Here is a 56,891-nt window from a genome sequence, read left to right as displayed (position 1 = left end):
GTACAACTGGGATCGCAAGAGCCAGGTGCTGGTCAAGCGGCTGTGAGCGCGCCCGCCGTGCCTGCGGACCCGATGTAGCGCTCGCGCCGCTGGGCCTTGAGCTGCTGCACGTCCACCAGCACCAGGCCATCGACGCAATGGCTGAATTCCGGGTCCACGCCGAAGTCCAGGAAGCGCACGCCGCCCGGCTCGGCCACTTCCGTGTACTGCTTGTACAGCGTGGGCACGCTGCAGCCCAGGTGCGCCAGAAGGTGCTTGAGGCGCACGAAATCCGCGCTGCTGTCGCCGCTCGCCACCGTCTCCAGATCGCTGCCCGGCACGTAGGGGCGGCGGGCCTCGGCCACGCCGGGCTCGCCATAGTGGCTGCGGTAGTGGTGCACCAGCAGATCGCGCGCCGCCTGGGGCATGTCGCGCGAGAGCGAGACCGGGCCGAACAGGTAGCGGCACTCGGGATAGCGCCGCACGTAGGCGCCGATGCCGAACCACAGGTAGTCGAGCGAGCGCCGGCCCCAGTAGCGCGGCTGCACGAAGGAGCGGCCCAGCTCCAGCCCCTGCTGCAGGTACGGCACCATGCGCGGGCCGAACTGGAACAGGCTGTGCGTGTACAGCCCCTCTACGCCCTGGTCCTGCACCACCGCGGCCGTGCGCACCATGCGGTAGGCGCCGACGATCTCCAGATCCTGGGGATCCCACAGGATGAGGTGGTCGTAGATCAGGTCGTAGCGGTCCAGGTCGCGGCGCCGGCCGCTGCCCTCGCCGACGGCCCGGAAGGCGAGCTCGCGCAGCCGCCCCACTTCGCGCAGCACGGGCGAGTCCAGCGCGCCGCGGAACAGGTGGATGCGCTTGCCGTCCGGCGTCTGCCCCAGCAGTGCGCAGGCGCCCACGGCCTGGGCCAGCGCACTGCGGTCCACCGGATGGGCGACAGCCGTCTCGGTGTGCAGCAGGCCAGGCCTGTCCTGCGCCACACGGTACAGGTGCTTGCAGAACAGCTTGGCCTTGGCCGCGTCCGGCAAGGGCATGGCGCCGTGGCTGCTGTGCGGGATGGGGTGGCCGATGCGCAGGGCTATGCTCTTGCGGTGCTGGCCGAACATCTCCTGCACCAGCAGCAGCGTGGCCAGCGGCTTGTAGCACAGGGAGGCGCCATAGAACAGGGCCGAGTTGCGGCCGTCGATGTGGATGGGCACGATGGGCGCCTGCGTCTGCGCCGCCATCCGCAGAAAGCCGCTGTGCCAGCGCCCGTCGCGCACGCCGCCCGGGCGCAGGCGCGAGACCTCGCCGGCCGGGAAGATGATGACTGCCCCCTCGCCGCGCAGGTGCTCCAGGATGGCCTTGAGCTGCCGCGCGCCGCTGTGTCCGCCCAGCACCGTGACCGGCAGCAGCAGGCGCTGGAGGGGCGCGAGCGTGGCGAGCAGGCCGTTGGCGACGATCTTCACGTCGCTGCGGATGCTGCCCACCAGGTTGAGCAGCGCCAGCCCGTCGAGCGAGCCCAGGGGGTGGTTGGCAATGATGACCACGCGCCCGCGCGCCGGAATGCGCTCGCGCTCGTTGTCGCGCACCGCGTAGCTGAAGGCGAAATGCTCCAGCACCTGCTCGACGAACGGAAAGCCCTCCAGGTGCGGGTACTGCTGGGCGAAATGGCGGAAGCTCTGCTCGTGCAGCAGGCGGCGCAGCATGCCGCGCACGCCTTTGCTCAGCCACGGATGCCGCTGCAGTTGCGGCAGGTGCAGGTCGACGATCTGGTCCACGGAGATCATGGCGCTCACTCCCAGGTGCATGCGCCGGAGGGGGTCTCCGGCACTGCAGCCATGCTGAGGCCATGCCATGACGGGCGCGCGACAGGCCCGTGACCGATACGCGACAGGCGCGCGCCGCGCCCGCAGCGCGTCAGAGCCGCACGTCGTCGATCTGCTCGGGGTCGAGGAAGCGCTCGGCGTAGCGCTGGTACACCTTGCCCTGCACGAAGACATCGAACAGATCGGGGTCGATGTGACCACCCTTCACCATCTTGCGCATCACCGCCAACGCCTGTGACAGCGTCATGGACTGCTTGTAGGGACGATCGGCAGCGGTCAGCGCCTCGAAGATGTCGGCCAGGCCCAGCATGCGCGCCTGCCACGACAGCTGCTCGCGCTGGAGCCCGCGCGGGTAGCCCTTGCCATCCATGCGCTCATGGTGGCCACCGGCGTACTCGGGCACGTTGCGCAGGTGGCTGGGCCAGGGCAGGCTCTCCAGCATCTTGATGGTGGCCACGATGTGGTGGTTGATGATGCCGCGCTCGGTGCGCGTCAGCGTGCCCGAGCGGATGCTCAGGTTCTCCACCTCGTCGTCGGACAGAAAATCCTCCACCCAGCCCTCGGCGTTGCGCCAGCGGTGCGCGCTGCCTATGGCCTGCACGCGCGCCTGGTCCTCGGGCCGCATGGCCTCGCTGCCCAGGTTGCAGCGGCGCAGGAATGCGCGTTCCTCGTCCAGCTGCTGCCGCTGGTCTTGAAACCCATCCTGCAGGCGCGCCTCGGCGGCGGCGTCCACCTGCGGGCGCAGGGCGAGCTGGCGGCGCAGCATGTCGATCTCGGCATCGCGCTTGAGTACCTCAAAGCGCGTATCGACCAGCCCGATGCGGTCGAAAATGGTCTGCAGCTTGGTCGCCTTGTCCACCACATGCACCGGCGTGGTGATCTTGCCGCAGTCGTGCAGCAGGCCGGCCATCTTCAGCTCGTAGCGGTCGCGCTCGGTCTTGGCAAAGACGGGGCCAGCGGCCCATCTGTGGTGGCATGCGCCGCCTCGGCCAGCATCATGGTCAGTGCGGGCACGCGCTCGCAGTGGCCGCCGGTGTAGGGCGACTTTTCGTCGATGGCCAGGTTGATGAGGTTCACGAAGGACTCGAACAGGCGCTCCAGCTGCGTGATCAAGAGCCGATTGCTCAGCGCGATCGCCGCCTGCGAGGCCAGCGACTCGGCCAGGCTGCGGTCTTGCTGCGAAAAAGCGCGCACGGCGCCCGTGGCCGGGTCTATGGAATTGATCAGCTGCAGCACGCCGACCAGCTCACGATCGTGGTTGCGCAGCGGCACGGTGAGAAAGGAACGCGAGCGGTAGCCCGTGCTCAGGTCAAAGGCCCGGGCGCCGGCAAAGTTGAATTCGGTACTGTCATAGGCATCGGCAATGCTCACGGTATGGTCGTGCACGGCCGCATGCACGGCCACCAGTGAATCATTCGCTCGCCCATCAGGCAGATACAGCGGCAGGTCGGGAAATTCCACCGCCTGCTCGGAGCTGCCGCCCTGGTGCAAACCAAGCGAATGCGTGCGCATCAGCGCAAAGCGCAGCGCACTGCCGTCCTCGGTGACGCGGTACAGCGTGCCGGCATCGGCATGGGTGAGCATCTGCGCCGCATCCAGGATGCGTTCCAGCAGATGGTCGATATCACGCTCGCGTGACAACGCTGCCCCAACCTCGTTGAGCTGTTGCAGGCGCTGCAGCAGTTTCTGCATTGCATTGGGCATGCAGGTTCCCCTTGGTTCACCTAAAAATAGGATGCCTGACCTCCCCGGGCTGGGGTGATCCGGGGCGGATTGTCGTATTATTTGTTTACATATGTATGCAAAAGAAACAACAACCTGCGATGTGGATCAAGCCCCTGGGCAGGACTGCATCTCCCGCGCCGCGCCGCATACTGGAGGCAACTACCTGTTTCATCCCAGCCATGACTGCCCTGCCCGTGCTGTATTCGTTTCGTCGCTGCCCCTACGCCATGCGCGCGCGCCTGGCCCTGGTATATGCCGGCCTGACCTGCGAACTGCGCGAGGTACAGCTGCGCAACAAGCCCCAGGCGCTGCTGGACGCCTCCCCGAAAGGCACGGTGCCGGTGCTGGTGTTGGCCGGCGGCCGGGTGCTGGAACAAAGCCTGGACATCATGCTGCAGGCGCTGCACTACAACGACCCCGACGGCTGGCTGGCGCCCGGCAGCGGCACGCAGGCCGACATGCTGGCGCTGATAGCGCGCAACGATGGCTTCTTCAAGCAGGCGCTCGACCGCTGCAAATACCCCGAGCGCCACGGCGCCGCAGCCGTGCACCAGGCGCGGCTTGACGCGCAGGCTTGGCTATCGCAGCTCAATCAACAGGTGATGGCCAGCGGCCATCTTTTTGGCCACAAACCCAGCCTGGCCGACATGGCGCTGCTGCCCTTTGTGCGCCAGTACGCGCGCATCGACGAGGGGCAATGGACCGCCCAGCCATGGCCGCATCTGCAGGGCTGGCTGCAACGCTGGCTGGATTCGGCCCTGTTTGCCGAGATCATGCAGCGCCACCCGGCCTGGGCGCCGGGCATGGCCTGCGTCACGCTGGCTGGGTCGCGGGATGCTCGGGCCGGCGCGCATAGCGCTGCGCCAGCACCGCGCACACCATGAGCTGCAGTTGGTGGAAGATCATCAGCGGCAGCACGATGGCGCCCACGGTGCTGGAGGCAAACAGCACCTTGGCCATGGGCACGCCGCTGATCAGGCTCTTCTTGGAGCCGCAGAACACCAGCGTGATCTCGTCTTCCTTGGCAAAGCCCAGCGCGCGCGCGCCCCAGGTGGTCAGCGTCAGCACCAGGGTCAGCAGCACCGCGCACAACACCAGCAGGCCGGCCAGCGCGGGCAGCGGCGTCTCGCGCCACAGGCCGCTGACCACGGCCGCGCTGAAGGCCGAATACACCACCAGCAGGATGGAGCCCTGATCGACCAGCTTGACGCGCTTGGCGTGGCGGTGGATGAAGCCGCCGATCAGCGGACGCAGCAAATGGCCGACGATGAAGGGCAGCAGCAGCTGCAGCGAGATCTTGGAAATCGCCCCTAGCACGCTGCCGCCCTCGGCGCTGCGGCCCAGCACCAGCCCCACCAGGATGGGCGTGACCACGATGCCCAGCAGCGTGGAGGCTGATGCGCTGCACACCGCCGCCGGCATGTTGCCGCGCGCCATGGCCGTGAAGGCAATCGCCGACTGCACCGTGGCCGGCAGGGTGCACAAAAACAGCACGCCCAGGTACATCTCGGGCGTGACCAGCGGCTCCAGCACCGGGCGCAGAGCCCAGCCCAGCAGCGGGAACAGCGCAAAGGTGGCGGCAAAGATGCTCAGGTGCAGCCGCCAATGGCCCAGGCCGCCCAGGATGGCCTGGCGCGACAGCTTGGCGCCGTGCAGAAAGAACAGCAGGCTGACCACGCCGGTGGTCGCCACCTCCAGCACCCGGGCCATGGGGCCGGATGCCGGCAGCAGGCTGGCCAGAACCACCGTGCCCACCAGGGCCAGCGTGAAATGGTCGGGGGCGAAGCGCGGCAGGGCCATGGGTCAAGCCTTTGTCAGCGCAGGCCGCCGCCGGCCGGCTGCCTGCGCAGCAGCAGCGCCAGCAGCACCAGCGCAAACAGCACGAACCACACAAACGACCAGTTGGCGATGGAGCCGCCCAGGAAGGTCCAGTCGATGGCCGTGCAGTCGCCCGAACCGCGGAAGATCATGGGGATGGCGCGGCTCAGGGGGTAGTTCTCGACCATGCCATAGAAGTCGCGCCCGCAGGTCGCCACCTCGGGCGGGTACCACTGCAGCCAGCTCTGGCGGGCGGCGGTGAAGGCGCCAAAGCCGGCCAGCAGCAGGGCCAGCAAGCTCCAGCTAATCCACCAGCCTTTTTGGACTCTAAGGCTTGCCAGTCCTGCGCAAGCAGCTACACCAATAAGAGCATAACGCTGGACGATGCACATCGGGCATGGCTCCAGGCCCTGGGCATATTGCAGGTACAGGCCAAAAGCCAGCATGGCCAGGCAGACGGCGCACATCAGCGCCAGGGTGCGGCGCGGGGCGCCGGTGATCGCGTTCAGAAACACTCTTTCTCTTTCTTGCAGGGCCGGTGTTGACCACCACCCGGCAAGGGCGGGCGATGCATCAAATGCCGGCGGCTTCGTCCAAAAACACCTTGGCGCGGCGTGGTGTCACCACCAGCGTCTCGCCCTCGCGCAGCCCCATGGTGTGGAACTGCTGCGCCGAGATATGCGCCTCGATGAGCGCCTCGGGGGCCACATTGTCGGCGGATTCGGTAGCGCTTTCGGGCAATAGTTCCAGCCGCGCGACGGGCCCAACGACGATGGAGCGCGCCAGCTGCACCACCATGCCGCGCTGGCGCCCCTCGGCGTCCTGGGCCTGGCCGGGCGAATAGCGCTCGACCTCCAGGTCGTGCGGGCGCACATAGGCAAAGGCCTGGGCGCCATCGGCATGCTGGGCGTCGGGAATGTCCAGCTGCGTGCCCCCTTCCAGGTGCACGCGGCCGTCGTTGGCGCGGCCCTTGAACAGGTTCACGTCACCCAGAAACCCATACACGAAAGGGCTGGCCGGGTTGTCCCAGACCTGCTGCGGCGTGCCCTGCTGCTCGATCCTGCCCTGGTTGATGACGACCACGCGGTCGGCCACCTCCAACGCCTCCTCCTGGTCGTGCGTGACGAAGATGCTGGTCACATGCAGCTCGTCGTGAAGGCGGCGCAGCCAGCGGCGCAGTTCCTTGCGCACCTTGGCGTCCAGCGCGCCGAAGGGCTCGTCCAGCAGCAGCACCTTGGGCTCGACGGCCAGGGCGCGCGCCAGGGCGATGCGCTGACGCTGGCCGCCCGAGAGCTGCGAGGGGAAGCGCTCGGCGATCCAGTCCAGCTGCACCAGCTTGAGCAGGTTCATCACCTTGTCCCTGATCTGCGCCTCGCTCGGCCGCTCGCCGCGCGGCTTGACGCGCAGGCCGAAGGCCACGTTCTCGAACACCGTCATGTGGCGAAACAGCGCGTAGTGCTGGAACACAAAGCCCACGCCGCGCTCGCGCACATGCACGTCGGTGGTGTCCTCGCCGCTGAAGTGGATGCTGCCGCGATCCGGCGTCTCCAGCCCGGCAATGATGCGCAAGAGCGTGGTCTTGCCGCAGCCGGAGGGGCCCAGCAGCGCGATCAGCTCGCCGGACTGGATGTCCAGGTTCACGTCGCGCAGCGCGTGGAAGTTGCCGAACTGCTTGCTGACGTTGCGTATTTCTATACTCATGATTTGATAGCTATTGGCGCTTTATACATATGCCCTGCAGGCCAATCAGGCACTTGGCCGCTCGGGCGGCAGTGCGGCGGCGGCCTTGGCCTGCTGCTCGCCCTGCCATTCGGCGATCGACTTGATGACCAGGGTCACCAGCGCCAGCAGGGCCAGTAGCGATGCGGCGGCAAAGGCCGCGACCGACTGGTACTCGTTGTAGAGAATCTCCACATGCAGCGGAATGGTGTTGGTCTGGCCGCGGATATGGCCCGAAACCACCGACACCGCGCCGAACTCGCCCATGGCGCGCGCGTTGCACAGGATCACGCCATACACCAGTCCCCATTTGATGTTGGGCAGCGTCACATGCCAGAAGGTCTGCCAGCCGCTGGCTCCCAGCACGATGGCGGCCTGCTCCTCGTCGTTGCCCTGGGCCTGCATCAGCGGGATCAGCTCGCGCGCCACGAACGGGAAGGTGACGAACACGGTGGCCAGCACGATGCCCGGCACGGCAAAGATGATCTTGATGTCATGCTCCGCCAGCCAGCTGCCGAACCAGCCATTGGCGCCGAACACCAGCACATACATCAGGCCGGCGACCACCGGCGAGATGGAGAACGGCAGGTCGATCAGCGTGGTCAGAAAGGCCTTGCCCTTGAACTCGTACTTGGCAATGCACCAGGCCGCCGCCACGCCGAACACCAGGTTCAGCGGCACGGCGATCACGGCCGTCAGCAGCGTGAGCCGGATGGCCGACCAGGCATCGGGCTCGGCCAGGCCGGCCAGGTAGGCATCCCAGCCCTTGCGCAGCGCCTCGGTGAAGACGGCGGCCAGCGGCAGCAGCAAAAACAGCGCCAGAAAAGCCAGGGCCAGGCCGATCAGCGTGAAGCGCACCCAGGGCGCCTCGGTGGTGCCGGCCTGGGCGCGGCGTGTGGATGGGTTGGCAACGGCGCTCATGCCGGCATCCCCGCGTGGCGTCGCTGCCAGGCCTGTAGCGCATTGATGACCAGCAGCATGATGAAGGAGAAGAACAGCATCACAACGGCCACGGCGGTGGCACCAGCGGTGTCGTATTGCTCGAGCTTGCCGATGATGATCAGCGGCGTGATCTCGGACACCATGGGCATGTTGCCGGCGATGAAGATCACCGAACCGTATTCGCCGATGGCACGCGCAAAGGCCATGGCAAAGCCGGTCAGCAGCGCGGGCGTGATGCTGGGCAGGATCACCTTGGTGAACACCTGCCAGCGCGTGGCGCCGAGGCTGGTGGCCGCCTCTTCCAGTTCCTTCTCGCTGTCTTCGAGCACCGGCTGCACCGTGCGCACCACGAAGGGCAGGCCGATGAAGATCAGCGCGATCACCACGCCGTTGGGGTTGAAGGCCAGTTGTATGCCAAAGGGCTCGAAGTACTGCCCCACCCAGCCGTTGCCCGCCAGCAGCGCGGTCAGCGAGATGCCGGCCACGGCGGTGGGCAGGGCGAACGGCAGATCCACAAAGGCATCGACGATCTTCTTGCCCGGGAACTGGTAGCGCACCAGCACCCAGGCAATCAGCAGGCCAAACACCAGATTCACGCAGGCGGCGATGAAGGACGCGCCGAACGTCAGCTTGTAAGAGGCCAGCACGCGCGGCGCGCTGACGGCCTCCCAGAACTGCGGCCAGCTCAGCGAAAAGCTCTTGGCCAGCAGCGCCAGCAGCGGGATGAGCACGATGATGCTCAGGTAGAACAGCGTGTAGCCCAGCGTCAGGCCAAAACCGGGCAGCACGCGCTTAGGACGGCGCCGGGGTGCGGCCGCACCGGTCAGGTCACTGGCCGCGCCCATGGCGACACCGGGCAAGGCAATGGAGGAATTCACCGCGGCACCACCCTTATTTGCCGGGTTGGTACAGCTTGTCGAACTGGCCGCCGTCGTTGAAGTGCACCTTCTGCGCCTCGACCAGCGAGCCGAAGTACTTGGCCACGGCAAACTGCGGGATAGGCTTGAACAGGTCGGCATGTTTTTTGAGCACGGCCTCGGAGCGCGGGCGAATCGCGTGGCGGGCGGCAATCTCCTGCGCCTCGTCGGAGTACAGGTAGTCCAGGTAGGCCTTGGCCAGTTCGCCCGTGCCCTTCTTGGCGACGGTGCGCTCCACGATCGCCACCGGGTTCTTGGCGGTGATGCTCACCGAGGGGTAGACGGCATCGACCTTGCCCTTGCCGAACTCGCGCTCCACCGACACCACTTCGGACTCGAAGGTGATCAGCACGTCGCCAATGTTGCGCTGCAAGAAGGTGGCCGTGGCGTCGCGCCCGCCCTTGGCCAGCACCGGCACGTTCTTGTACATCTGGGTAATGAACTCTGCCGCCTGGGCATCGCTGCCACCCTTCTCGCGCACGCTGCCCCAGGCCGCCAGGTAGGCGTAGCGGCCATTGCCGCCGGTCTTGGGGTTGACGACGATGACCTTCACGTCGGGGCGGGTCAGGTCGGCCCAGTCCTTGATGTTCTTGGGGTTGCCGTGGCGCACCAGGAACAGCATGGTCGAGGTGGTGGGCGATGCCTCATGCGGGAATTTTTGTGCCCAGTCCTTCGCCACCACGCCGTTGTCAGCCAGGAACTGCACGTCGGTCGTGGTGTTGAAGGTCACCACGTCGGCGGCCAGGCCGTCGTTGACGGCACGCGCCTGGGCACTGGAGCCCGCGTGCGCCTGATCCACCTTGATATCGACGCCCTTGGTCTTCTTGTAATGGGCGATGAAGGCCTGGTTGTAGTCCTTGTAGAACTCGCGCGCCACGTCGTAAGAGACGTTGAGCAGCGACTGCGCCTGTGCCGATGCGAGCCCGCTGGCGGCCAGAGCCAGGGTGGCGAAAACGGTCTTGAACTTGATTCGGGTTGTCATGGGTGCCTCTCCGGATTGCAGGAATGGGAGGCATTGTGGGGAGAGGCTCTTAAAACTCAAAAGAATATATGGTTGTGAATTTATAGAAAATTCATCTATTGAGGCGCGTCACCCTTGGCCCCCCTTGCCGTTTCACCCAGAAAGTCCAGAAAGCCGCGCACTGCGGGTGACAGCCCCCGGCGCGAGGCGAACACCGCATGCACGATGCCGGGGGGCTGCGACCATTCGGGCAGCAGCTGGACCAGCCGGCCCTGCTGCAGCTCATGCTGGCACATGTAGTCGGGCAGCCAGCACAGGCCGGTGCCGGCCAGGGCGGCGTATTTCAGCGTCAGCAGGTCGTCGGCCACATAGCGCGGCGCAAGCTGCACCGTCTCCTCGCGGCCACCTGGGCCGGTAAGGCGCAGGCTGGTACGCCCGTCGGTAGCCGACATGGCCAGCGTGTCCATGCCGACCAGATCCTGCAGCGTCGCCGGCATGCCCTGGCGCGCCAGTTGCGCGGGGCTGGCCACCAGCAGCTGCCGCCCCTCGTCCAGGCGCTTGACGATCATGCTGCCGCTGTTGTCCAGCGTGGCGCGCACGCGCAGGGCGACGTCCACCCCCTCCTCCACCACGTTGACCACGCGGTTGGTGACCTGCATCTCCAGCCGCACCTGCGGGTGGCGTTCCAGAAACACGGGCATCAACCGTGCCAGTACCGTCTGCGCCAGCGTCACCGGGCAGGTCACGCGCACCGTACCGCGCGGCTCGGACTGCACCTGGGCCACGGCGTCCGCCGCGGCCTGGGCCGATTCGCGCATCGCCTGGCAGTGACGCAGGTAGGCCTCGCCCACCTCGGTCAGCGACAGGGTGCGCGTGGTGCGCTGCAGCAGGCGCACGCCCAGGGCGGCCTCCAGCTCGGCCACGCGGCGCGACAGGCGCGACTTGGGGATGCCCAGGGCCCGGCCCGCAGCGGCAAAGCCGCCGCGCTCGGCCACCTCGGCGAAATACAGCATGTCGTTCAGGTCTTGCATCGTGGTGTTTGTTATCAAATTCAGGACAATCTATCGCAATACACAGAACTTATCAAGTATTCAGGACGAACTACAATTCAACCAACGCCCAAACCAAGGGTTAACCCAGACACAGGAGATTCCATGCAACTGCTGCACATCGATTCGGCCATCACCGGCCACCAGTCCGTTTCGCGCCAGCTCACGGCCCAGATCGTCGAGGCCTGGCAGGCCAGCCACCCCGCCACCCAGGTGCAATACCTGGATCTGGTGGCCGAGGCCCCGGCCCACTTCACCATGGACGCCATGGCCCCCCGCACCGGCCAGACCGAGGGGCTGAGCGAGGCGCAGCAGCGCGAGAACGCCGTATCCGAGCGCCTGGTGCGCCAGTTCCTGGCGGCCGATGTGGTGGTGATCGGCGCGCCGTTCTACAACTTCAGCATTCCCACGCAGCTCAAGGCCTGGATCGATCGCCTGGCCCAGCCTGGCCGCACCTTCCGCTACACCGCCAATGGTCCCGAGGGCCTGGCCAAGGGCAAGACGGTGATCATCGCGTCCAGTCGCGGCGGCGTGTACTCCACCAGCGATACCGGCCAGGCCATGGAGCACCAGGAGAGCTACCTGCAGACCGTGCTCGGCTTCTTTGGCGTGACAGATGTACGCTTCGTGCGCGCCGAGGGCGTGGCCATGGGTGCCGATGCCAAGGCCCAGGCGCTCGCGGCCGCCGCGCAGGCCATTGCCGCGCATGTCCAGCACCCCGAAGCCGCCAACCGCGAGCGCCTGGCCGAAGTCGCCTGAGGCGCCACTCTGAATAAGCCCCCTGCCCTGCTGGTTGCCGCCTGCGCGTAGCATGGCTGGATGACCGGCGCAACACCTGACACCCCGGCCGCGTCAGCCGAGCTGACGCCGGCACGGCGCGTGCTGGTGTTCTGCATCGTCTCGCTGGCGTTGCTGATGATGTCGGTGGACTCAACCATCGTCGCCACCGCCCTGCATGCACTGCAGCAGGATCTGCACACCAGCGAGAACTGGGCCGGCTGGAGCATTACCACCTACGCCTTCGGCTTCGTGCTCATGCTGCCCATCAGCGGCCGGCTCAGCGACCGCTACGGGCGCCGGCGCGTGTTCCTGGGCTCGGTGATCACCTTCACGGCCGCGTCGCTGGCCTGTGGCCTGGCCCACGACATCGTCACCCTGGTGCTGCTGCGCGCGCTGCAGGCCGCCGGCGGGGCCGGCTTCACGCCCTCGGCCACGGGCATCGTGGTCGATCATTTCGGCCAGGCGCGCGACCGCGCCGTGGGCCTGTTTGGCACCATCTTTCCCATAGGGGCCATGATCGGCCCCATTTTTGGCGGCCTGTTCGTCACCTACGCCGGCTGGCGCGACGTGTTCTTCGTGAACGTGCCCATAGGCCTGGTCGTTGCCGTGCTGGCACTGCGCTACATACCGCGCGACCCGCCCCAAGGGCAGCACCAGCGGCTGCGCATGGATGGCGCGGGCATGGCCCTGTTGGCCGTGACGCTGTTTGCCTGCATGCTGGTGGCCAGCTACCTGGGTGAGGCGCATGCGCCGGTCGGGCCGGCCCTGCTCGCCCTGCTGGCCGGTGTGGCCGGCGTCAGCGGCTGGCTGTTCCTGCGCCATGTGGCGCGCGCCGAGCCGCCCTTCATCAGCCCGCGGCTGATCCATGGGCCCGGCTTTGGCGTGGTGAACCTGGTGAACATGGTCTATGGCGGCATCAGCATAGGCGCCGTGGCATTGATCCCGCTGTACGCAAGCAACCGCTACGGCATGAATGCGCTGTATGCCGGCACGCTGCTCGTGGCCCAGGGCTGCGCTTCCATCGTGCTGTCGGTGCTGGCCACCATGGCGCTGCGGCGCACCGGCTATCGGCTGCCGCTGTACGTGGGCGGCGCCATCAGCGCCGTGGGCATGCTGCTGGTGGCACTGGCGCCACCGGCGGGCATGGCGCCGCATGCCTGGCTGACCGGTGCAGCCCTGGTGCTGGGCCTGGGCACGGGCGCGGTGAATCCGGCCAGCCGCAATGCCGGGCTGCAGCTGGCACCCCAGGAGTCGTCATCCATTGCCGGGCTGCGTTCGCTGTGCTTTCAGCTGGGCACCATCGCCGTGGTGTCGCTGGCCACGGCGGCCCTGGCGGGCGCCGCGGATGCGGGCATGCGCCAGGCCTGGGTGTATGCGGCCGTGGCCGCTCTGTTGTTGCTGGCGCTGCCCCTGGTTGCCCGCGTGCCGGAGCACCACGGCGCCTGGTAACCCCGGGTTCAGGCGTTGTGGCGCTTGACCCAGGCGACGTAGCTATCCATCCAAGCCTGCAAGAACGCCCTGCTGACCTCGCCAATGCTGCCGTCGGCATTGAACAAGGCGTCGCTGTTCTGGATGAAGGCCTCGGGCTGGGCCATGGTGGGCATGTTCAGGAACACCAGCACATTGCGCAAATGCTGCTGCGCCATGGCCGTGCCAATGGTGCCTATGGACACACCTATCACCCCGGCGGGCTTGTTGGCCCAGGCGCTGTGGCCGTAGGGGCGCGAGGCGTTGTCTATGGCGTTCTTGAGCACACCGGGGATGGAGCGGTTGTATTCGGCCGTGACGAACAACACCCCCTGGGACTCTGCCACCTCCTGCTTCAGGCGCAGTACCGGGGCTGGCTGGTGGCCGTCGTCGTCCTGGTTGTACAGCGGCAGGTCGTCGATGCGCGGGTAGTGGAACTCGAACTCGGGCGCGCCCAGGCGCGTGAGGGCGTGGGCCAGGCGGCGGTTGTGCGAATCCTTGCGCAGGCTGCCGACAATGACGGCAATGCGATATTTGCTCATAAGAAATCTCCAGTCAGGGGGGTTATGACTGTGGGCAGCTTATGAGCCCGCCGCGTATTGCGCTGTCGGACAACAGGCCATCAACCAGCCATTACCAGCCAGCCAGCACCGAACCCTTGAACTGGGTGTCGATGAACTGGCGTATCTCCGGGCTGTGATAGGCCTTGACCAGCTGCGCCACCCAGGGCTTGTCCTTGTCGGCGGCGCGCACCACCAGCAGGTTCACATAGGGGCCGTCCGGGTTCTCCTGGGCGATGGCGTCGGTCTTGGGGTTCAGGCCGGCCGAGATCGCAAAGTTGGTGTTGATGGCCGAGGCGTCCAGGTCGTCGAGCGAGCGCGGCAGCTGGGCGGCGTCAAGCTCGATGAACTTGAGCTTCTTGGGGTCGCCCACCACGTCCAGCGGCGTGGCCTTCAGGCCCGCGCCGTCCTTGAGCTTGATCAGGCCCTGGGCCTGGAGCAGCAGCAGTACGCGGCCACCATTGGTAGGGTCGTTGGGAATGCCGAAGCGCGCGCCCTCCTTCAGATCGGCCAGTTTCTTGATCTTTTTGGAGTAAATGCCGATCGGGAAGTTGACCGTGTTCGCCGCCACGGCGAACGGATAGCCGCGATCCTTGATCTGCGCATCCAGATAGGGCTTGTGTTGGTAGCTGTTGGCGTCCAGGTCGCCCGCGGCCAGGGCGGCGTTGGGCTGCACATAGTCGCTGAACTCCACCACCTGGATCTTCAGGCCCTGTTTGTCCGCCACCTTCTTCACCTGCTCGAAGATCTGCGCATGCGGGCCCGCCGTCACGCCAATCTTCAGCGGCTTGTCCTGTGCCATGGCGGCGCCGCCAAGGCCGGTGGCCAGCGCCAGGGCCAGGGTGGATTGAAGCAGGGAGCGTTTGGAAATCACGATGAAACCTTTCTTGTGCAATCGGCCGCCTATCGTAGACCTGTCGCAATACCGGCGAGGCCAGTAAGTTCCACAATCACGGCATGCATGCCGCCACCCGCCCGATTGTCTTTCGCGACCGCCTGGACGCCGCCCGGCGCCTGGCCGAGCGGCTACAGGCCTATGCCGGCCAGAACCCCTTGGTGCTGGCCATTCCGCGCGGCGCCGTGCCCATGGCGCAATGCATCGCCCAGGCGCTGCGGGGCGAGCTGGACCTGGTGCTGGTGCGCAAGCTGGGCGCGCCCTACCAGCCCGAATACGCCATCGGCTCGGTCGATGAGAGCGGCTGGACCTACCTGTCGCCGCACGCCGCGGCGACGGGCGCCGATGCGCATTACATCGCCACCGAAAAGCGCCGGCAGCTGCGGCTGATCCACCAGCGGCGCGCGCAGTACACGCCGATACGCCCACCGCTGGAGGTGGCCGGGCGCATCGTCATCGTGGTGGACGACGGCCTGGCCACCGGGGCCACCATGGCCGCTGCGCTGCACAGCCTGCGCCAGCGCAAGCCTGCCCGGCTGATCTGCGCCGTGCCCGTGGCCTCGCACGAGGCGCTGGCCCTGGTGCGCCCGCTGGCCGACGAGGTGGCATGCCTGCAGGCGCCGCAAGACTTCGAGGCCGTGGGCCAGTACTACGAGGATTTCACCCAGGTGGAGGATGACGAGGTCATTCAGATACTAAGCAAATGGGCCTCCAACGCTTATCTATAAAGCGTGAGCAGCTATCAAATCAGAAGTAGATATCAGCGGTGCGACATGCGCCGCACCACCCAGTCGCCCAGGCTCTGTATTGCCTGCACGAAGACGATCAGGATCACCACCACCGCCAGCATCACGTCGGGCAGAAAGCGCTGGTAGCCATAGCGGATGCCCAGGTCGCCCAGGCCGCCGCCGCCCACGGCGCCGGCCATGGCCGAATAACCAGTCAGGCTCACAAAGCTGATGGTCAGCCCGGCGACGATGCCCGGCATGGCCTCGGGCAGCAGCACCTTCCAGACAATCTGGCCGGTGGTCGCGCCCATGGACTGCGCGGCCTCGACCAGGCCGCCGTCCACCTCGCGCAGCGCAGTCTCGACCAGGCGCGCGATGAAGGGCGCGGCCGCCAGCGTCAGCGGCACCACGGCCGCCCAGGTGCCGATCGACGTGCCCGTGACCAGGCGCGTGAACGGGATGATGGCCACCAGCAGGATGATGAAGGGCGTGGAGCGCACGGCATTCACGATGCCGCCAACTACGGTGTTAGCCGGGGCGTTCTGCAGGATGCCGCCCTTGTCGGTCAGGCGCAAAAACACCCCCAACGGAATGCCCACCAGCGCGCCGAGGATGCCCGACGCGCCGACCATGATTACCGTCTCCCACAGCGAGGTGGCAAACAGCTCCAGCATCATTTCGGAAAAATTCTCGAACACCATCCGCTCCTTATGCGCTCACGTCCACGGTGCGCACCACCACCCCCTGGGCGCGCAGATAGTCGATGGCCGCGCCAATGCGCGCCATGGGGCCGCTGGCGTACACCGCCAGCGAGCCAAAGGTCTGCTCCTGGATCTCATCGATCTGGCCGTGCAGGATGGACAGATCCAGCCCCAGCTCGCGGATCAGGTGCGACAGGATGGGCTCGTAGGCATGCTCGCCGGCGTAGGACAGGCGCAGCAGCTGGCCGCTGGCCCCCGCCTCAAGCCGCGCCGCCAGGCTGCGCACGCGCGAGAGCACGCCAGCCGGCAGCTCCTGCGGCACGATCTCGTCGATCAGGCTCTTGGTGATGTCCTGCTGGGGCTTGGTGAACACATCGATCACCGGGCCCATCTCGACGATGCGGCCGGCTTCGATCACCGCCACGCGGTCGGCGATCTGCTTGATGACCTGCATCTGGTGCGTGATCAAGACCACGGTCACGCCCAGCTCGCGGTTCACCTGGCGCAGCAGGTCCAGGATGGAGCGCGTGGTTTCGGGGTCCAGCGCACTCGTGGCCTCGTCGGACAGCAGCACCTTCGGACTGCTGGCCAGCGCGCGCGCAATGCCCACGCGCTGCTTTTGCCCGCCTGAGATCTGCGCCGGGTAACGGTCGGCCAGATGCGCCAGGCCCACCATGTCGAGCAGCGGATCGACACGCTTCTTGATCTTGTCCGGCGCCATGCCGGCCAGCTCCAGCGGCAGCGCGGCGTTGCCGTACACGGTGCGCGACGACAGCAGGTTGAAATGCTGGAACACCATGCCGATCTCGCGGCGCGCGGCGCGCAGCTCGGCGTCACTCAGTTGCGTCATGTCGCGCCCCGCCACCATGACCTGGCCGGCCGACGGGCGGTTCAGCAGATTGATGACGCGCACCAGCGAGCTCTTGCCCGCGCCCGAGCGCCCGATGATGCCGAACACCTCGCCCGGCGTGACATGCAGGTCGATGCCGCGCAGGGCCTCGACCGGGCCTTGTGGGCCCTGGTAAATCTGGGTGATACCCCGGAGATCGATCATGGAAAACGAGGAAAAATGCCGCGCAAGGCCATTCACATGCCTGCGCAACTATCAAAAAAATAGCGGCTTGCGCTGAATGGGCAAGCCGGATGGCGCTATTTTACGCCCAGTCGTGGAAACCGCGCCTCAGCGCCAGCCCAACAGCAGGATGGCGATGTTCACCGCCAGGCCCAGGCCCCAGACCAGGCTGCGCGCCATGGCCTTGTCGCCCACATACAGGGCGATATAGGCCAGGCGCAGGACGATGAAGGCGCAGGCCAGCTGATCCAGGCGCGCCTGCGGCGCACCCAGCTGGTGGGCGATGATGACCGCGCCGATGAAGAACGGCAGGCCTTCGAAGCCGTTGGCCTGGGCCGCATTGGCGCGGGCACGCCAGCCGCTTTGCGCCGCCAGCCAGGCGCGCGGGTCGCGGTTGCCGCCCCTGGGCATGGCCCCGGCCTTGGCCAGGAGGGCACAAAACATGGGCAGCAGCGCCGCCACCAGCACGCAGCCGTACGCCAGGGTGAAAGAGGTGTTGGACATTGGGGCCTCGGTTGTGCGTTGTGCGTTGTGCGTTTATGTCACCGCCGATCCGCCAGCGCATGGGCAATGGTGCCCAAATCCACGTATTCGAGCTCGCTGCCCACCGGCACGCCGCGCGCCAGGCGCGTGACATGCATGCCGCGGCGCCTGAGCGCCTCGGCAATGGCGTGGGCCGTGGCCTCGCCCTCGGCGGTGAAGCTGGTGGCCAGGATCACCTCCTGCACCACGCCGTCGCCGGCGCGCTCGAGCAGCTTTTGCACGCCAATGTCGCGCGGCCCCACGCCGTCCAGCGGTGACAGCCGCCCCATGAGCACGAAGTACAGGCCACGAAAGGCGGCAGTGCGCTCCATGGCCGCCTGGTCGGCGGGCGTCTCCACCACGCACAGGCGGCTGGCGTCGCGCGTCGCGTCCATGCAGGTGGCGCAGACCTCGCCCTCGGTGAAGGTGTAGCAGCGCTGGCAATGGCGCACCTGCGCGCAGGCCTGCGCCAGCGCCTGCGACAGCTGCTGGGCCGCTGGACGGTCATGCTGCAGCAGATGAAAGGCGATGCGCTGCGCCGACTTCATGCCCACGCCCGGCAGGCGCCGCAGCGCCTGGATCAGTGCGTCGAGGGAATTGGTATCGGACATGGGGCGGTGCGCCCAGGCACCGTCAGAAGGGGAACTTCATGCCGCCGGGCAGGCCTGGCATGCCGGCGGTGATCTTGCCCATCTTTTCCTGGCTGGTTTCCTCGGCCTTGCGCACGGCGGCGTTGAAGGCGGCAGCCACCAGGTCTTCGAGCATGTCCTTGTCCTCGGCCAGCAGGCTGGGGTCTATGGTCACGCGCTTGACGTCGTGCTTGCAGGTCATCAAGACCTTGACCAGTCCGGCGCCGGATTCGCCCTCGACCTCGACGCTGGCCAATTCGTCCTGGGCCTTCTTCAGGTTGTCCTGCATGGCCTGGGCTTGTTTCATCAGGCCGGCGAGCTGTCCCTTGTTGAACATGGAAATTTCCTTCGTTGATTAAAAAAAGTAAGAGCGTGTCACGCAGGCTTGATGCTGCCTGGCACGATTTTCGCGCCGAAGTCGCGCACCAGCTGCTGCACATAGGGGTCGTTGTGGACGATGTCCTCGGCCGCGCGCTGGCGTGCGCTGGCGGCCTGGGCGTTGCGGCGCGCGGGGCTGTCGCTGACCACGCCCAGCTCCACGCTGATCTCGCGCGCATGGCCCGCGGCCTCCAGCGCCGCGCGCAGGCGTTCGCGCGCCTGGGGCTGGTTCAGTGATTCGCGCTCAACGCGCAGCAGCCAGTGGCCCTCGTCGCGCGCCATCAGCTGCGACTGCAGCGCCAGCTCGCGCACCAGGGCGGTGATGGCGTCTTGCGCGATGAGCTGCTGCACGGTGGCATGCCAGACATCACCCTCCTCGGTGGTCACCAGCGGCGGCGCTGCCGCACCGGCCTGCCCCACGGCCTGCAGGCGTGGCCCGGGTTCGGGCGCGGAGCGCACCGGTATTGCTATTGTTTCAGAAGCTGTTTGCGCTTGATTGGCGGGCGCTGGATGCTGTTTTTGCCTTAAATCCTCAGGGCTGCGCACGGGTAGGCGCACCGTGGGCGCGGCAGCCGGGCCCGGCAGCGCCGCAGGCACGGCGTTGGGCGCCGCCGCATCCTGCAGCATGGCCTCGGTCACCGCGCGGTTCACATCATCGGGCGTGGCCGGCTCGGGTGCGGCGGGTGCAGCCAGTGGGGCTGGCGGCTGCGGTTCACGCGCCACATGGATGGGCTGCTGCACTGCGAGCGGTGCAACGGGCGGATCAGCTGCGACGGCAACCGGTGCTGGCGCGGCGGGTTCAGGCCGCGTCAGAGTTTTTTTTTCCGCCGTGGCGCCAGCGGCACCGGCGGGCTTGAAGGCCAGCAGGCGCAGCAGCACCATGGTCAGGGCGGCGTACTCATCGGGTGCCAGGCCCAGCTCGGTACGGCCATGCAGGCAGATGCTGTAGAGCAGCTGCGTTTCGTCGGGCGGCAGGGCGGCGGCCAGGCGGGCCATCTCTGCCGCCTCGGGGTCGCTGGCGTCCACGGCGGCGGCCATCTGCGGCACCGCCTGCAGCACGGCCATGCGCTGCAACACGGCAGCCATTTCCTCCAGCGTGCTGGCGGCAGACAGGCCGTTGACGCGCAGGGCGTCGGCCGTCTCCACCACGGTGCGGCCGTCGCCAGCGGCCAGCGCCTCGATCAGGCGGAACACATGGCTGCGGTCCACGCTGCCCAGCATCAGGCGCACGCTGGCCTCCTGCAGCTGGCCGCTGCCGAAGGCGATGGCCTGGTCGGTCAAACTCAGCGCATCGCGCATGGAGCCGCGCGCCGCACGCGAGAGCAGGCGCAGCGCCTGGGGCTCGGCGGCCACCTGTTCGGCCGCCAGCACGCGCGTCAAATGCTCCAGCACCGTCTCGGGCGCCATCGGCCGCAGGTTGAACTGCAGGCAGCGCGAGAGCACCGTCACCGGCACCTTCTGCGGGTCGGTCGTGGCCAGCACGAACTTGAGGTATTCGGGCGGCTCCTCCAGCGTCTTCAACATGGCGTTGAAGGCGGTGTTGGTCAGCATGTGCACCTCGTCGATCATGAAGACCTTGAAACGCCCCTGCACCGGCTTGTAGACGGCCTGCTCCAAAAGGCCCTGCACCTCGTCCACGCCGCGGTTGGATGCCGCGTCCAGCTCGGTGTAGTCGGGAAAGCGCCCGCTGTCGATGTCCTGGCAGGCCGGGCACACGCCGCAGGGCTGGGCCGTGATGCCGCCCTGGCCGTCCGGCCCCTGGCAGTTGAGCGACTTGGCCAGGATGCGCGAGACCGTGGTCTTGCCCACGCCGCGCGTGCCGGTGAACAGATAGGCATGGTGCAGCCGCTGCTGCGTGAGCGCATTCGTCAGGGCTTGCACCACATGCTCCTGCCCGACCATCTCCGAGAAGGTCTTGGGGCGGTATTTGCGGGCGAGCACGAGATAGGACATGGGGGGTGATTCTATGTGGCCCGCCGCCGCCCTTTGGCGAGCCCGAAACGCCCCCCGGTTCCGCGTACAATTGCCGCTGACGGGCCTCCCCGCATGGTGAAGCGGCCAACCGGGTCAGGTGGGGAACCAAGCAGCCCTAACTGTGGAGCCAGTGCCGGGGGTAAGGCTCGTCAACTTCTCTTCCCCCTCCCCCTCTTTTTCTCTTCCTGTGCCAGACGCCCACCGGGCCCGGCATGGGCTGCGTGCGTGTCAGCCCTGTCCCACAGGGGCTTGGGGCCTTGGCTGGCGGGGGGCGCACCCCGGTGATTCATACTGATCCCAGGCTTTGTCCTCCAGGGTGTCGTCATGAATGCACTCATGTTTGCACCATTTGCCCGCAGATCGGCCTTGGGCCGGCGCCCATGGCTTTGCGGCGCCTTGCCCCTTGTGGTCTGGGTCGGGGCTGCGGTGGCGCAGGTGGCCGACCCGCTGACCAGCGCGGCATCGCCCCCCATCACGCTGCGTGGCCACAGCTACCCCGACTTTGGCGCCCTGTACCCGTCCGATGCACTGCGCCAGCCGGGAGCCATGTCGCCGCAGGCCATTCACTACACCGATATCACCGGCTGGCTCACACCACGCCAGGCGTCCAGCCTGGGACTGACATTGGGCGTGGTGTCGTATGCCAGGGGCGTGGAACTGAGCCCGCAAGCCTTTGACCTGGGCGTGCGCTGGCGCTCACAGCTCGATCGCAGGGTGCAACTGGACATACATGCCTGGGCCCGCACATCGCAACTGCATGCCATGCCCAATGCCATGGGCATGATCTGGCACCAGGATCAACCGACCTTCGGCACCCGGGTGGAGGTGCAGTGGTCCAGCTCGCGCACGCGCGGCCTGGTGCCAGAGTTTGGCGCCGTGGGCCTGCAGCTGGAGGGCAACTCGCGCCTGCTGCTGCGTGCCAGGCGCGGCGGGCCCATGCTGTACTACCGCACCAAGTTCTGATCCGCCGGCACCGGGCTCGCCAGCCAGTGCGCCGCCCCCGCGCCTGCCACGCGCCCGGTGGCGCAGCAGGCCGTGAGCAGGTAACCGCCGGTGGGCGCCTCCCAGTCCAGCATCTCGCCGGCGCAGAACACCCCGGGCATGGCCCGCAGCATGAGATGCGCATCCAGCGCCTCGAAGGACACGCCGCCGGCGGTGCTGATCGCCTCCTGCACCGGGCGCATGGCCAGCACGGTGATGGGCAGCCGTTTGATGGCCTGTGCCAGCAGCTGCGCATCCTGCATGCCGACCTTGCCCAGCTGTTCGTAGAGGATGGCGGCCTTGATGCCATCGAGCCCCAGCCGTCCCTTGAGGTGGCTTGTCAGGCTGCGCGCACCACGCGGATGGCGCACCTCGGCCAGCACCCGTTCGGGGCTGTGGTCGGGCAGCAGGTCCAGATGGAAGGTGGCGTGGCCGTGGGCCGTGATTTCATCGCGCAGCAGGCCGGAGGCGGCATAGACCAGGCTGCCCTCCACCCCCGTGGCGGTGGCGACGAACTCGCCGCGCCGCGCAAACTGACGGCCCTGGCTGTCGGTGAAGGCAATGGCCACCGACTTGAACGGCTGGCCCGCAAAGCGCTCGGCAAAAAACGGTGTCCAGCCCACGGCGGATGCCTGGCCGCGCCCCAGCAGCTCGCGAAAGAACTCGCGCCGCGAAATGTCAAAAAGGTGGCCCACGGGCGCGTCCACGCGCGGCACGTCAAAGCCGCAGTTGGCCGGCTGCAATGGCGCAATCTGCACCCCCCTGGCCGCCAGCAGCGGCACCCAGGCAGCGTCGGAGCCCAGACGCGGCCAGCTGGCGCCTCCCAGCGCCAGCACCGTGGCGCGCGCGGCCACGCGCTGCTGCCCGGCGGCGCTGGCAAAGCACAAGGCGCCGTCGGCATCCCAACCCAGCCAGCGGTGGCGCATGTGCAGCACCACGCCAGCTGCACGCAGCCGCGCCAGCCAGGCGCGGAGCAGCGGCGCGGCCTTCATGTCGGTGGGAAAGACGCGCCCCGAGGTGCCGACAAACGTATCGACGCCCAAGCCCTGCGCCCAGGCGCGCAGCTGCTCGGCGCCAAAGACGCTCAGCAGCGGCTCGATCTGTGCGCGGCGCTCGCCGAAGCGCGACACAAAGGCCTCGAAGGGCTCGGAGTGGGTCAGATTCAGCCCGCCCTTGCCGGCCAGCAAAAACTTGCGCCCGACAGAGGGCATGGCGTCGAACACATGCACAGAATGGCCCGCCTGGGCCAGTATTTCGGCAGCCATCAAACCGGCCGGGCCGCCGCCGATGATGGCGGCGTCGCACGCGAGGGGCGCGCTGGAAGAATCGTTCACATAAGACATGCGCCGATCATCCCACCTTGCGGCCCTGCATCCACGCAGTCGGCCGCACCGCCCGCAGCTCTTCAGCTACGCGGCAGCCACCACACCACAAAAGCAGCCACCGCCGCCGGCACGGCAAAGACGATGAGCAAAATGGGCGCCTCCTCGCGCACGCTGTAACCCGCGTGCTGCACGCCCACCCACATGTTCACCGCCGCCACCAGCAGCCAGGCCGGCACAAACCACTTGGCCGCCAGCGCCATGCCAGCGCTGCTGGCGCCCCACAGCCAGCCAAACAGCACGAACAGGCCCAGCAGCACCAGGCCGCCGGCCATCACAAGCGCCACATGCATGGCTTCCCCCCGTTACTTGGTGGTATAGCCGCCGTTGATCAGAATCGTCTGGCCCGTGATCCACCAGCCGTCGCTGACCAGGTGGCGGATGAAGGGCACCACGTCTTCGATGTCAGTCAGGCCGGTCTTGCTGAAGGGCGATAGCGCGGCGGCACTCTTGTGGTAGGCCTGGGCGTCGGTGCTTTCCTGGCCATAGAAGAAGGGCGTGTCCATGGGGCCGGGGCCCACGGCCGTGACCGAGATGCCGCGTGCGCCCAACTCCTTGGCAGCCGCGCGCGTGAAATGCTCCACCGGCGCCTTGGTGCCCGCGTAGGACGCATAGAACGGCGTGAATGCGCCCAGCAGCGAGCTCACCAGGGTGCAAATCTTGCCGTTGTCGTTGACATGCTTGCCCGCTTCTTTGAGGAAGAAAAAGGCCGACTTGGCGTTGACCGCACTCATCTCGTCGTACTCGGCCTCGGAGATGTCGGCAATCGCCTTCTTGAGCACCTTGCCCACGGTGTTGATGGCAATGTCCGGGCGGCCGACGGCGGCCACGGCGTCGGCAAACAGCTTTTCCATGGCGGCGGCGCTGGTCAGGTCGGCCTGCAGGGCCACGGCCCGTGCACCGGCCTTTTGCACCGCCGCCACGGTGGCGTCGGCGTCGGCCTTGCTGGCGGCACTGTTGTAGTGAATGGCCACGGCCTTGGCGCCATGCGCCGCCAGGTCACGCGCCAGCAGGCCACCGAGGTTTTTGGCGCCACCGGCGATCAGAACGACTTTGCCTTGGATGCTGTGTGTGGACATGGATGGCTCCTTGTGGGTAAAAGCGCCACTTTATTGATAAGCAAAACACAAATAAATGCTGAAAAATAGATGCTCCATCCATAAATCACTACCAATCACCCTCCATGGATCGCATTGACCAGCTGCGCATCTTCATCCGCGTAGCGCACAGCGGCAGCTTTACCCTGGCGGCCGACCAGCTGGGCCTGCCGCGCCCCACCGTGTCGCTGGCGCTGCAGCAGCTGGAAGCGCGCCTGGGCGCCCGCCTGCTGCACCGCACCACGCGCCGCGTCAGCCTGACGCCCGACGGCGCAGCCCTGCTGGAGCGCGCGCCCTCGCTGGTGGCCGATGTGGAGGAGCTGGAGCAGCAGTTTCGCCCCGACGCCGGGCCGCTGGCCGGGCGCATCCGCGTGGACATGCCCAGCCGCATCGCCCGCCGCCTGGTGGCGCCGGCGCTGCCCGCATGGCTGGCCCTGCACCCCGGCCTGCAGATCGAGCTGGGCAGCAGCGACCGCAGCATCGACCTGGTGCAAGAAGGCGTGGACTGCGCGCTGCGCGTGGGCACACCGGCCAGCAGCAGCCTGGTGGCCCGGCCCGTGGGGCGGGTGCGGCTGATCCACTGCGCCAGCCCGGCCTATCTGGCGCGCTACGGGGTACCGCACAGCCCGCTGGACCTGCCGCGGCACCAGGCCGTGCACTACGCCGCGCCCGGCAGCGGCCGCGCCGCGCCCTGGGAATGGGAGGAGCAAGGCCGCATCCAACAATGCCCCATGGACGGCAGCGTGACCGTGAACAACGCCGAGACCTATATCGCCTGCTGCCTGGCCGGGCTGGGGCTGATCCAGATTCCGGCCTTCGACGTGCGCGAGCACCTGGCCGCCGGCGAGCTGGTCGAGGTGCTGCAGGACTGGCCCGCGCCCGCCATGCCCATGCATCTGGTCTACCCGCACCGGCGCCAGCTGTCGCAGCGGCTGCAGGCCTTCAGTCAATGGCTGCTACCCCTGCTGCAGCAGGCCTGTTGCGAGGATGGCGAGCCGCCTCGCCCCTGACGAAGCTGTCGTCTCAATCAGCCGCCAGTACCACCACCCTGCCCTCGCCCGTCAGGAACGCCGCGCCCACGGCCTCGCCGGGCTGCTGCTGCTGCTGCTGGACCGCCTGGCGGTAGCGTTGCAGCTGCTCCATCAGCGCCGGTTGGCGCGCGGGGTCGGCGGCGCTCTTGTAGTCCAGCACCCACCAGCGCGCGCCGGCGCGGGCCTGGCGCAGGCGCACCAGGCGGTCGATGCGCAGGCTTTGGCCCTGGTGCTGCAGCGGCGCTTCGTTGACCGCCATGTCCAAGGCATCGTCGTCCCAGGCCCAGGCGCCGTCACCGTTCAAGATGGTCTGCGCCATGGCGGCGGCGGCCTGGGCGGCGCTGGCCGGCAGAGAAAATTCACGCGCCAGGCGCGCCAGGCGGCGCGCGTCCCAGCCGCTGCTGCGGGCCTGCGCCAACGGGACGCCGGCCCCGCCCACCTGCTCGAGCAGCGCGTGCATGGCCTGGCCCTGGCGGGCGCTCAGGCTGTCCGGGTCTGCTGCCGTCGCCGGGCTGGGCTGGGCGCCCTCACCCCCTGCCATAGGGGGTAGCGCCGGCAGCTCCAGCAGGGTGAAGGCGGCGTCCGCGCTGGCAGCGGCGACGGCGTCCTGCGGTTGCACGTCTTGCTGCATCAAGGGCGCCAGGCGCTCCCACCAGCTGCCGGGGTTGGCGTTTTTCGATTGCACGCAGGACAGCACCAGGCATTGCTTGGCGCGTGTGATGGCGACGTACAAGGTGTTCAAAAACTCACGCTGGCGCTCGGCCTTCTCGTGCGCCATGGCGGCCTCTGCGCTGGGTGGCGGGCTGGATTCGCGCGCCAGAAATATGAAGCGCCGCGGCAGCGCCTGCTCGCCCGGCCAGTCCACCAACACGGCCATGGTCTCGGCTTTTTTTGGTTGGGCGTCGGTGTCGAGCAGCAGCACGCTGTGGGCCTCCAGCCCCTTGGCGCCGTGCACGGTGAGCAGGCGCACCGCCCCCGCGTCGGCGCGCGCCGGGGCCGGGGTGCCGCCCTTCTTGAGCGCGCGCACCAGGGCGTAGGGCGTCAGATAGCGCCCGCCGTCCTGCGCCAGCGCCGCGCCCAAGAGCGCGCGCAGATTGGCCAGCACCCCGGCACGCTCGGGCGCGGGGGCGCTGGCGGCAAAGCGCGCCAGCACGTCGCCATGCCGGTAGATGGCCTGCAGCGCGTCGTGCGGTGGCAGCGTGGCGACCCAGTCGCGGTATTGAATCAAACTGGCCGCCAGCGCTCTTGTATCAAGCGTAAACAGCTCTTGTTGTAGTAGCAAATCGAACCAGCTCGATTGCCGGTGCTTCTCCTGGCGGCGCAGCAGCGCCAGCTGGGTGAGCAGCGCGTCATCACAACCAAACAGCGGCGACTTGAGTGCGCGCGCCAGCGACAGGTCGTGCGCGGGCGAGACCAGCACGTCGAGCAGGGCCACCATGTCCTGCACCTCGGGCGCCGCGGCCAGGTCGGCCTTTTCCGGCTGCACGCAAGGGATGTGCAGGGCGCGCAAGGCCTCCTCCATGCGCGCCAGGCGCTCGCGCTGGCGCGCCAGCACCATGATCTCGCCCGGCGCAATGCCCGCCGCCATCTGCGCCGCCACCCAGCGCGCGGCCTGGGCACTCTCCTGCATGCGCAGGGTTTCCTCGGCCTCGTGGCGCGGCTCGGTCAGGCTGTCGCGCCAGGGCAGGCCCTCCCCGGCATCACCTTCATCATCCTGCGCCGCGTCCATCTTGGTGATGGGCGGCAGGCGCAGCAGCAGCCCCGCTTGTTGCGATTCGGTGGTGTGCTCGCGAAAACCGCTGTATTCCTGCTGGCCCTGCGCCGCCTGCATGGCGCTGTTGACGGTGGTGATCACGCCCAGCGCGTTGCGCCGCGTGTGGTCGCAGGCCAGCAGGTCGCCGCCAAAGGCATCGCGCACAAAGGCCTGCGCGGCCTGAAACACCTGGGGCTCGGCGCGGCGAAAGCGGTAAATGCTCTGCTTGGGGTCGCCCACGATGAACAGGCTGGGCGGCTGCTGCCCGCCACCCGCGCCGGCGTAACCCGACAGCCAGGCGTGCAGCGCCTGCCACTGCAGCGGGTTGGTGTCCTGAAACTCGTCGATCAGCAGATGCCGCACGCGCGCATCCAACCTCTCTTGCACCCAGCCCGAGAGGATGGGGTCGGACAGCAGCGTGAGCGCCGTGCGCTCCACGTCGTTCATGTCCACCCAGCCGCGCTCGCGCTTGAGTTGCGCAAAGCAGGCGATCAGGCAGCGCGACAGGCGCGCCATGCGGCCCTGGTGCTGCCAGGCGGCGTGCTGCTGGCAGGCCTTGCGCAGCGTCTCAGCCTCGTTCTGCGCGGCTGTCACCACGTCGGGGCGCGATTTGCCAAAGGCACGCGGCGTGCCCTGGCCATCGTCGGTAAACAGCGCCACCAAAACGCCCTGCCAATCGTTGGCCTGCAGCGCCGCCGTGAGTTCTGCGCCCTTTGCGGCAAAGGTCTTGGCCAGCGGCGCCAGGGCCTGTGCCGCTTCCTCCAGCAAAGCGCGGCCAGCGGCGCGCTGCAGCAGCCATTCGCTGGGGTGCGCCACCCCGGCCAGGCCAGGGTAGAGGTCGGCAAAGGGCGGCACCGAGGCAGCGACGATGCCCGCCTCGTCGGCCAGAGCAAATTCCACCCGCTTGTCCAGCGCCGCCTCCAGCGCCTTGTGCGTCTGGCTGCGGCCATGCGCGGCGACCACCGCAGCGTAGTCGGCGCGCAGGCTGGCGTCTTGCTCCACGGCGGCCAAAAACGGCCGCCACACCGCCGCCTTGGCCGGGGCGTCGTCCTCCAGCAGCTCGTAATGCGTGGGCAGGCCGCGCTCTTGCAACAGCGCCAGCGGCGCGGTCGAGAGCAGCGCGGCAAACCAGCTGTGAAAGGTGCGAATCTGCAGCGGGCGGCCATTGGCCAGCAGTTGTTGATATAAATTTTGTAGCTGCTCGCGCTTATTGTGCGCGCCCTGCGGGCCGTTTTGATCCAAACCGCGTGCCACCAGCTCTTGCTCGAGCTGCTCCAGCGGCGCGTGGGCGAATGCCTCCAGCCACTCCTGCAGGCGCTGGCGCATCTCGCCCGCCGCCTTCTTGGTGAAGGTGATCGCCAGGATTTCATGCGGCTGGCTGCCGTCCAGCAGCGCGCGCAAGATGCGCGAGACCAGCATCCAGGTCTTGCCCGCGCCGGCGCAGGCCTCCACCGCCACGCTGCGCGCCGGGTCGCAGGCGATGGCGTAGAAGGCTTCGCGGGAGATGGGCTGGGTGTTGTGGGTGTAGGCGGGAAAAACCGCTGGCACTGACGTCCCTTCAATCATCGCGATGGCACCTTGATAGCGCCCTGCACCGCAGGCAATATGTCTTCGTAGTTGAAGCCATTCTGGGTCTTCTGCACCGGGGTGCTGACCCGTTGATTGAGCCAGGCACGCAGGCTCGCCCCTTCACCGGGGCGCACCAGTGGATCATGGCTGTTGCCTGGATAGCGAAACTCCGTCAGGTTTTCCGGATGGGTTCTGAATTTTTCCCGGAACCCCACTGCGGGATGCTGTGCACTGCCTCCAGCCCAGGGGTCTTCATCCTCGATGGACGACCACATCGGCAATCGCGCATCCCATTTCCATAGATGTTCGTATTGCCGATTCACGCTTTGTTTGTGGCAAATCCCACCTACGACTTGGGGGTCTGCACGATCCCAGTGATACGTCGTGCGGCACCCCTCGCTGTGGCCGCTCAGAATGACTGGCAGGGTCGAAAACGTTTTGAACCAGCGTATGACTTCGGCAATGTCGTCTCCCCGGGCGTCCAACCTAGCAGGGTTGACCGCCGTATAAATCCCCTCACGCACACGCTCGCCCGCACGCTTGAGCATTTCTTCTGATGTCCCGCCTGGGCAGCCCAGCTTGTTGCCATCACGGGTGACGAATTCGGGCGTGATAACGGCAAACCCCTCACGGTAGTAAAACTGCGCCACCGTGGTCTCCCAACCCCACATGCCACCACAGCCATGGTTGTGAATCACCAGTCCGCGCACGCCTGGATGGCGAGGCAACGCTGCAGCAAACTTCTCGCGATACACGGCGCCAAAAAGTGGCAAGTAAAAAACGCTGCGATCAAGCACGGTTTTGGCTTGTTCCTTGTCATAGGCTGGAACCTGACGGCTCTGCTGCGCAGCCGCCGACGAAAGCAGAAACCAACCCACAACACCCCATAGCATCCATACGCGGAAATTCATACCCACTCCTCTCACGTGCTTCAAGCCCAAAAATCCTTGCGGCACAGCCCACGCACCGCGCACCAGTCGCACACGCTGCCCTCACCCAAGGCCGGCAACGGCGCGCCTTGGGTGATGCGGTCGAAGTCCTGGCGGATGCCGGCCAGCAGGGCGTCGCGCAGCGCGGCCACGCCCTGCGCCTCGTGGGTTTTGGTTTCGCCACGCTCGCCGACGTTGACGTAGGCGGCGCGCAGCGGCTGATTGGGGTCGGCCTGCAGCGCGGCGTAGAAGGCGAGTTGCACGTCTTCTGCGCCATCTGCAATGCGCGCCTTGGTCTTGCTGTCGCTCTCGGTCTTGTAGTCGATCACCAGGGGGCTGCTGCGGCCGCCCTCGCCGGTAGCCTCGTCGATGCGGTCCAGCGTGCCGACCAGCTCCAGGCTGCCGTGGGCCAGCGCCAGGCCCTGGCTGGCCTGGACTTCGGCCTGGGCAAACTGCGCGCCAGCGGCTTCGTGCTTGTCCAGCCATTGCAGATAACCGGCGCGCAGCTGCGGCCAGCCGCTGGCGTAGGGCAGAAAGTCGCTGCCCGATAAGCCCAACTGTTCGCGCGCAGCCTCGGCGGCGGTGTCCATCATCTGCGTGCGCGTGGTGGCGTCTTGCGTGGGCGCTGCCAGCAGCGCCTGGTGAAAGCGCTGCAGCACGGCGTGCAGCCAGGTGCCGAAGTCGCGCTTGTCGACCTCGGCCTCCAGCTCGTCCTGGTCTTGCAGGCCCAGGAGGCGCTGGGCGTAGAAGCGGTAGGGGCACTGGCGCAGGTCGGTATAGGCCGTGGCCGACAGCTGGGCCAGCGGCAGCTGCGCGCCCAGGGGCTGGGGCCGCGCCACCGGGCTGGGCGTGATGGCGCGCGGCACCCGCGTATCGGGCGCTGCCGTGCCCGGCCCCAGGGCCAGCACCAGCGGGCTGGCCAAAAGCGGCTCGCCGCCTTCGCTGGCGCGCCACAGCAGGTCAACCTGCGGCGCTTGCAGGGCGCAGGCCCAGGCGGCGCGCTGGGCCAGTTCCAGGCTGGCGCGCGTGGGCAGGCCCAGCGATGCGCGCTGCGCCGCCGTCCACGCGCCGGGCGGCTCGGGGGCGGTCTGCAGTCGCTTTTCGTCGCAGCCGGGCAGCACTAGGGCGACAAAGGGGCGCGCCAAGAGCTGCGCCAGCGGCAGCAGCACCACGGCGGGCTCGCCCCCCTCCCAGTCGGGCTTGAAGCGTGTGGCCTCCAGCACCTGATCGGCCCAGTGGGTGAAGTCCTGCAGACTCAGCTTGCGCGCGGCCCCTTCCACGTCGGCCAGGTCTTCGTCCAGGCCTTCGTGCAGGTGCAGCTCGAGCAGCACGCGCGCGCCGGCGTCGTCTTGCAGCAGCGCTGTCCATTGGCCGCTGGCCTGCAGCTGCTGGCGCAGGCTGGCCAGCCAGGCGGCCAGAGGGCGGGCTGCGGCCAGCGGCTGGCGCAGGGCTTCGATCTGCGCCGCGCTGGCGGCGATTTGCGGCTGGCGTTCGGGGTGCTCGGCCAGCCGTTGCACGGCGCTGGCCCAAGTCTGCAAGGTGTTGCGGCGCAGCCAACGTTCGAGCGCGCCCTGGTCTGGCGCCGATAGGGCGGGCACGGCCTTGAGCCAGTCGAGCACGGCGTCGCTGCGCGCGTCCCAGGCGGCCGCGCGCAGCAGCGTCATGACCCAGGCAGCGGCGCGGGTGGTCGACAGCGTCCAGCCGTTTTCGTCCTTGGGCACGATGCCCGCGCCCTGCAGCAGCGCGGTGATGCGCCGCACCAGGGCGCGGTCGGTGCTGGCCAGGGCCACCGGGGTGCGGCCTGCCTGCACATGGGCGATCACGCAGGCGGCGGCGCGCTGGGCTTCGTCCTCGGCGTCCTGCGCCGGGTGCCGGGCGATGTGGGGGCTGCCGCCCTCACTCCAGCCCTCTCCCAGGGGGAGAGGGGGGGAGTCCGCCCGCCACAACGGCAGCACCAGGGCGGCTTCGCCCCAGGCGGCGCACAGGCTGGTGGCCAGCGCATCGGGCTGAAAACCTTGCAGCAGGACGATGGCGTCGACCTCGGCGCGCACGGCGGGGGTGAATAACACGTCGGTGGCGTGGTGCGAGGCGGCCACCCATTCCAGCGCCAGACGCGCCACGGCGGCCTCGTAGCGCAGGGCGCTGCCCTCCCCCGCCAGGCCAACCACGGCGCGCTGCTGCTCCAGCCACGCGCTGCGCGCCTCGGGCGGCACGGCAGCGGCCAGGGGGGCGAGCTGCGCGGCGGCGTCGAGCAGCGCCGGCAGCAGCATTTCGCGCTGGAGGGCCAGGCCCGCCTTTTCCAGCAACGCCGCACCGGTGAAGCGGTCGCGCGCCTGGTCCTGGGCGTAGTCCAGGCCTTGCGGCATGAAGCCGATCAGGCGCTGGGCCCAGTTGCGCGTGGTCTCAAAGCGCGGGGCAAAGCCTTCAGGGCACAACAACGCCCATTGGCGCTGGGCCTCGCCCATCAGCTGTGCGTAGGGCAGCAGCACCATGCAGCGCGCCGGGTGGGCGCCACGCGCCTGCAGGTGCGCGCGCACCGCCTGCAAAGCCTGCACCCACAGCATGCGCTGCGTTTTGCTATCGTTTTTCGCTATGACAGTCATAGCGTCTGGCGCGCCGGGCATACCGGCAGTCGGGGGATTGGTTTCTGTCACAATGGCCCTAATTTAACCTCTGTCCAATCCCAAAATTCCCAAGGAAAGCCCATGGCCAGCGACCTCATCAAGCAACTCTCCGACGCCAGCTTCGAAGCCGACGTGCTCAAGTCCAGCACCCCCGTGCTGGTCGACTACTGGGCCGAGTGGTGCGGCCCCTGCAAGATGATCGCCCCCATCCTCGACGATGTGGCCGGCGCCTACCAGGGCAAGCTCACCGTGGCCAAGATGAACGTGGACGAGAACCGCGAGATCCCCGCCAAGTTCGGCATTCGCGGCATTCCCACGCTGATGCTGTTCAAGGACGGCCAGCTGGCCGCCACCAAGGTTGGCGCCATGAGTAAGGCACAGCTCACCGCTTTCATCGACCAACAACTCGCCTGATGAACCCTGCGCCGGCCAGCCCTGCGCGGGCCTGGCCGGTGCCGTGCCAAAAGCACAAAAAATTTTCCTGTCATAATTCGCGCCGACCGTCTCGCCGCACATATCGACCAGCGGCCAGTCTCAGGTCACCGGCTCGCCAGGGCAACCCAAGGCCCATACGGCACGCAGCCTCTTCCCCTCCAGTCACAGACATATCTACTCCGCGTCAGGAGTCATTTCATGCACCTTAACGAACTCAAGGCACTGCACGTGTCCGAGGTCCTCAAGCAGGCCGAAGCCCTGGAAATCGAAAACGGCGGCCGCATGCGCAAGCAGGAGCTGATGTTCGCCATCATCAAGAAGCGCGCCAAGGCGGGCGAGCAGGTGTTTGCCGACGGTGTGCTGGAGATCCTGCCCGACGGTTTCGGCTTTCTGCGCAGCCCCGACAGCAGCTACACGGCCAGTACCGACGACATCTACATCAGCCCCAGCCAGGTGCGCCGCTTCAACCTGCACACCGGCGACATGATCGAGGGCGAGGTGCGCATCCCCAAGGATGGCGAGCGCTACTTTGCCTTGACCAAGCTCGACACCGTCAACGGCGGGCCACCCGAACAGAATAAGCACAAGGTGATGTTCGAGAACCTGACGCCGCTGTTCCCCAAGGAGCAGATGCGCCTGGAGCGCGACATCAAGGGCGAGGAGAACATCACCGGCCGCATCATCGACATCATCGCCCCCATTGGCCGCGGCCAGCGCGCGCTGATCGTCGCGCCCCCGAAGAGCGGCAAGACGGTGATGATGCAGCACATCGCCCACGCCATCACCGCCAACAACCCCGATGTGCACCTGATGGTGCTGCTGGTGGACGAGCGCCCGGAAGAAGTGACCGAGATGCAGCGCTCGGTCAAGGGCGAGATCATTGCCTCGACCTTCGACGAGCCGGCCGCGCGCCACGTGCATGTGGCCGAGATGGTGATCGAGCGCGCCAAGCGCCTGGTGGAGCTGAAAAAAGACGTGGTCATCCTGCTGGACTCCATCACCCGCCTGGCACGCGCCTACAACAACGTCGTGCCCAGCTCGGGCAAGGTGCTGTCGGGCGGTGTCGATTCCAACGCACTGCAGCGCCCCAAGCGCTTCTTCGGCGCGGCGCGCAAGGTCGAGGAAGGCGGTTCGCTGACCATCATCGCCACCGCGCTGGTCGATACCGGCAGCCGCATGGACGAGGTGATCTTTGAAGAATTCAAGGGCACGGGCAACTGCGAAATCCACCTGAGCCGCCGTCTGTACGAAAAGCGCGTGTTCCCGGCGATCGAACTGTCCAAGAGCGGCACGCGCCGCGAGGAACTGCTGCTGGCGCCCGAGATCCTGCAAAAAACCCGCATCCTGCGCCAGTTCATGTACAACATGGACGAGATCGAGTCCATGGAGCTGATGATCAAGAAGATGCGCGAGACCAAGAGCAACGTCGACTTCTTCGAGGCCATGCGCCGCGGCGGTTGACCACCCAGCCCCCCGCCCCACAACGCCCCGCAAAATTGCGGGGCTTTTTTTTTGCGGGTCAGTCCTTGAACTGCGGCTGCTGCTTGCTCATGCCCGCCATCATGGCGGCCATCAGGTCGTCGCTTTGCAGCATGGCGGCGTTCCAGGTGGCGACATGGTTCAGGCCGTCGGCCACGCTGTGGTCGCGGGCGTAGTTGAGCATCTCCTTGCTGCCGCGGATCGACAGCGGCGACTTGGCGGCGATCTGCGCGGCGATCTCGTGCACGCCGGCGTACAGCGCCTCACGGCTGTCGAAGACGCGATTGACCAAGCCTATGCTCTGCGCCTCAGCCGCGCCCAGCTTGCGCCCGGTGTAGGCCAGCTCGCGGGTGATGCCCTGGCCCACCAGCTTGGGCAGGCGCTGCAGCGTCCCCACGTCGGCCACCATGCCGATGTCGATTTCCTTGATGGCAAAGCTGGCGTCGCTGCTGGCGTAGCGCATGTCGGCGCAGACCACCAGATCGACCCCGCCGCCGATGCAGGCGCCGTGGATGGCGGCGAGCACCGGTTTGCGGCAGCGCTCCAGGCTGGTCAGGCTGTCTTGCAGGTCGAGGATGACGCGGCGCAGCTTCTCGCGCTGGCGGCCTTCGCAGTCGTCGGCGATCTGCGCGGGCATCTGCATCATCATCGCCAGGTCGATGCCGGAGCAAAACAGCTTGCCCTCGGCCTGCAGCACGGCCACGCGCACCGCCGCCGTGGTGTCCACCCAATCGAATGCCTGGCGGATCTCCTGCCACATGGCGGCATTCATGGCGTTGGCCTTGTCAGCACGGTTCAGGCGCACGGTGGCGACGTGGTTTTCCAGCGTCACCCTCAGCGTGCTCAGTTCCAAGGCCGTGTTTTTTGCATCATTATGGCCTATAGCGCTTGTTGGTATTGCGCTAGTAGCTACTGTTTTTGTAGTATCCGATGTATCCAGGCGCAGCGCCAGCTCCGTGCCCTGCTTGATGGCGCGCTTGGCGTCCAGTTCCGCCGCCTTGTCCGCGCCGCCTATCAGGTGCACGGCCACGCCCTGGGCCTGCAGCACCGCCTGCAGCTCGCGGTTGGGGTCCTGGCCGGCGCAGACGATGACGTTGTCCACCTCCAGCAGCCTGTCCTGCCCGTCCACGGTGATGTGCAGGCCCGCGTCGTCGATCTTGCGGTAGGTGACGCCCGCGAGCATGTGAACACCCCGGTTTTTCAGGCCCGTGCGGTGGATCCAGCCGGTGGTCTTGCCCAGGCCCTCGCCCACCTTGCTGCTCTTGCGCTGCAGCAGGTGGATGTGGCGCGGCACTTCGCCGATGTGCGCAGGCTGCAGGCCCCCGCGCGTGGCGCCGGTGGTCTCCACGCCCCATTCGGCAAAGAATTTGGCCTTGTTCAGGCTGGCGCTCTCGCCCTCGTGCAGCAAGTATTCGGACACGTCAAAGCCGATGCCGCCGGCGCCGATCACGGCCACCTTCTTGCCCACGGGTTTCTTGTCCTTGAGCACATCGAGGTAGCCCAGCACCTTGGGGTGAGCGATACCGTCGATCTCGGGCAGGCGCGGCGTGATGCCAGTGGCCAGCACCACCTGTTTGAAGCCCTCCTTCACCAGCGCATCGGCATCCACGCGCTGGCCGAGCTTGACGCTCACGCCGGTTTGCTGGAGCTGCTCGCCAAAGTAACGCAGGGTCTCATGGAACTCCTCCTTGCCCGGAATTTGTTTGGCCACATTGAACTGGCCGCCAATTTCACTGCCTGCGTCGAACAGGGTCACCTCCATGCCGCGCTTGGCCGCCTCGGTGGCAAAGGCCAGGCCGGCAGGGCCCGCGCCCACCACTGCCACGCGCTCTTTTTTCGATAGCGGCAGCGACACCAGGATGGTTTCGTGGCAGGCGCGGGGATTGACCAGGCAGCTGGTGATCTTGCCGGCGAAGGTGTGATCCAAACAAGCCTGGTTGCAGGCGATGCAGGTGTTGATGTCCTGCGCCCGGCCAGCGGCGGCTTTGTTCACAAACTCCGGGTCGGCCAGGAAGGGCCGCGCCATGCTGACCATGTCGGCCTGGCCGCTGGCCAGAATGCCCTCGGCCACGTCCGGCGTGTTGATGCGGTTGGTGGCGACCAGGGGAATGCCGACCTTGCCCTTGAGCTGCTCGGTCACCCAGGCCCAGGCGGCGCGTGGCACCTTGGTGGCAATCGTGGGGATACGCGCCTCGTGCCAGCCGATGCCGGTGTTCAAAATCGTCACGCCGGCGGCCTCCAGCGCCTGCGCCAGCTGCACCACCTCTTCATGCGTGGAGCCGCCCTCGACCAGATCGAGCATAGACAGGCGGAAGATGAGGATGAAGTTCGCCCCCACCCGCTCGCGCGTACGGCGCACGATCTGCAGCGGGAAGCGGATGCGGTTCTCGTAGCTGCCGCCGTACTCGTCGTCCCGCTGATTCGTCTGCGCGGCGATGAACTCATTGATGAGGTAGCCCTCCGAGCCCATGATCTCCACCCCGTCGTAGCCCGCGCTTTGCGCCAGCGCGGCGGCATTGGCGTAGTCCTCCACCGTCTGCTTGACCTCCTCGGTCGTCAACGCCTTGGGCGGGAATGGGCTGATGGGGGCCTTGAGGCTGCTGGGCGCCACCAGCTCCGGGTGGTAGGCGTAGCGGCCAAAGTGCAGGATCTGCATGCAAATCTTGCCGCCGGCGGCGTGCACGGCCTCGGTCACCACCCGGTGCTTGTCGGCCTCCGCCTGCGTCGTCATGGCCGCGCCGCCAGGCATGGGGCGGCCCTGCTCGTTGGGCGCAATGCCGCCGGTCACGATCAGCCCGACGCCGCCTTTGGCGCGCTCGGCGTAGAAGGCGGCCATGCGCTCAAAACCGTTGGGAGCTTCTTCCAGGCCCACATGCATGGAGCCCATGAGAACGCGGTTTTTCAAGGTGGTAAAGCCCAGGTCGAGGGGTCTGAGCAGGTGCGGATAGGCAGAGGTCATGGGGCTTCCTTGTCGATGGAACGGTCATCTATGCAACCGGTTGCATAAAAGTGTACGGTCGTTCGTTTATCTATGCAACTGGTTGCATAGCAGATTGGCCCTGGAATAATCGGCGCCATGTCTCTACCCCATGCCGTGCTCACCTCGCTTTTGGAAAAGTCCACCTCGGGCTACGACCTGGCACGGCGTTTTGACAAGTCCATCGGCTATTTCTGGCACGCCACACACCAGCAGATCTATCGTGAGCTGGCGCGCATGGAAGGCGCAGGCTGGATCGATGGCTTTGTACCGCCCGATGCCGGCAAGACGCGCAAGAAGCACTACCGCGTGCTGCCCGCCGGGCGCGCCGAGCTGGTGCGCTGGGCCAGCGAACCCACGGCTCCCGTCGATTTGCGCGACGGCTTCACCGTCAAGCTGCGCGCCGACGCGGTGCTGGACGAGGTCGATCTGAGCGCGGAGCTCAAACGCAGCCTGGCCCGGCACGAAGAGCGCCTGGCGCAGTACCGCCAGATAGAAGCGCGCGACTTCCCGCCCAACCAGGCACGCACCCGGCCCCAGACGCTGCAGTACATGATTTTGAAGAAAGGCATTCTCTACGAGGAGGCCGAACTGGCCTGGGGGCGCGAGATGCTGGCCCTGCTGCAGCCCTGATGGCAATTGGCGAAGTCATGCCATAATCGAGGGCTTTTTGCGGAAAGTACGCCGAGTTTTTGAATGCGCAATGGGTTTGTGCATGGCCGGCACGGCTCCCGCAGCCATGAAAGAGTTAGCATGAAAGAAGGCATTCACCCCAACTATCGCGAAGTGCTGTTCGTTGACCTGTCCAACGGCTTCAAGTTCGTGACCCGTTCCTGCGTGAACACCAAGGAATCCGAGACCTTCGAAGGCAAGGAATACCCGCTGTACAAGCTGGACACTTCCTCCGAGTCGCACCCCTTCTACACCGGCACGCAAAAATCCGTGGACAACATGGGTGGCCGCGTGGAGCGCTTCCGCAACCGTTTTGGCAAGAAGTAAACGGCCAGGCCCGTCCCGGGCCTGTGACAAGCCATCAAAGGCAGCCCGGCTTTACCGCGCTGCCTTTTTTTACGCCCTCCAAACCACCTTCGTGTGAATCACCCCACCCCCGCCATCGTTGCCCAGAGTGCCGTGCGGCCGCTGCCGCGCTGGGCGCTGCTGCTGCTGTGCCTGGCCTATGCCGTGCCGGGCTTTGTCGGGCGGGCGCCCTGGCGCAGCGACGACATGGCCTCGTTCGGCTACATGCGCGAACTGGCGCTGGGTCACACCAGTTGGCTGCACCCGCTGCTGGCCGGCCTGCCGGGTGACGGCGACGGCTTGCTGCATTACTGGCTGGGGGCCTGGGCCATACAGGCCTTGGGTGGCTGGCTGCCCCTGGATCTGGCGGCGCGCGTGCCTTTCATCGCTCTGCTGCTGCTGACCCTGTCGGCCACCTGGTATGGCGTGTACTACCTGGCACGCGGCCCAGGAGCCCAGCCCGTGGCCTTTGCCTTTGGCGGCGAGGCCCAGCCTGCCGACTACGCCCGTGCCATGGCCGATGGCGGCCTGCTGGCCCTGATCGCCTGCCTGGGCCTGGCCCAGCTGTCGCATGAAACCACGGGCTACCTGACGCAGCTGGCCAGCACGGCCTTGCTGTTCTATGCCGGCGCCGCCCTGCCCTGGCGCATGGCCTGGCCGCTGCTGGCGGGCCTGATCGGACTGCTTGGGCTGGTGCTCAGCGGCGCGCCCAGCATCGCCGTGCTGCTGGGCCTGGGCTGCGCCTGGCTGGTGTGGCATAGCCACGGCCCCACGCTGCGCACGCGCGCAACCGCGCTCGCGCTCATGCTGGCGGTGACCCTGCTGGCAGCCCTGCTGGCCCAGCAACTGGACCTGTGGCGCTGGCGCATTGTGAGGGTGGATGGGCCCTGGGAATGGCAAAGCCTGGTGCGACTCTTGACCTGGTTCAGCTGGCCGGCCTGGCCACTGGCCCTGTGGACGCTGTGGCGCTGGCGCCAGCTGATCGCCAGCCGGCACTGGCACCGCCACCTGTGGTTGCCGCTGTGGTTCGCGCTGGTGACCCTGGGCGCCACGCTCGCCACGCGCCCCGCCAACCGAGCCCTGCTGCTCAGCCTGCCGGCGCTGGCAGCGCTGGCGGCCTTTGCCCTGCCCACGCTCAAGCGCAGCATCGCGGCGCTGATCGACTGGTTCACGCTGCTGTTCTTCAGCATCTCGGCCATCGCCATCTGGGTGGTCTGGCTGTCGGTGCAGACCGGCTGGCCGGCCAAGCCCGCGGCCAACGTGGCCAAGCTGGCTCCGGGCTATGTGTCCACGTTTTCTGTGCTGCCGTTTGCCGTGGCGCTGGTGGCCACGCTGGCCTGGTGCCTGCTGGTCGCCTGGCGCACGGCGCGCAACCGTCCCGCCATCTGGAAGAGCCTGGTGCTGCCCGCCGGCGGTGCCACGCTGGGCTGGCTGCTGCTCATGACGCTGTGGCTGCCGATACTGGACTACGGCCGCAGCCTGGCGCCGCAGGTGGCCGGCGTGCGCGCCGTCATCACCGAGCGCCAGGGCTGCGTGGCCGCCTATGGCCTGAGCCGCGCCCAAGTGGCTGCGCTGATGTACCACGGCGAATTGCCCATGGTCGATCTGCCGCGGCTGGCGCAGTGCGACTGGCTGGTGGCAGACCCGGACGCCAGTCCTTCCGTGGTCACGCTGCTGCCCCCTGGGCAATGGACCGAGGTGGCCATCGTCAGCCGTCCGACGGATCGCAACGATAGGCTGCTGGTGCTGCATCGCAGGGACGACGGGCGCTGATGTCCGAGCTGTCCACCATCTCGCGCCACGCCCTGACCGTGCTGGCCGGGCAACTGGCGGTGATGGCCTTTGGCGTCACCGACACCATCGTCGCCGGCCGCTATGCGCAGGAGGCGCTGGCCGCGCTGTCCATAGGTTCGGCGGTGTTCATCAGCGTGTACGTCGGGCTGATGGGCGTGCTGCAGGCGCTGATGCCCGTCTGGGCCGAGCAGCGCGGCGCCAATGCCCAGGCCGCCATTGGCCGGAGCGTGCGCCAGTCGCTCTACCTGTGGGCCGTGGCCACGGCGCTGGGCATGGCCGTGCTGCTGTCGCCCGAGCCGATACTGCGCTGGACCGAGGTGCCGCCCGAGTTGCGCGGCGCGGTGCGCGCCTATCTGGCCATCCTGGCCTTCGGCCTGCCGCCGGCGCTGCTGTTTCGCATCTACAGCACGCTCAACCAGGCCCTGGGCCACCCGCAGCTGGTCACCTGGCTGCAGGTGGGCTCGCTGGCGCTGAAACTGCCGCTGTCTATCTGGTTCACCTTCGGCGGCGCCGGCCTGGCGCCCCAGGGCGTGGCGGGCTGCGCCTGGGCCACGCTGGTGGTCAACTACGGCCTGATGCTGCTGGGCTGGGCCATGCTGCGCCGCCACGCCATGTATGCGCCACTGCAGCTGTGGCGCGCTCTGGAGCGCCCCGACGGCACGCAGATCGCACGCTTTCTGCGCCTGGGGCTGCCTGCGGGTCTGGCCATCCTGGTGGAGGTGACCTCGTTCACGCTGATGGCCCTGTTCATCGCGCGCCAGGGGGCCCTGGCCTCGGCCGCGCACCAGATCGCTGCCAACCTGGCGGCGGTGGTCTACATGGTGCCGCTGTCGCTGGCCATTGCCACCAGCGCCCGCGTGAGCTACTGGCGCGGTGCGGGCGACGAGCGCCAGGCCGGTGCCACAGCCTTGAATGGTTTTTGGCTCGCAGCGCTTATGGGATGCGCGCTTGCAGCTACGCTTGTAATAGCAAAGCAACCGATTGCCGGGCTGTACTCGACCAGCCCGGAGGTGGTGGCATTGGCCGCATCGCTGCTGGTGTGGGTAGCCGCCTATCAGGTGGCCGACGCGCTGCAGACGCTGTGCATCTTCGTGCTGCGCAGCTATCACATCACACTCGCGCCCCTGGTGGTATATGGGGTGCTGCTGTGGGGTGTGGGGCTGCATGGCGGTTACCGCCTGGCCTACCAAGGCTGGGCTGGCTGGGGGCCGTATCACTCCCCAGCCCCCTTCTGGGCCGCCAGCGCCGCGGCCCTGGCGGTAACGGCCCTGGTCTTTGCGGCGCTGCTGCTGGGCGTGCTCAGGCTGTCACGGCGCCAGGCAGACGAGCGCCAGGTGCACGCCTGAAGCCCAGGCCAGGCCTGCACCAGACAAAGCCACTGCGCTCAGGCGGCCCGTGCGGCGTCCGCCAGGCGCTGGGCGCAGCGGCTGGCCTGGTCTGCGTCGCGTGCCTCGACCATCACGCGCAGCAGCGGCTCGGTGCCGCTGGCGCGCACCAGCAGGCGGCCGTTGTCGGCCAGCTCGGCCTGTACCTCACGCGTGGTGTCGGCGAGCGCGGCGTTCGCCTTCCAGTCCTGATCGGGTTTGAGGCGCACGTTGAGCAGCACCTGGGGAAACAGCGGCACATCGGCAAGCAACTCGGCCAGCGTCTTCTGGCTGCGCACACAGGCCTGCAGCACCTGCAGCGCGCTGATCAGGCCATCGCCCGTGGTGTGGCAATCAAGCGCCAGCAGATGGCCCGAGCCCTCGCCACCGAGCAGCCAGTTCTGACGCTGCAGCTCTTCAAGCACATAGCGGTCGCCCACCTTGGCGCGCACGAACTTCACACCGCGCCTTGTCAGGGCCTGCTCCACGGCCATGTTGGTCATCAGGGTGCCGACCACGCCGGGCACATGCTCGTCACGTGCCAGGCGCTCGGCGGCCATCAGGTAGAGCAGCTCGTCGCCGTTGTACAGGCGGCCGCTGGCATCGACGATCTGCAGGCGGTCGGCATCGCCATCCAGGGCCACGCCAAAGTCGGCCTGGTTGGTGCACACGGCCCGTACCAGCGCTTCGGGGTGGGTGGCACCCACCTCATGGTTGATGTTCACGCCATCGGGGGCACAGCCTATGGCGACGACGTCGGCGCCCAGTTCGTGGAACACCATGGGGGCGATTTGGTAGGCGGCGCCATGGGCGGCATCGACGACGATCTTCACGCCGCGCAGACTCAGGTCGTGGTCAAAGGTGCTCTTGCAGAACTCGATGTAGCGGCCGGCCGCATCATCGAGCCGGCGCGTCTTGCCCAAGGATGCCGAATCGGCCCACATGGGCGGCTGCTGCAGCGCTGCCTCGACCTCTTCCTCCCAGGCGTCGGGCAGCTTGGTGCCCTGGGCGCTGAAGAACTTGATGCCGTTGTCCGGGTAGGGGTTGTGGCTGGCGCTGATCACCACGCCCAGGCTGGCGCGCTGCGCGCGCGTGAGGTAGGCCACGCCCGGCGTGGGCAGCGGCCCGAGCAGCACTACATCGACCCCGGCGGAGTTGAAACCCGATTCCAGCGCCGCCTCCAGCATGTAGCCGGAAATGCGCGTGTCCTTGCCGATCAGCACCGTAGGGCGCTCCTCGGTGCGGCGCAGCACGCGCCCCACCGCATGCGCCAGGCGCAACACGAAGTCGGGCGTGATGGGCGCCTGGCCCACGGTGCCGCGGATGCCATCGGTGCCAAAGTATTGACGGGTCATGGGGTGCGTCCTCTCTTGATCAATGGGTCTGTTCTATAGGGGTCTACTCTTGCATGGCGCGCCAGGTAGCCAGCGCGCCGACGGTGTCGCGCACATCGTGCACGCGCACGATGCGCGCGCCCTGCTGCACGGCCAGCAAGGCGGCCGCCACGCTGGCGCCCAGGCGCTCCTGCACCGGCAGGCCGGTGACCGCGCCCAGCGACGATTTGCGTGACCAGCCGGCAAGCACGGGGTAGCCCAAGGCCAGCAGCTCGCGCTGGCGCGCCAGCAGTGCAAAGTTCTGCTGTACGGTCTTGCCAAAGCCTATGCCGGGGTCGATGGCGATCCGAGATTTATTGACACCCAAGCCTTGTAGATATTGAGCCTGCAGCTCTAAAAAAGTGAGTACCTGCGGCACGACATCTCCCTGCATGGGGGCCGTCTGCATGGTCTGCGGGTCGCGGTGCATGTGCATCAGGCACAGGCCGCAGCGCGGGTGCGCCGCCACCACCTGCGCCGCGCCGCTTTGGCGCAGGGCCCAGATGTCGTTCACGATGTCTGCGCCCAGATCCAGCGCGGCCTGCATCACCTGGGGCTTGTAGGTATCGACCGAGATGGGCACGCCCAGGCGCACGGCCTCCCGCATTACCGGCAAGACGCGTTGCAGCTCGTCCTGCAACGGCAGCGCCGGGCTGCCAGGGCGGGTGGATTCGCCGCCAATGTCCAGAATGTCCGCCCCCTCCTTGAGCAACTGCTCGCAGTGGCGCAGGGCCGCCGCCGTGCCGGCGTGCTGGCCACCATCGGAGAACGAATCGGGCGTGACGTTGACGATGCCCATGACCCGCGCATGCGTCAGGTCGAGGTCAAAGCGGGCGGTTTGCCAAAGCATGGGGCTGGGATAGATGGACAAACGGGGCCCCAAGGCCCCGTGAATCAAACGCTGCGGCCTCTCATCAGGCGGCAGTCGGCGTGGGATCGGGCTTCACGGCAGGCGTGCCGCCACCCGAGCCATCGCCACCGGAGGGGGGCGTGCGTGGCGTCCAGTCCTTCGGGGGACGCGGCTCCTTCCCGGCCATGATGTCGTCGAGTTGCTCGGCGTCGATGGTTTCCCACTCCAGCATGGCCTTGGCCATGGCGTGCATCTTGTCCTGGTTGTCCTCGATAAGCTTGCGCGCCAGGGCATATTGCTCGTCGATGATGCGGCGCACCTCGGCGTCCACCTTCTGCATGGTTTCTTCCGAGATGTTGGTGGTCTTGGTGACCGAGCGGCCGAGGAAGACCTCACCCTCGTTCTCGGCGTAGACCATGGGGCCCAGGGCCGCCGTCATGCCATAGCGCATGACCATGTCGCGCGCGATCGAGGTCGCGCGCTCGAAGTCGTTGCTGGCACCGGTGGTCATCTGGTGCATGAACACCTCTTCGGCGATACGTCCACCGAACAACATGGCGATCTGGTTCAGCATGTACTCCTTGTCGTAGGAGTAGCGGTCTTTCTCGGGCAGGCTCATGGTCACGCCCAGGGCCCGCCCGCGCGGGATGATGGTGACCTTGTGCACCGGGTCGCATTTGGGCAGCAGCTTGCCGATGAGCGCATGGCCGGCCTCGTGGTAAGCGGTGTTGCGGCGCTCCTCCTCGGGCATGACCATGCTCTTGCGCTCCGGGCCCATGATGATCTTGTCCTTGGCCTTCTCGAAGTCCTGCATCTCCACGGTGCGCGCATTGCGGCGCGCGGCCATCAGGGCGGCCTCGTTGCAGAGGTTGGCAAGATCGGCCCCGCTCATGCCGGGCGTGCCGCGTGCGATGACGGCCGGGTTCACGTCCTGGCCCACGGGGATCTTGCGCATGTGCACGTTCAGGATCTGCTCGCGACCACGGATGTCGGGCAGCGTCACATACACCTGGCGGTCAAAGCGCCCCGGGCGCAGCAGGGCCGCGTCCAGAATGTCGGGGCGGTTGGTGGCGGCGACCACGATCACGCCCAGGTTGGTCTCGAAGCCATCCATCTCAACCAGCATCTGGTTCAGCGTCTGTTCGCGCTCGTCGTTACCGCCGCCCAGGCCCGCGCCACGCTGGCGGCCGACGGCGTCGATTTCGTCGATGAAGATGATGCAGGGGGCGTTCTTCTTGGCGTTCTCGAACATGTCGCGCACGCGCGCCGCGCCCACGCCGACGAACATCTCGACGAAGTCGGAGCCCGAGATGGAGAAGAACGGCACCTTGGCCTCGCCGGCAATCGACTTGGCCAACAGCGTCTTGCCAGTGCCCGGAGGGCCGACCAGCAGCAGGCCGCGCGGGATGCGCCCACCGAGCTTCTGGAACTTCTGCGGGTCTTTCAGGAAGTCAACCACCTCCTTGACCTCTTCCTTGGCCTCGTCGCAGCCGGCCACATCAGCAAAGGTGACGGTGTTGTTGTTCTCGTCGAGCATGCGCGCCTTGGACTTGCCGAAGCTGAAGGCCCCACCCTTGCCGCCGCCCTGCATCTGGCGCATGAAGTACACCCACACGCCGATGAGCAGCAGCATCGGGCCCCAGCTGACCAGCAGCGTCATGAGTAGCGAGCCTTCCTCGCGCGGGCGCACGTCGAACTTGACGTTGTTGTTGACCAGGTCGCCAATCAGGCCCCGATCCAGATAGGTGGCCGTGGTGCGGATGCGACGATCATCATTGGTGATGGCGACGATCTCGGTGCTGCCGCCCTGGCCTTCCTGGATGGTGGCACTCTTGATGCGGTGGTTGCGCACGTCCTCCAGGAACTCCGAATAGCCCACAGCCCCGGCGCCAACGCCCGTGCGGGTGTCAAACTGTTTGAACACCGTAAAGAGCACCATGGCTATGACCAGCCAGACTGCGACTTTTGAAAACCACTGATTGTTCAAGCGGGGCTCCAGATTCAGAAAAAGATGAGCGGCCAGGAAACCGTCATGGGGACGTCCTGGCGCATTTGGGGGTCATTTTAGGCGTTTCAACCACTGCCCGGCGCTGGATTAACCCCGGCGCGGCCCATGGGCAAAGATCAGGCGGTTGGCTTGCGCCCTATTCCGACCAAAAAGGTCTCGGAAGACCGGTCGCGCGAGGCCTTGGGCTTGACTGGCTTGACCACGCGGAAAGTGTCCTTGAACAGCTGCACCAGCTGCGCGTAGCCACTGCCGTGGAACAGTTTCACGACCAGGGCGCCATCGGGCTTCAGGTGATGCACGGCAAAGTCCACCGCCAGTTCGACCAAATGGGCAATGCGCACGGCATCGACCGACTCCACGCCCGAGAGATTGGGCGCCATGTCGGACACCACCAAGTCCACGGGCCGGCCCTGCACGGCCTGCTGCAGGCGCGCCAGCACCTCGTCGTCACGAAAATCGCCCTGCAGGAACACCACGCCCTCGATGGGCTCCATGGGCAGGATGTCCAGCGCAATGATGGTACCCGCCAGCTGCCCCACGGCCGCGCCACCCGGCGACAGGCGCCGGCGCACATACTGGCTCCATGCGCCTGGCGCGCTGCCCAGATCCACCACCGTATGGCCGGACTGGATCAGCCCGAACTGCTCATCGATTTCCTTGAGCTTGTAGGCCGCGCGGGCGCGATAGCCCTCTTTTTGTGCGAGCTTGACGTAAGGGTCGTGGACATGGTCATTGAGCCACGCCTTGTTGACCTTCTTGCTTTTTGTCTGGACTTTCATGCCTTGAGATAATACGGCCTATGCCTCAAATTCAACTGACCCCGGCCGAGCGCCGGGAACACCGCGCCAATGCCCACCACCTCGATCCCGTGGTCATGATCGGCGGCGATGGCCTGACCCCGGCGGTGCAAAAGGAAATCGACGCCGCCCTGAACGCCCACGGGCTGATCAAGGTGCGCGTATTCGGTGACGACCGCGCCGCGCGCGAGGCCATGTACCAGCAGCTGGCGGGAGAGCTGAACGCCGCCCCCATCCAGCACATTGGCAAGCTGCTGGTGCTGTGGCGCCCCATCCCGGCCAAGGACAAGCCCCTGGACGAAGACCGCAAGAGCGGCCCGCGCGACGTCAAGGTTTTGAAGTACGGCCGGCCCGGCCAACGCCCCGAGGTCAAACAGCTGCGCGTGCTGGGTAACCAGCGCCTGACATCCGGCGGCCAGATCAAGCGCGCCAAGCCCAAGCTGAAATCCGTCAAGAAAAACCAGGGCCAGTGATGACCTCGCCGCGCCAGCGCCACATCCTGTGCATGAAATGGGGCACCAAGTACGGCCCCGAGTACGTCAACCGGCTCTACGCCATGGTGCGCCGCCACCTGAGCGGCGACTTTAACTTCGTCTGCCTGACCGACGACAGCGCCGGGATCAGGCCCGAGGTGCAATGCCTGCCGATTCCCCCCCTGAACCTGCCCGCCGGCATACCCGAGCGCGGCTGGAACAAGCTGGCGACATTTACCGGTGATCTGTACGGCCTGAAAGGGACGGCGCTGTTCCTGGACGTGGATGTGGTCATCACCGGCAGCCTGGATGATTTCTTCACCCAGCCGGGCGACTTTCTCATCATCCACGACTACAAGCGCCCCTGGCGCATCACCGGCAACTCGTCGGTGTACCGCTTCGAGCTGGGTGCGCACCCGGATGTGCTGGCGTACTTTCGCGGCCATTTCGAAGAAATCAGGCGCCAGTACCGCAACGAACAGGCCTACCTGTCGGACTTTTTGCACAAGCAGGGCAAGCTACAGTACTGGCCCAAGGACTGGTGCCCGAGCTTCAAGTACCACGGCATTCCGCCCTGGCCGACCAACTACTGGAAGGCACCCTTCGTGCCCGAAGGTGCGCGCATCGTCATCTTCCACGGCGAATGCAACCCGCCCGACGCCCTCGCCGGCCGGCGCAACCGGCGCTTTCGCCATATCCAGCCCGCCACCTGGGTGGCCGAACACTGGCGCGAATAGCCGGTCAGCGCCGCGCCGCCGTACGCCAAAGCACGGCCAGTGCGCACAGCCACTGCAGGGCATACATGGCACTGCCCGCACCGTGCCACAGGCGCAGGTTCTGCCGCGCCAGGATGCGCGGGGCCACGACGTACTGCTGCAGCAACGCCAGCAGCAGGCCGGCAATCACAAAAACCATAGCTGCTTGCGCCCATGGTTCCTGCTTTTCAGCATATTTATGCTTTGAAATCACCAACAATAAAGCGCAACACGCTATAGAAATATAGGTCTGCGCCTCGAACAGGCGCGCCGCCATGTTCCCCGCCAGCGCTGGCGTGGGCAGGTGGGCGAACAGCAGCGGCACGGCGACAAAACCCATGGCGCACAGGCTGCCCCACCACAGGGCGGCGGCCAACACCGGCAGGCGTTCACGCATGGCCGGCAGACCGTCAGAGGTAGCTGACGGTGACCACTTCGTAGCGGCGCAACCCGCCCGGAGCCTGTACCTCGGCGGTGTCACCCTCTTCCTTGCCGATCAGCGCGCGGGCGATGGGGCTGGACACATTGATCAGGCCGTGCTTCAAGTCGGCCTCGTCCTCGCCCACGATCTGGTACTTGACGGTGTCGCCGCTGTCCTCGTCTTCGAGCTCGACAGTGGCGCCAAACACCACGCGGCCGCCGGCATCGAGTTGCGAGGGATCGATGATCTGCGCGGCCGACAGCTTGCCCTCGACCTCCATGATGCGGCCCTCGATGAAGCCCTGGCGATCCTTGGCGGCCTCGTACTCGGCGTTTTCACTCAGGTCGCCCTGGGCGCGCGCCTCGGCAATGGCGTTGATGACCGCGGGGCGCTCCACGGTCTTGAGGCGGTGCAGCTCGGCCTTGAGCTTTTCGGCGCCGCGCTTGGTGATGGGAATGGTGGCCATGATCGAAGTCTCCAGATTCCAAAAAAGCAAAAAGCAAACCGCCGCGCGTTGCCGCGCGGCGGTCTTCTCAAGGGCGAATTATGCCGCGTTTGCCTGCGCGCTCAAGCGGTGGGCAGCTGCGCATGCAGCTCCTGCACCGAATACACGTCGAGCTTATCCAGGTGCTTCATGCCCTCCACCGCCGCCTCGGCGCCAAAGATGGTGGTGAACGTGGTCACGCGCGACTGCAGTGAGCTGGTGCGGATGGCACGCGAATCGGCAATGGCATTTCGGCGCTCTTCCACGGTGTTGATGACCATGGCGATCTCGTCGTTCTTGATCATGTCCACGATGTGCGGCCGGCCCTCGGTGACCTTGTTGACCACCTGCACGGCCACGCCGGCCTCGGCAATCGCCGCCGCCGTGCCCTTGGTGGCCAGCAGCTCAAAGCCCATGGCCGAGAGGTCGCGCGCTATGGATACAGCACGGCCCTTGTCGGCGTTCTTCACCGTGAGGAACACCTTGCCCTCGGTCGGCAGCTTGGTGCCCGCACCCAGCTGGCTCTTCACGAAAGCCTCGCCAAAGGTTGCGCCCACACCCATGACTTCGCCCGTGGATTTCATCTCGGGGCCGAGGATGGTGTCCACACCAGGGAACTTGACGAAGGGAAACACGGCTTCCTTGACACTGAAATAAGGCGGCGTCACCTCCTTCGTGATGCCCTGGCTGGCCAGGCTTTGCCCCGCCATGCAGCGCGCCGCCACCTTCGCCAGTTGAATGCCGGTGGCCTTTGACACAAAGGGCACGGTGCGGCTGGCGCGGGGGTTCACCTCCAGCACGTAGATCACGTCGCCGGCATCGGTTTCCTGAATGGCGAACTGCACGTTCATCAGGCCCACCACGTTCAGGCCATGGGCCATAGCCGTGGTCTGGCGCTTGATCTCGGCCACTGTGTCGGCCTTGAGGTAGTACGGGGGCAGCGAGCAGGCGCTGTCGCCCGAGTGCACGCCCGCCTGCTCGATATGCTCCATCACGCCGCCGATGAAGACGGCGCCGGTGGCGTCGCGCACGCAGTCCACGTCGCACTCGATGGCGTTGGACAGGAAGCGATCCAGCAGCACGGGCGAATCGTTGCTGACCTTGACGGCCTCGCGCATGTAGCGCTCCAGGTCGCGCTGCTCGTGCACGATCTCCATGGCGCGGCCGCCCAGCACGTAGCTGGGGCGCACCACCAGCGGGTAGCCCAGGGCGGCGGCCTTTTCCAGCGCCTCGGCCTCGGTGCGGGCCGTGGCGTTGGGTGGCTGGCGCAGGCCCAGGTCGTTCAAGAGCTTCTGGAAACGCTCGCGATCCTCGGCGGCATCAATCATGTCGGGTGTGGTGCCGATGATGGGCACGCCCTCACGCTCCAGGCCCAGGGCCAGCTTCAAAGGCGTCTGGCCACCGTACTGCACGATCACGCCCTCGGGCTTTTCCTTGTCCACGATCTCCAGCACGTCCTCCAGCGTCAGCGGCTCGAAGTACAGGCGATCCGAGGTGTCGTAGTCGGTGGACACGGTCTCGGGATTGCAGTTGACCATGATGGTCTCGTAACCGTCCTCGCGCATGGCCAGCGCCGCGTGCACGCAGCAGTAGTCGAACTCTATGCCCTGGCCGATGCGGTTCGGGCCACCGCCCAGCACCATGATTTTCTTCTTGGTTGTCGGCGCTGCCTCGCATTCCTCGTCGTAGCTGGAATACATGTACGCAGTATTCGTCGGGAATTCGGCCGCGCAGGTATCGACGCGCTTATAGACCGGGCGCACGTTCAGGGCACGGCGTGCTTCGCGCACCGCCTTCTCGGTGGTATGCAGCAGCTTGGCCAGGCGGCGGTCGGAAAAGCCCTTCTGCTTCAAGGCGCGCAGGGTGGCGGCGTCCAGCAGGGCCAGCGCCTGGTCACCCTTGTCGGCATAGTGTTTGTCCAGGTCGAGTTCAATCTTCACGATCTCCTCGATCTGCACCAGGAACCAACGATCGATCTTGGTGAGATCAAACACCTCATCGACGCTCATGCCCTGGGCGAAGGCGTCGCCCACATACCAAATTCGCTCGGGGCCGGGCTCGCCCAGCTCCTTTTCCAGGATCTCGCGATCCTGGGTCTTCTCGTTCATGCCGTCCACGCCCACTTCCAGGCCGCGCAACGCCTTCTGGAAGGACTCCTGGAAGGTGCGGCCCATGGCCATGACCTCACCCACACTCTTCATCTGCGTGGTCAGGCGGCTGTCGGCCGTGGGGAACTTCTCGAACGCAAAGCGCGGGATCTTGGTAACCACATAGTCGATCGAGGGCTCGAACGAGGCCGGTGTGGCGCCGCCGGTGATCTCGTTCTTCAGCTCGTCCAGCGTATAGCCCACGGCCAGCTTGGCGGCCACCTTGGCGATCGGGAAACCCGTGGCCTTGGAGGCCAGCGCGCTCGAGCGCGAGACGCGCGGATTCATCTCGATCACGATCATGCGCCCGTCCTTGGGGTTGACCGCAAACTGCACGTTGGAACCACCCGTGTCCACGCCGATCTCGCGCAGCACGGCGATGCTGGCGTCGCGCAGGATCTGGTACTCACGATCGGTGAGGGTCTGCGCCGGGGCCACGGTGATGGAATCACCCGTATGCACGCCCATGGGGTCGAGGTTCTCGATCGAGCAGATGATGATGCAGTTGTCCGCACGGTCGCGCACCACCTCCATCTCGTACTCTTTCCAGCCCAGCAGCGACTCTTCGATGAGCAGCTCGTTGGTCGGCGAGGCCTCCAGGCCGCGCTTACAAATGGTCTCGAACTCTTCCGGGTTGTAGGCAATGCCGCCGCCCGTGCCGCCCAGCGTGAAGCTGGGACGGATCACCGTGGGAAAACCCACATTCTTCTGCACGGCCCAGGCTTCGTCCATGCTGTGTGCAATGCCCGAGCGTGCCGACGCCAGGCCGATGCGCGTCATCGCGTCCTTGAACTTCAGGCGATCCTCGGCCTTGTCGATGGCCTCGGGCTTGGCGCCTATCAGCTCGACACGGTATTTGTTCAGCACGCCGTTGCGCCACAAATCCAGCGCGCAATTGAGCGCGGTCTGCCCGCCCATGGTGGGCAGGATGGCGTCCGGACGCTCCTTGGCAATGATCTTTTCCACCGTCTGCCAGGTGATGGGCTCGATGTAGGTCACATCGGCCGTGGCCGGGTCGGTCATGATCGTGGCGGGGTTGCTGTTGATCAGGATGACGCGGTAGCCCTCCTCGCGCAGCGCCTTGCAGGCCTGCACGCCGGAGTAGTCGAACTCGCAGGCCTGACCAATGATGATGGGGCCGGCGCCGATGATGAGAATGCTTTGAATGTCTGTGCGCTTGGGCATTATTTCTTCTCCTGGCCTGCTGCTGCCATGGACACCATGAAACGGTCGAACAGGTGGCCAATGTCGTTGGGGCCGGGCGCGGCCTCCGGGTGACCCTGGAAGCTGAAGGCAGGCTTGTCGGTGCACTCCAGGCCCTGCAGCGTGCCGTCAAACAGGCTCACATGGGTGGCGCGTGCGCTGGACGGCAGCGTGGCCGCATCCACGGCAAAGCCGTGATTCTGGCTGGTAATGCAGACATGGCCGCTGGCCAGCGTCTTCACCGGATGATTGCCGCCATGGTGGCCATGGGGCATCTTGAAGGTCTGGGCGCCCAGGGCCAGGGCCATGATCTGGTGGCCCAGGCAGATGCCGAAGGTGGGGATGCCTTTGTCCAGGAAGGTGCGTGCCGCCTCGATGGCGTAGCTGCAGGGCTGCGGGTCTCCCGGGCCGTTGGACAGGAAGATGCCATCGGGCTGAAGGGCCAGCGCTTCCTCGGCCGAGGTCTGCGCCGGCACCACGGTCAGCTTGCAGCCACGCTCGGCCAGCATGCGCAGGATGTTGCGCTTGACGCCAAAGTCATAGGCCACGACATGAAAACGCGGCTTGTCCAGCTTGCCAAAGCCCTGGCCCAGCTCCCATTCGGTCTGCTCCCAGGCATAGGGCTGCTGCGTGCTGACCACCCGGGCCAGATCCAGGCCCGCCATGCTGGGGGCGTTCTTCGCGGCGGCGATGGCCGCGGCTATGCGCTCGGGCGTCACCGCCTCGCTGGCGGCCAGGCCCACGATGGCACCGTTTTGCGTACCCTTTTCGCGCAGCAGGCGCGTGAGCTTGCGGGTATCGATATTGGCAATCGCCACAGCACCCTGCGCGTTCAGGAACTGCGACAGATTTTGCTGCGCACGGAAATTGCTGGCGATGAGCGGCAGGTCGCGAATGACCAGGCCCGCAGCCTGCACCTTGGACGATTCCATATCCTCCTCATTGACACCATAGTTACCAATGTGCGGATAGGTCAGGGTGACGATTTGCTGGCAGTAGCTCGGGTCTGTGAGAATTTCCTGGTAGCCGGTCATGGCGGTGTTGAACACCACTTCGCCGACAGTCGTGCCGACGCTACCAATGGAATTGCCGATAAACACCGTGCCGTCTGCGAGCGCCAGAATGGCTGGCGGGAAAGCTGCCTTGAGTGACGAAAGCACTGGGATCTCCGAAATGAGTCGGGTCGCCCGGAGCCCACAAAACCTTGTTTGCGGACTGCTGCTTGTTGGGGAGTTGCTTTGGATGCGTCCGGGCGACGTTTTTGCAGAAAAGCCTCTCATTATAAAGGGAGGTCACGCCATCAAGCCCGAGAGGTTTTTCTCGCAACAGGCCCGAAAATAGGCACCCGCGCCGAACCAAAAACCAAAAGGGCCACCGCGTAAACGGTGGCCCTTTTCAATCAATGGTCGGCGTGGCGGGATTCGAACTCGCTACCCCTTGCACCCCATTTAGGTGAGATTACAATTTCACCACCATGAGCCGGGTACGGCAAACCACCAATTTAACTAGGTTTGTCAAACACTTAGGCGCTTTCAGTGTCTCATTCACTAGCCAAAGTGTTACGCTGTAGCTCATGAAGGTGTTGGGCTATTTGTTGGGCTATTTTTCGATAGCCCCAGCCCAACAAGGTACAGCAAGGCCACCAGAAGGCCGCACACGGGGCGAACAATGACCGACACCATCCAGACCACCACCAGCACGGCGAAGCCCAAGGGCGACCGCTGGCAGCACAAGGAACTTGAGGCCATACTGAAGTCGCCCGCGATCACCCGCGTATCGGAAGCTGGTGGACTGTATGGCGTGGTGAAGCGCCTGAAGGACGGTTCCGCTTCCGTCTGGTTCCGCTGGCGCTTCCGTCACGGCGGGAAGCTGGTGGACTTCACGGCGGGTTCCTGGCCTGGTGACTCCCTGGCAACCATCCGGCAAGCCCATGAGTGGGCACAGTCCGAAGTCAAAGCAGGCCGCAACCCCAACGCCACCCGGCAACTGTCCAAGGTGAAGGAAGCCCAGGCCCAGGCAGAACAGGTGCGAATCCATGAAACTGAAACAGTGGAAGCCCTCGCCCTCAAGTGGCAGTCCGTGGAGTTGACCAAGCGCGTGTCTGGCGAACAGGAAACCGGGCGCTTTGATAACGGCGTAGAGTTGATCCGCTCCTTCACCAAGGACGTGTTCCCCGCCATCGGCTCCAAGCCAGTGCAGGCAGTCACCAAAACCGATTGCCTCCACGTCCTGAACAGCGTGAAGGAACGCGGAGCCCTCCGCATGGCTAACCGCTTGCTCAACGACCTGACGCAGTTTTTCAACTGGTGCAGGCGCATGGGTTACATCCAAGCCCACCCGCTGGAAGATGTGCGCCGCAAGGACATAGGCGGTAAGGCCACACCACGCGACCGCGTTCTATGGGACGTATCACCCACCACCACGCAGCCGGAAGCCGAGCTTCAGGAACTCCACACCCGCCTGCCATCGGCACGCCTGCAACGAGAAAGCGAACTCACCATTTGGATTCTGTTGTCCACCCTGGCCCGTGTGGGCGAGATTGCCAAGGCACAGTGGAAGGACGTGGACTTGACCAAGGGCGTGTGGTTCCTACCCGAGACAAAGAACGGCAAGGCGCACCACATCTACCTGAGCGCCTTCGCACTCCGACACTTCCGTGAACTCCACTCACTCACTGGCACCAGCCAATGGGTACTCCCCGGCAGGAACAACCGCAAGGACGGCACCCCAGCCGATCACGTATGCCCGAAGTCCTTGGCAAAGCAGTTTGGCGACCGACAAGAACGTGACACGCCCATGAGTGGCCGCACCAAGGCGACCGGCACCCTAACCCTCCCTGGTGGCAAGTGGACACCGCACGACCTCCGCCGCACTGGTGCAACGATCATGGCCCATCTTGGCGTGTCGGTGGACATCATCGAAAAGTGTTTGAACCACACGCCAGCCAACCCGCTGATTGCCGCTTATCAAGTCTCCAACCGCTGGGCCGAACAGCAGGCCGCATGGGACAAGCTGGGTCAGCACCTGGATTGGGTACTGAGCGGGAAGAAGTCCAACGTGGTGGCGCTGCCTCTGAAATTGAGTGCATAACCCCTTGAGCAACAACAGCCGCGCATGAGACAATGGCGGCTCCTTTCGCAATGGAGTGCGGCCCGATCACCGGGCAAAGGAACCGGCGCAACGCCGCTTTCTGCCTCCGAGCCGAGTCCCATGGCCCGAACAGAAACGGTTGCACACGCAACAACCTTTTCTGCACCCCACTGCCATGGCGATCACAGTCAACAAAGCCAAGTCCACCCGCACACCTGCCACCACCCCCGCTGGTGTTGATGAACTTCTGAGCCCCCTGGAAATTCAGGGATGGATCAAGGTAAGCCGACCGACCTTTTACCGGCTACTCAAAGAAAAACGTCTTCCACGTCACGACCTGACGGTCGGATGCAAGCCCAGGTGAACACATCGGAACGGATGAGCTTGTCAGAAATTTTGTGTGTGAGGCATAGCATGTCGACAAGGAGCATGAATGCCACGCAAGACCAAACCCACCGCTTTGGCGGACCAGGCGGCACAGCCGCAATTTCACATCCCGGCCGAGCTGCTTGACCAGTTGGTGACCGGGCCCATGACGCCGGGCCAAGTCCAAGGGCTGTTCGATCAGTTCAAGAAGTCAATTCTTGAGCGGGCGCTGGGCGCCGAGATGAGTCATCACCTAGGCTATGCGCCCGGCCAAGCCAAGCCCACAGGCGGATCAGCCAACCACCGCAACGGCAAGAGCACCAAGACCGTACTGACCGATGTGGGGGCGCTGCGCATCGATGTCCCACGCGATCGCGAAGGCAGCTTCGAGCCGCAGCTCATTGGCAAGCACGAGCGGCGCTTTACGGGTTTCGACGACAAGATCATCGCCATGTACGCACGCGGCATGACGGTGCGCGAGATCCAGGGTTTCCTGGCTGAGATGTACTCGGTGGACGTCTCGCCCGAGCTCATCAGCCGTGTCACCGATGAGGTGATGGGCGAGGTCACGGCCTGGCAGACACGGCCGCTGGAGGCGATGTACCCGGTGGTGTTCTTCGATGCGCTGCGGGTCAAGATTCGCGAGGATGCGGTGGTGCGCTCCAAGGCCGTCTACCTGGCGCTGGGCGTACTGCCTGACGGCTCGCGCGACATCCTGGGAATCTGGATCGAGAACACCGAGGGGGCGAAGTTCTGGATGAAGGTCTTCAACGATCTGAAGACGCGCGGGGTGCAGGACATCCTGATTGCCGTCACCGACGGCCTCAAGGGCATGCCAGAGGCGCTGGGCGCAGTGTTCCCGGCGACGACGCTGCAGACCTGCATCGTGCACCTGATCCGGGGTGGCCTGGACTTTGCGTCATGGAAAGACCGCAAGGCGCTGGCCGCAGCCATCAAACCCATCTACACCGCGGTGAGCGCCGAGGCGGCCGAGGCCGAGTTGGATGCGTTTGCGGCCGGCCCCTGGGGGCAGCGGTTCCCGACCGTGGTCAGCGCCTGGCGCCGGGCCTGGGACAAGGTCATCCCGTTCTTCGCCTTCCCGCCCGAGGTGCGGCGCGTGATCTACACCACCAACGCCATCGAGAGCGTGAACGCACGGCTGCGCAAGATCATCAAAACGCGCGGCCACTTCCCCAGCGACGAGGCGGCCACCAAGCTGATCTGGCTGGCGCTGCGCAACATCACCGCGGACTGGGGGCGGGCGGCCAACCACTGGAAATCAGCGATGAACCAATTTGCGATCCTCTACGAGGACCGATTTACCAGATCGGGCCAGTAAGATCACCAAACCGCCTCACGATTGAGTGACGGATTCAACAGCCTCACACACAGAAATCCTGACACTCCCGAACGGATGCGAACATGCCCACGCTCACACCACGCCAGATTCAGGCCGCAAGCCTGATTGCATCGGGTCAATCTCAGCGGCAGGTAGCCAAGGCCGTGGGCGTGAGTTATCAGACCGTCAACGTGTGGGCACTGACCTTGCCCCTGTTTCGTGTAGCTCTTAACCCACGGTTCACGCGGCCTTTTTACGCTGTGCCTCGTACCAGCGCTGCTCGTACTGCATCGGGCTGAGGTAGCCCAGCGACGAATGCAGCCTGCGGTGATTGTAGAAGGCCATCCAGTCCTGTTGACGCCGACCGAAAACTGAGCCACTTTTTGCGGTGATGCCGACGCAAATTTGAGCCAGGTGTTTTACCTACCCTGCTGCATTTTTGAGCAGGGGAATGAAGAAGGTGATCACCATGGACATGATTGGCAAGATCAGGCGGATGCACCGCCGGGACAAGAAGACGAAG

Annotated in this window: 49 protein-coding genes, 1 other RNA gene and 6 pseudogenes (2 of these 56 cut by a window edge); 21 read left to right on the top strand and 35 right to left on the bottom strand. The window is 66.3% G+C overall.

Features of this window, described 5'->3' with window-relative positions:
• On the top strand, positions 1–46 hold the final stretch of the coding sequence (gene argA, locus P4826_RS03180) for an amino-acid N-acetyltransferase (protein ID WP_317702514.1). 1,301 nt of this gene lie to the left of the window's left edge; the window shows 46 of its 1,347 coding nt (coding positions 1,302–1,347); its start codon lies off the left edge, out of view; it ends in the stop codon at positions 44–46.
• Here the strand turns inward: argA and olsF are convergent.
• Both olsF and P4826_RS03170 read right to left on the bottom strand, forming a co-directional pair.
• The gene (olsF, locus tag P4826_RS03175) at positions 33–1,754 is read right to left on the bottom strand and encodes a bifunctional ornithine lipid synthase OlsF (RefSeq protein WP_317702513.1); all 1,722 of its coding nucleotides are present in this window, start codon (positions 1,752–1,754) and stop codon (positions 33–35) included. The genes argA and olsF overlap by 14 nt on opposite strands.
• Before the next feature lie 130 nt (positions 1,755–1,884).
• Positions 1,885–3,497 (bottom strand): annotated as a pseudogene (locus P4826_RS03170) (HD domain-containing phosphohydrolase).
• Between the two features lie 200 nt (positions 3,498–3,697).
• On the opposite strand from P4826_RS03170, the gene P4826_RS03165 reads away from it, so the two are divergent.
• Positions 3,698–4,402, top strand: a complete 705-nt coding sequence (locus P4826_RS03165) for a glutathione S-transferase (RefSeq protein ID WP_317702512.1) — start codon at positions 3,698–3,700, stop codon at positions 4,400–4,402.
• On the opposite strand, the gene P4826_RS03160 is transcribed toward P4826_RS03165, so the two are convergent.
• From P4826_RS03160 to P4826_RS03130, 7 genes are all read right to left on the bottom strand, one after another.
• Positions 4,332–5,318, bottom strand: a complete 987-nt coding sequence (locus tag P4826_RS03160) for a bile acid:sodium symporter family protein (protein ID WP_317702511.1) — start codon at positions 5,316–5,318, stop codon at positions 4,332–4,334. The genes P4826_RS03165 and P4826_RS03160 overlap by 71 nt on opposite strands.
• 14 nt (positions 5,319–5,332) lie before the next feature.
• Entirely contained in the window at positions 5,333–5,803 is a 471-nt protein-coding gene (locus tag P4826_RS03155) for a disulfide bond formation protein B (protein WP_317703702.1), read from the bottom strand.
• A 106-nt stretch (positions 5,804–5,909) separates the two neighbouring features.
• A complete protein-coding gene (locus tag P4826_RS03150; RefSeq protein ID WP_317702510.1) occupies positions 5,910–7,037 on the bottom strand; it encodes a sulfate/molybdate ABC transporter ATP-binding protein in 1,128 nt (375 codons plus the stop codon).
• A gap of 45 nt (positions 7,038–7,082) precedes the next feature.
• Positions 7,083–7,976, bottom strand: a complete 894-nt coding sequence (gene cysW, locus P4826_RS03145; RefSeq protein WP_317702509.1) for a sulfate ABC transporter permease subunit CysW — start codon at positions 7,974–7,976, stop codon at positions 7,083–7,085.
• Positions 7,973–8,842: a sulfate ABC transporter permease subunit CysT gene (gene cysT, locus P4826_RS03140; RefSeq protein WP_317703701.1), complete on the bottom strand. Its 870-nt coding sequence runs from the start codon at positions 8,840–8,842 to the stop codon at positions 7,973–7,975. The genes cysW and cysT overlap by 4 nt, the downstream gene beginning before the upstream one ends.
• A 46-nt stretch (positions 8,843–8,888) precedes the next feature.
• Positions 8,889–9,896 carry a sulfate ABC transporter substrate-binding protein gene (locus P4826_RS03135; RefSeq protein WP_317702508.1) on the bottom strand — a complete coding sequence of 336 codons (1,008 nt, stop codon included), beginning with the start codon at positions 9,894–9,896 and terminating at the stop codon, positions 8,889–8,891.
• A gap of 95 nt (positions 9,897–9,991) precedes the next feature.
• Positions 9,992–10,906, bottom strand: coding sequence for a LysR family transcriptional regulator (locus P4826_RS03130; RefSeq protein ID WP_317702507.1), 915 nt, complete (start codon positions 10,904–10,906; stop codon positions 9,992–9,994).
• 123 nt (positions 10,907–11,029) lie between these two features.
• Between P4826_RS03130 and P4826_RS03125 the strand changes: the two genes are divergently transcribed.
• Entirely contained in the window at positions 11,030–11,683 is a 654-nt protein-coding gene (locus P4826_RS03125) for an FMN-dependent NADH-azoreductase (RefSeq protein WP_317702506.1), read from the top strand.
• A gap of 60 nt (positions 11,684–11,743) precedes the next feature.
• Complete coding sequence (locus P4826_RS03120; protein ID WP_317702505.1) at positions 11,744–13,153, top strand: MFS transporter; 1,410 nt, start codon at positions 11,744–11,746, stop codon at positions 13,151–13,153.
• Positions 13,154–13,161: 8 nt separating this feature from the next.
• Here the strand turns inward: P4826_RS03120 and P4826_RS03115 are convergent, their stop codons facing one another.
• On the bottom strand, positions 13,162–13,713 hold the full coding sequence (locus P4826_RS03115) for an NADPH-dependent FMN reductase (RefSeq protein WP_317702504.1): 552 nt from the start codon (positions 13,711–13,713) through the stop codon (positions 13,162–13,164).
• Between the two features lie 91 nt (positions 13,714–13,804).
• Entirely contained in the window at positions 13,805–14,605 is an 801-nt protein-coding gene (locus tag P4826_RS03110) for a MetQ/NlpA family ABC transporter substrate-binding protein (RefSeq protein WP_317702503.1), read from the bottom strand.
• Between the two features lie 83 nt (positions 14,606–14,688).
• On the opposite strand from P4826_RS03110, the gene P4826_RS03105 reads away from it, so the two are divergent.
• The gene (locus P4826_RS03105; protein ID WP_317702502.1) at positions 14,689–15,354 is read left to right on the top strand and encodes a phosphoribosyltransferase; all 666 of its coding nucleotides are present in this window, start codon (positions 14,689–14,691) and stop codon (positions 15,352–15,354) included.
• A 32-nt stretch (positions 15,355–15,386) separates the two neighbouring features.
• Here the strand turns inward: P4826_RS03105 and P4826_RS03100 are convergent, their stop codons facing one another.
• From P4826_RS03100 to dnaX, 6 genes are all read right to left on the bottom strand, one after another.
• A complete protein-coding gene (locus P4826_RS03100; RefSeq protein WP_317703700.1) occupies positions 15,387–16,052 on the bottom strand; it encodes a methionine ABC transporter permease in 666 nt (221 codons plus the stop codon).
• Positions 16,053–16,062: 10 nt separating this feature from the next.
• Positions 16,063–17,109, bottom strand: a complete 1,047-nt coding sequence (locus tag P4826_RS03095; protein ID WP_317702501.1) for a methionine ABC transporter ATP-binding protein — start codon at positions 17,107–17,109, stop codon at positions 16,063–16,065.
• A gap of 126 nt (positions 17,110–17,235) precedes the next feature.
• Complete coding sequence (locus tag P4826_RS03090; protein ID WP_317702500.1) at positions 17,236–17,631, bottom strand: MAPEG family protein; 396 nt, start codon at positions 17,629–17,631, stop codon at positions 17,236–17,238.
• A 38-nt stretch (positions 17,632–17,669) separates the two neighbouring features.
• Positions 17,670–18,260 carry a recombination mediator RecR gene (recR, locus tag P4826_RS03085; protein ID WP_317702499.1) on the bottom strand — a complete coding sequence of 197 codons (591 nt, stop codon included), beginning with the start codon at positions 18,258–18,260 and terminating at the stop codon, positions 17,670–17,672.
• A 22-nt stretch (positions 18,261–18,282) separates the two neighbouring features.
• The gene (locus P4826_RS03080; protein ID WP_317702498.1) at positions 18,283–18,615 is read right to left on the bottom strand and encodes a YbaB/EbfC family nucleoid-associated protein; all 333 of its coding nucleotides are present in this window, start codon (positions 18,613–18,615) and stop codon (positions 18,283–18,285) included.
• Positions 18,616–18,653: 38 nt separating this feature from the next.
• Positions 18,654–20,609 (bottom strand): DNA polymerase III subunit gamma/tau, encoded by a 1,956-nt coding sequence (gene dnaX / locus P4826_RS03075; protein WP_317702497.1) that lies wholly within the window; start codon positions 20,607–20,609, stop codon positions 18,654–18,656.
• 78 nt (positions 20,610–20,687) lie between these two features.
• On the opposite strand from dnaX, the gene ffs reads away from it, so the two are divergent.
• An RNA gene (gene ffs / locus P4826_RS03070) (signal recognition particle sRNA small type) lies at positions 20,688–20,784 on the top strand.
• 251 nt (positions 20,785–21,035) lie between these two features.
• The gene (locus tag P4826_RS03065; protein WP_317703699.1) at positions 21,036–21,593 is read left to right on the top strand and encodes a hypothetical protein; all 558 of its coding nucleotides are present in this window, start codon (positions 21,036–21,038) and stop codon (positions 21,591–21,593) included.
• On the opposite strand, the gene P4826_RS03060 is transcribed toward P4826_RS03065, so the two are convergent.
• The 3 genes from P4826_RS03060 to P4826_RS03050 all read right to left on the bottom strand — a co-directional run bounded on the left by P4826_RS03060 (position 21,575) and on the right by P4826_RS03050 (position 24,072).
• Complete coding sequence (locus P4826_RS03060) at positions 21,575–22,954, bottom strand: TIGR03862 family flavoprotein (RefSeq protein WP_425605213.1); 1,380 nt, start codon at positions 22,952–22,954, stop codon at positions 21,575–21,577. The genes P4826_RS03065 and P4826_RS03060 overlap by 19 nt on opposite strands.
• A 62-nt stretch (positions 22,955–23,016) precedes the next feature.
• Positions 23,017–23,286 carry a hypothetical protein gene (locus P4826_RS03055; protein ID WP_317702496.1) on the bottom strand — a complete coding sequence of 90 codons (270 nt, stop codon included), beginning with the start codon at positions 23,284–23,286 and terminating at the stop codon, positions 23,017–23,019.
• Positions 23,287–23,298: 12 nt separating this feature from the next.
• Complete coding sequence (locus P4826_RS03050; protein ID WP_317702495.1) at positions 23,299–24,072, bottom strand: SDR family oxidoreductase; 774 nt, start codon at positions 24,070–24,072, stop codon at positions 23,299–23,301.
• A gap of 104 nt (positions 24,073–24,176) precedes the next feature.
• Here P4826_RS03050 and P4826_RS03045 point away from each other — a divergent pair, with 104 nt between their 5' ends.
• Complete coding sequence (locus P4826_RS03045) at positions 24,177–25,100, top strand: LysR family transcriptional regulator (protein WP_317702494.1); 924 nt, start codon at positions 24,177–24,179, stop codon at positions 25,098–25,100.
• A 13-nt stretch (positions 25,101–25,113) separates the two neighbouring features.
• Here the strand turns inward: P4826_RS03045 and P4826_RS03040 are convergent, their stop codons facing one another.
• From P4826_RS03040 to P4826_RS03030, 3 genes are read right to left on the bottom strand one after another with little or no spacing between them, the layout of a single operon-like run.
• Positions 25,114–28,440 carry a UvrD-helicase domain-containing protein gene (locus P4826_RS03040; RefSeq protein ID WP_317702493.1) on the bottom strand — a complete coding sequence of 1,109 codons (3,327 nt, stop codon included), beginning with the start codon at positions 28,438–28,440 and terminating at the stop codon, positions 25,114–25,116.
• Positions 28,437–29,354: a dienelactone hydrolase family protein gene (locus P4826_RS03035; protein WP_317702492.1), complete on the bottom strand. Its 918-nt coding sequence runs from the start codon at positions 29,352–29,354 to the stop codon at positions 28,437–28,439. Before P4826_RS03035 ends, P4826_RS03040 begins: the two co-directional genes overlap by 4 nt.
• 20 nt (positions 29,355–29,374) lie before the next feature.
• Positions 29,375–31,975, bottom strand: coding sequence for a PD-(D/E)XK nuclease family protein (locus tag P4826_RS03030; protein ID WP_425605211.1), 2,601 nt, complete (start codon positions 31,973–31,975; stop codon positions 29,375–29,377).
• Positions 31,976–32,077: 102 nt separating this feature from the next.
• On the opposite strand from P4826_RS03030, the gene trxA reads away from it, so the two are divergent.
• Positions 32,078–32,410: a thioredoxin TrxA gene (gene trxA, locus P4826_RS03025; protein ID WP_317702490.1), complete on the top strand. Its 333-nt coding sequence runs from the start codon at positions 32,078–32,080 to the stop codon at positions 32,408–32,410.
• A gap of 219 nt (positions 32,411–32,629) precedes the next feature.
• Positions 32,630–33,892, top strand: coding sequence for a transcription termination factor Rho (rho, locus tag P4826_RS03020; RefSeq protein WP_317702489.1), 1,263 nt, complete (start codon positions 32,630–32,632; stop codon positions 33,890–33,892).
• 58 nt (positions 33,893–33,950) lie between these two features.
• On the opposite strand, the pseudogene P4826_RS03015 reads toward rho, so the two are convergent.
• Positions 33,951–34,700 (bottom strand): annotated as a pseudogene (locus P4826_RS03015) (crotonase/enoyl-CoA hydratase family protein); the annotation flags it as partial.
• A gap of 147 nt (positions 34,701–34,847) precedes the next feature.
• Positions 34,848–36,869, bottom strand: a pseudogene (locus P4826_RS03010) (oxidoreductase); the annotation flags it as partial.
• A gap of 117 nt (positions 36,870–36,986) precedes the next feature.
• Here P4826_RS03010 and P4826_RS03005 point away from each other — a divergent pair.
• The 4 genes from P4826_RS03005 (at position 36,987) to P4826_RS02990 (ending at position 41,044) form a co-directional block, all read left to right on the top strand.
• Positions 36,987–37,520 carry a PadR family transcriptional regulator gene (locus P4826_RS03005; RefSeq protein ID WP_317702488.1) on the top strand — a complete coding sequence of 178 codons (534 nt, stop codon included), beginning with the start codon at positions 36,987–36,989 and terminating at the stop codon, positions 37,518–37,520.
• Positions 37,521–37,640: 120 nt separating this feature from the next.
• Positions 37,641–37,886: a type B 50S ribosomal protein L31 gene (locus P4826_RS03000; protein WP_317702487.1), complete on the top strand. Its 246-nt coding sequence runs from the start codon at positions 37,641–37,643 to the stop codon at positions 37,884–37,886.
• Positions 37,887–37,979: 93 nt separating this feature from the next.
• Complete coding sequence (locus tag P4826_RS02995; RefSeq protein WP_317702486.1) at positions 37,980–39,677, top strand: hypothetical protein; 1,698 nt, start codon at positions 37,980–37,982, stop codon at positions 39,675–39,677.
• Entirely contained in the window at positions 39,677–41,044 is a 1,368-nt protein-coding gene (locus P4826_RS02990) for an MATE family efflux transporter (protein ID WP_317702485.1), read from the top strand. The genes P4826_RS02995 and P4826_RS02990 overlap by 1 nt, the downstream gene beginning before the upstream one ends.
• Before the next feature lie 38 nt (positions 41,045–41,082).
• Here the strand turns inward: P4826_RS02990 and glmM are convergent, their stop codons facing one another.
• The 4 genes from glmM to P4826_RS02970 form a co-directional block, all read right to left on the bottom strand.
• The gene (glmM, locus tag P4826_RS02985) at positions 41,083–42,417 is read right to left on the bottom strand and encodes a phosphoglucosamine mutase (RefSeq protein ID WP_317702484.1); all 1,335 of its coding nucleotides are present in this window, start codon (positions 42,415–42,417) and stop codon (positions 41,083–41,085) included.
• A 43-nt stretch (positions 42,418–42,460) separates the two neighbouring features.
• Positions 42,461–43,285 carry a dihydropteroate synthase gene (folP, locus tag P4826_RS02980; protein WP_317702483.1) on the bottom strand — a complete coding sequence of 275 codons (825 nt, stop codon included), beginning with the start codon at positions 43,283–43,285 and terminating at the stop codon, positions 42,461–42,463.
• Positions 43,286–43,349: 64 nt separating this feature from the next.
• Entirely contained in the window at positions 43,350–45,272 is a 1,923-nt protein-coding gene (gene ftsH / locus P4826_RS02975; protein ID WP_317702482.1) for an ATP-dependent zinc metalloprotease FtsH, read from the bottom strand.
• A 137-nt stretch (positions 45,273–45,409) separates the two neighbouring features.
• Positions 45,410–46,072, bottom strand: coding sequence for an RlmE family RNA methyltransferase (locus P4826_RS02970; RefSeq protein WP_317702481.1), 663 nt, complete (start codon positions 46,070–46,072; stop codon positions 45,410–45,412).
• Positions 46,073–46,092: 20 nt separating this feature from the next.
• On the opposite strand from P4826_RS02970, the gene P4826_RS02965 reads away from it, so the two are divergent.
• On the top strand, positions 46,093–46,563 hold the full coding sequence (locus tag P4826_RS02965) for a YhbY family RNA-binding protein (protein ID WP_317702480.1): 471 nt from the start codon (positions 46,093–46,095) through the stop codon (positions 46,561–46,563).
• The gene (locus tag P4826_RS02960; protein ID WP_317702479.1) at positions 46,563–47,300 is read left to right on the top strand and encodes a glycosyltransferase; all 738 of its coding nucleotides are present in this window, start codon (positions 46,563–46,565) and stop codon (positions 47,298–47,300) included. The genes P4826_RS02965 and P4826_RS02960 overlap by 1 nt, the downstream gene beginning before the upstream one ends.
• Before the next feature lie 4 nt (positions 47,301–47,304).
• Here the strand turns inward: P4826_RS02960 and P4826_RS02955 are convergent, their stop codons facing one another.
• From P4826_RS02955 to carA, 5 genes and pseudogenes are all read right to left on the bottom strand, one after another.
• On the bottom strand, positions 47,305–47,715 hold the full coding sequence (locus P4826_RS02955) for a DUF4149 domain-containing protein (RefSeq protein ID WP_317702478.1): 411 nt from the start codon (positions 47,713–47,715) through the stop codon (positions 47,305–47,307).
• A gap of 13 nt (positions 47,716–47,728) precedes the next feature.
• Positions 47,729–48,205, bottom strand: coding sequence for a transcription elongation factor GreA (gene greA, locus P4826_RS02950; RefSeq protein ID WP_317702477.1), 477 nt, complete (start codon positions 48,203–48,205; stop codon positions 47,729–47,731).
• A 67-nt stretch (positions 48,206–48,272) separates the two neighbouring features.
• Positions 48,273–48,347: a hypothetical protein gene (locus P4826_RS19700; protein ID WP_425605255.1), complete on the bottom strand. Its 75-nt coding sequence runs from the start codon at positions 48,345–48,347 to the stop codon at positions 48,273–48,275.
• A 43-nt stretch (positions 48,348–48,390) separates the two neighbouring features.
• A pseudogene (gene carB, locus P4826_RS02945) lies at positions 48,391–51,555 on the bottom strand (carbamoyl-phosphate synthase large subunit); the annotation flags it as partial.
• The gene (gene carA / locus P4826_RS02940) at positions 51,555–52,733 is read right to left on the bottom strand and encodes a glutamine-hydrolyzing carbamoyl-phosphate synthase small subunit (protein WP_317702475.1); all 1,179 of its coding nucleotides are present in this window, start codon (positions 52,731–52,733) and stop codon (positions 51,555–51,557) included. The pseudogene carB and the gene carA, both read right to left, overlap by 1 nt.
• A 508-nt stretch (positions 52,734–53,241) precedes the next feature.
• Here carA and P4826_RS02935 point away from each other — a divergent pair.
• The 4 genes and pseudogenes from P4826_RS02935 to P4826_RS19695 all read left to right on the top strand — a co-directional run.
• Complete coding sequence (locus P4826_RS02935; RefSeq protein ID WP_317702474.1) at positions 53,242–54,663, top strand: tyrosine-type recombinase/integrase; 1,422 nt, start codon at positions 53,242–53,244, stop codon at positions 54,661–54,663.
• 175 nt (positions 54,664–54,838) lie between these two features.
• The gene (locus tag P4826_RS02930) at positions 54,839–55,027 is read left to right on the top strand and encodes a hypothetical protein (RefSeq protein ID WP_317702473.1); all 189 of its coding nucleotides are present in this window, start codon (positions 54,839–54,841) and stop codon (positions 55,025–55,027) included.
• A gap of 69 nt (positions 55,028–55,096) precedes the next feature.
• A complete protein-coding gene (locus P4826_RS02925; RefSeq protein WP_047350851.1) occupies positions 55,097–56,368 on the top strand; it encodes an IS256 family transposase in 1,272 nt (423 codons plus the stop codon).
• A gap of 83 nt (positions 56,369–56,451) precedes the next feature.
• Positions 56,452–56,514: pseudogene (locus P4826_RS19695) on the top strand (hypothetical protein); the annotation flags it as partial.
• A 94-nt stretch (positions 56,515–56,608) separates the two neighbouring features.
• Here the strand turns inward: P4826_RS19695 and P4826_RS02920 are convergent.
• Positions 56,609–56,719: pseudogene (locus P4826_RS02920) on the bottom strand (IS3 family transposase); the annotation flags it as partial.
• 118 nt (positions 56,720–56,837) lie between these two features.
• Between P4826_RS02920 and istA the strand changes: the two are divergent.
• Positions 56,838–56,891, top strand: the start of a protein-coding gene (istA, locus tag P4826_RS02915; RefSeq protein WP_317703696.1) for an IS21 family transposase. It continues 1,473 nt past the right edge of the window; the window shows 54 of its 1,527 coding nt (coding positions 1–54); the start codon lies at positions 56,838–56,840; its stop codon lies off the right edge, out of view.

It is taken from the genome of Diaphorobacter limosus, from assembly GCF_033100095.1.
GTDB lineage: Bacteria > Pseudomonadota > Gammaproteobacteria > Burkholderiales > Burkholderiaceae_C > Alicycliphilus > Alicycliphilus limosus.
This window is presented reverse-complemented; position numbering and strand designations above follow the sequence as displayed.

Coding starts and splice junctions, on each gene's coding strand:
- P4826_RS03165 (WP_317702512.1), top strand. CDS start 3,698: ATGACTGCCCTGCCCGTGCTGTATTCGTTTCGTCGCTGCCCCTACGCC.
- P4826_RS03125 (WP_317702506.1), top strand. CDS start 11,030: ATGCAACTGCTGCACATCGATTCGGCCATCACCGGCCACCAGTCCGTT.
- P4826_RS02960 (WP_317702479.1), top strand. CDS start 46,563: ATGACCTCGCCGCGCCAGCGCCACATCCTGTGCATGAAATGGGGCACC.
- P4826_RS03160 (WP_317702511.1), bottom strand. CDS start 5,318: ATGGCCCTGCCGCGCTTCGCCCCCGACCATTTCACGCTGGCCCTGGTG.
- cysT (WP_317703701.1), bottom strand. CDS start 8,842: ATGGGCGCGGCCAGTGACCTGACCGGTGCGGCCGCACCCCGGCGCCGT.
- P4826_RS02925 (WP_047350851.1), top strand. CDS start 55,097: ATGCCACGCAAGACCAAACCCACCGCTTTGGCGGACCAGGCGGCACAG.
- olsF (WP_317702513.1), bottom strand. CDS start 1,754: ATGATCTCCGTGGACCAGATCGTCGACCTGCACCTGCCGCAACTGCAG.
- trxA (WP_317702490.1), top strand. CDS start 32,078: ATGGCCAGCGACCTCATCAAGCAACTCTCCGACGCCAGCTTCGAAGCC.
- cysW (WP_317702509.1), bottom strand. CDS start 7,976: ATGAGCGCCGTTGCCAACCCATCCACACGCCGCGCCCAGGCCGGCACC.
- greA (WP_317702477.1), bottom strand. CDS start 48,205: ATGGCCACCATTCCCATCACCAAGCGCGGCGCCGAAAAGCTCAAGGCC.
- folP (WP_317702483.1), bottom strand. CDS start 43,285: ATGCTTTGGCAAACCGCCCGCTTTGACCTCGACCTGACGCATGCGCGG.
- P4826_RS03060 (WP_425605213.1), bottom strand. CDS start 22,954: ATGTCTTATGTGAACGATTCTTCCAGCGCGCCCCTCGCGTGCGACGCC.
- P4826_RS02965 (WP_317702480.1), top strand. CDS start 46,093: ATGCCTCAAATTCAACTGACCCCGGCCGAGCGCCGGGAACACCGCGCC.
- glmM (WP_317702484.1), bottom strand. CDS start 42,417: ATGACCCGTCAATACTTTGGCACCGATGGCATCCGCGGCACCGTGGGC.
- P4826_RS03115 (WP_317702504.1), bottom strand. CDS start 13,713: ATGAGCAAATATCGCATTGCCGTCATTGTCGGCAGCCTGCGCAAGGAT.
- recR (WP_317702499.1), bottom strand. CDS start 18,260: ATGTCCGATACCAATTCCCTCGACGCACTGATCCAGGCGCTGCGGCGC.
- P4826_RS03005 (WP_317702488.1), top strand. CDS start 36,987: ATGTCTCTACCCCATGCCGTGCTCACCTCGCTTTTGGAAAAGTCCACC.
- P4826_RS03095 (WP_317702501.1), bottom strand. CDS start 17,109: ATGATCGATCTCCGGGGTATCACCCAGATTTACCAGGGCCCACAAGGC.
- P4826_RS03045 (WP_317702494.1), top strand. CDS start 24,177: ATGGATCGCATTGACCAGCTGCGCATCTTCATCCGCGTAGCGCACAGC.
- P4826_RS03130 (WP_317702507.1), bottom strand. CDS start 10,906: ATGCAAGACCTGAACGACATGCTGTATTTCGCCGAGGTGGCCGAGCGC.
- P4826_RS03030 (WP_425605211.1), bottom strand. CDS start 31,975: ATGACTGTCATAGCGAAAAACGATAGCAAAACGCAGCGCATGCTGTGG.
- P4826_RS02935 (WP_317702474.1), top strand. CDS start 53,242: ATGACCGACACCATCCAGACCACCACCAGCACGGCGAAGCCCAAGGGC.
- P4826_RS03105 (WP_317702502.1), top strand. CDS start 14,689: ATGCATGCCGCCACCCGCCCGATTGTCTTTCGCGACCGCCTGGACGCC.
- P4826_RS03080 (WP_317702498.1), bottom strand. CDS start 18,615: ATGTTCAACAAGGGACAGCTCGCCGGCCTGATGAAACAAGCCCAGGCC.
- P4826_RS03155 (WP_317703702.1), bottom strand. CDS start 5,803: ATGTGCGCCGTCTGCCTGGCCATGCTGGCTTTTGGCCTGTACCTGCAA.
- dnaX (WP_317702497.1), bottom strand. CDS start 20,609: ATGTCCTATCTCGTGCTCGCCCGCAAATACCGCCCCAAGACCTTCTCG.
- rho (WP_317702489.1), top strand. CDS start 32,630: ATGCACCTTAACGAACTCAAGGCACTGCACGTGTCCGAGGTCCTCAAG.
- P4826_RS02990 (WP_317702485.1), top strand. CDS start 39,677: ATGTCCGAGCTGTCCACCATCTCGCGCCACGCCCTGACCGTGCTGGCC.
- P4826_RS03090 (WP_317702500.1), bottom strand. CDS start 17,631: ATGTCCAACACCTCTTTCACCCTGGCGTACGGCTGCGTGCTGGTGGCG.
- P4826_RS02930 (WP_317702473.1), top strand. CDS start 54,839: ATGGCGATCACAGTCAACAAAGCCAAGTCCACCCGCACACCTGCCACC.
- P4826_RS02955 (WP_317702478.1), bottom strand. CDS start 47,715: ATGCGTGAACGCCTGCCGGTGTTGGCCGCCGCCCTGTGGTGGGGCAGC.
- P4826_RS03120 (WP_317702505.1), top strand. CDS start 11,744: ATGACCGGCGCAACACCTGACACCCCGGCCGCGTCAGCCGAGCTGACG.
- P4826_RS02970 (WP_317702481.1), bottom strand. CDS start 46,072: ATGAAAGTCCAGACAAAAAGCAAGAAGGTCAACAAGGCGTGGCTCAAT.
- P4826_RS03035 (WP_317702492.1), bottom strand. CDS start 29,354: ATGAATTTCCGCGTATGGATGCTATGGGGTGTTGTGGGTTGGTTTCTG.
- P4826_RS03050 (WP_317702495.1), bottom strand. CDS start 24,072: ATGTCCACACACAGCATCCAAGGCAAAGTCGTTCTGATCGCCGGTGGC.
- P4826_RS03000 (WP_317702487.1), top strand. CDS start 37,641: ATGAAAGAAGGCATTCACCCCAACTATCGCGAAGTGCTGTTCGTTGAC.
- P4826_RS03055 (WP_317702496.1), bottom strand. CDS start 23,286: ATGCATGTGGCGCTTGTGATGGCCGGCGGCCTGGTGCTGCTGGGCCTG.
- P4826_RS03150 (WP_317702510.1), bottom strand. CDS start 7,037: ATGAGTATAGAAATACGCAACGTCAGCAAGCAGTTCGGCAACTTCCAC.
- P4826_RS03135 (WP_317702508.1), bottom strand. CDS start 9,896: ATGACAACCCGAATCAAGTTCAAGACCGTTTTCGCCACCCTGGCTCTG.
- P4826_RS03040 (WP_317702493.1), bottom strand. CDS start 28,440: ATGATTGAAGGGACGTCAGTGCCAGCGGTTTTTCCCGCCTACACCCAC.